The sequence below is a fragment of the Halomonas sp. GXIMD04776 genome, assembly GCF_049808615.1.
Classification (GTDB): Bacteria; Pseudomonadota; Gammaproteobacteria; order Pseudomonadales; family Halomonadaceae; genus Modicisalibacter.
Genome location: NZ_JBNCAN010000004.1, coordinates 170,209 through 211,607, shown reverse-complemented (window position 1 = coordinate 211,607; position 41,399 = coordinate 170,209). Strand labels below are relative to the sequence as shown.

The following is a 41,399-nucleotide window of genomic DNA, read 5'->3' as shown; positions in this document are numbered from 1 at the left end:
GAAGTGCGCCCTGAAGCCAGGAAATTGATCAAGAAATAGCCAATCTCAACCCCGATCGCCATCATCCCCACCGAGCCTGGAATCTGGGAGCGTCTGGCCGGCCCGGTGCAATATCCGGGCTAGCTATGCCGAATTCGATAAGCTCCCTGCTCTTGCAGCTACACCTCTTTGGTCGTGCAAAACCCCTGAAGAATATTGCACTTACCTCAAAAAAATTTATCAGAGAGAGGATAAGGAACAAGGGGCCTACAGGGACGAGTTTATTGGGGGAAGTGAATTTGGTCCAATAAATTGGGAAAAGCTTTATCTTGAATACCTGAGGTTAACAAAGTTGTATGAGTCGATAAAAAAGCACGGTTATGCTTCGGAAAAATGCGAGTGGATGACGGGTACTGTCTGGGCAGATGAGAATGACTGGATAATCGCTGCTTCGACCGGGCAGCATCGTCTTGCTTGTTTAGCCGCACTAGGCTACGAGTCTGCAATAGTTCAATTACAACAAGCGAAGGCACCGGGGGGTGTCATGTGGCGTTCATGTGCGCGTTATTTCCCTAGTGTTGTCAATGGGTACCACACGGAAGCAGAAGCGCTAAAAGTGTTTGATAGGATCGTTGGTGGAATACCGCCCAAGGCAGCAAATGCGTGGCTTGATTATTGCCACGAAAGTGGCGCATAAAGCGTTGTTTCATGAAAAGTTGGCATCAAATAGCAATGGGGATACAGATCGAGAACTCCGTCGGGTTTGCTGCCCCGGCGGCTACCTCTGTCGAGGTTATACGCTCTAATGCTCGGCTGCTCAGCAGGTTCGGGTTATCCAAAATATCGTGAATCTCCAATTCGCGCCCCCATACTGGCCCTGGGAACCGCCAGATAACGGCGGAGCGCAGCCGTTTACCCTCTTTAAAGCATGCGAAAGTGCAGGTTCCATAAAATCCAGATCGTGCCGCCGGCCATCAGGAACAGGATCAAGCTGGTAAACAGAATGAGTTGAAGCTCATCACGATGCGATTTGTACAGATCGATATGCAGAAAATAGCGAAAATGAACGACGACCTGCAGCCCCGCGAGCAGAGTGAGGGCGATCAAGCGCTGCCATGACCCGAACACGCTCCAGGCCACCGCCCCGAACGCCAATGCTGTCAATATCAGCGCGAGCACTCCCCCAATGCAGTAGTCGCGAAACTCTCGTTGTGGGTCTTCGGCTTCACTCTCCGGTAATCCATTGCGATTCATTGCGACACTCCGAACAGATAGACGAACGTGAAGATGCAGATCCAGACTATATCGAGCATGTGCCAGAAGATGGCGAGCCGTAGTAGGCGTGTCTTGACCTCTCCGGCCAGACCGAACACAAGCACCTGAACCAGCATGATGAGAATCCACATCAGCCCGGCCGTGACGTGCAGACCATGAGTGCCGACGAGAGCGAAGAAAGCTGACAGGTAGGCGCTTTGCTGGGGGGTATGACCCTCGCTTGCCATCTTCATGAAATCCCGCGCCTCCATCACGACGAATCCGGCACCTAACAGGAAGGTCACGACCAGCCAGAACATCAGACGACTGCGGTCTTGGCGGTATTTCAGGGCCAAGGCGGCCAAGCCGAAGGTGAAGCTGCTGACAAGCAGCAACAATGTCTCGATGAAGGGGTTTTTCAGCTCGAACAAATCGGCCGGGGTGGGCCCACCAGCGATGCCATGCTGGCTCGTGGCCGCATAGGTCGCGAACAGCAGCGCAAACAGCACCAGGTCGCTCATCAGGAAAATCCAGAAGCCAAACAACAGGGATTCAGCGGCTTCGTGGGTTTCGGGATCGGTGTTGCCGAGGTTCAGGCCCGGGTGATGATGGCGAGCGCTCATGGGGCCTCCTCAGCCAGACCGCGGTTGGCGGTGGTCGTTTCCTTCTCCCGGGGCGTTGCGGGAAGGGTACGTACCATGCGAAGCCAGCGTTCATGTTCTTCCTGCACCTGGCTGGCGGAGATCATGCGCTCGGTATCGCGGCAGAAACTGCGGGCAATGACGGCTCCCCAGATCACCAGGAACGTCACGATCGTCAGCCACCAGATATGCCACGTAAGAGCAAAGCCGAGCACTAGGCTTGCCGCCCCGATGACCGGCGCCACACTGCTGTTCCTAGGTAGCTGGATGTCTTCGTAGCGCGGCGGCGACGCATGGGCCTCGCCGTGTTGCTTCATCCAGGTAAAGGCATCGCGGTCGTGCACCTGAGGAATGACTGCAAAGTTGTATTCCGGGGGCGGAGCGCTCATCGACCATTCGAGACTACGACCGTCCCAGGGATCACCGCCGGGCACTGCCAGGCTTTCCCGATCTCGGATGCTCACTCGCAGTTGAATCAGCATGCTCAGTACCGCCATGAGAACCAGGCCGGCGCCGGCAAGCGCCGTGATGAGCCAGGGCAGGTACTCGGGTTGAAACCACTCATTGGTGCGGCGCATGGCCCCCATCAGGCCAAGAGCGTAAAGCGGCATGAAGGCGAGATAGAAACCAAAGGACCAGCACCAGAAGGAAATCCGCCCCCATCTTTCGGACAGGCGAAATCCGAACATCTTGGGGAACCAGACATGATAGGCGGCGAACATGCCGAACAAAGTGCCTGGTATCAGCATGTTGTGAAAATGCGCGACCAGGAACAGGGAGTTGTGGACGTTGAAATCGACCGGGGGGTTGGCCAGAATCACACCGGTTAACCCGCCAATGACGAATGTGGCCATGAACATCACGGAAAACAGCATGGCGGTCGTCAGGCGAACGCGGCCGCGGAACATGGTCAGCAGCCAGTCGTAGACCTTCACGCCGGTCGGCACGCCGATCAGCATGGTGGCGATGCCGAACACCGCGTTGAGGTTGGCCGTCTGGCCCATGGTAAAGAAGTGGTGTACCCAGACGCAGAATGACAGCACGGCGATCGCCATGGTGGCGTAGACCAGGGACTTGTAGCCGTAAAGACGCTTACCGGAAAAGGTGGAGAACACCTCGGAAAACACACCGAAGGCCGGCAGGATGACGATATAGACCTCCGGGTGGCCGAACAACCAGAACAGATTGGCATAGTTCATCATGTTGCCGCCTAGGTCGTTGGTGAAGAAGTGAAAACCGGCATAGCGATCCAGCGCCAGCATGGCGGTGGCGACGGTCAACGGCATCATGGCGAATATCATCAGGATGCTGGTGCAAAGCGCGGTCCAACTGAATAGCGGCATGCGAAACCAGGTCATGCCCGGAGCGCGCTGCTTATAGATGGTCACGGCGAAGTTGAGACCGCTCAACGTCGAGGCGATCGAGCTCAACGTCACCGCCCAGATCCAGTAGTCCGGACCAACGCCGGGATTGAAGGCCAGCTCCGTGAAAGGCGGATAGCCGCTCCATCCCCCGGTAGAGAACTTGCCGATGATCAGGGAGATCATGACAAGACCTGCCCCGGCGGCGGTCAGCGCCAGACTGATGGCATTGAGCAGAGGAAAGCGCACGTCCCGAGTGCCGATCTGCAATGGCATCACGATGTTGATGACCCCGGTCAGAAAGGGCATCGCCATGAAGAAGATCATGATCGTGCCGTGGGTGCTGAACAGTTCACCGAAATGTTCCGCCGACAGTATCCCGGGATCACCGACCGCCACTGCCTGCTGCGTGCGCATCAAGGATGCTTCGATGACTGCGCGCAGCAGCATGACGAGAGCGATGACGATATACATGATGCCGATCTTCTTGGCATCCAGGCTGGTCAGCCAGTCGCGCCAGAAGGTGCCCCACTTGCCGTACCAGCTCAGCAGCACGATGACGGCCAGCCCACCCGCGATGGCGATTCCCGAGGCGGCGGCGGAGATCAGGGTGTTGATGTTGGGGTCCGTGATGACCTGGTAAAACGGCAGCGAATCGACACCCAGTTTACCGAGCCAGAAGTGGTTGAATGTGTCTCCCGTCACCGGCTCACTCTCCCTGTTCGTGTGTTGGCCTGGCGCTGACTGACCCCGGGTTGACGGCGCCCTTGAATTTCGACACGACGCGATCGAACAACTTCTCGGGCACTGCGCCGAAAGTGATCGGCGACGACAGCACCGAGCGTTTGGCAAGCTGCTCGTAGGCAGTCCAGTCGAGCGGGGGCCGGGACTGCTGCATTCGCTGAACCCACTCGTCGAAAGCCGAGGGCTCCATCACCCGGGCGGTGAATTTCTGTTTGGAAAATCCTTCCCCGTTATATTGGGTATTCATGCCGCGGTAGTTTCCAATGTGATCGGCCAGTAAATTCAGTTCCGTGACCATTCCGGGCATTGTGTAGATCTGACTGCCCAGCCGCGGGATCATGAAGGACTGCATCACCGTGTCGCTGGTCAGGCGGAAACGCACCGGGCGATCGACGGGAAGTACCAGTTCATCGACTGCGGCCACGCCCTGATTCGGGTAGATAAATAGCCATTTCCAGTCCAGGCTGACGACTTGGATGTCGAGCGCAGGCTTGTCGCTCTGAATTGGCTTGTACGGATCGAGCTCGTGGGACAAATGCCAAAGCTGCCAGCTCAGCACGCCGACGACGATGAACGGGATGCCCCATATCAACACTTCCAGTATCCAGGAGGAGGCCCAGTCGGGCCGATAGGCGGAGGACGTCTTGCCGAGTCGGTACTTCCAGAGCACGATGGGGAGGGCCACGAACAGGGGTACGATGACTACCAGGGTCCAGCCGATGATGAAGAAGAAATGCTCGCGCTGAGATTGGGCGATGGGCCCAGCGGGGGCCAGGAAGCCATGCTCGTTGATGCCACAGGAAGTAAGCAGCAATGATATCGCTATCAGCAAACAATACGTTGACAATGACACGAATGCTTTCATGAGACTGACGTCCAAGTCGATGAGACATTCCTGTTTTCAGGGATCGTTATCGGTCCATCGTGTGAAAACGACTTACTGTTCTTTGAGTTGCGAGGTCCTTAAAAACGATTCGCACTTGCTCGTTGCCAGTCCTGGGCGTACTCCTCAGGAATGGCATCCCGCAAGAAATCACCCGTTTCGACTTTTGGGTAGAAGGCGTCGTAAGGAGAGGCGGGACCGGGCATCGTGCGATGGAAGACGTATTCGGGGATGAGCTCATCGGGACTTTCGAGCCCTAGGGTACCGACGATATCGAGGAACGATCTTATCGTGGCGTCATGGTAATTGCGGACGCGCAATGCCTTGATGTTCACATCGAGAGATCGGGTGCGCGCGGGATCCTGGGATGTGACGCCGGTCGGACACTTATTGGTATGGCAACGTTGGGCCTGTATGCAGCCGACCGAGAACATGAAGGGGCGGGCGGCATTGCACATGTCTGCCCCCAGGGCGAGCTTCTCGACCATATCGAAGCCCAGCGCCACCTTACCGCTGGCGATCACCACGATGTCGTTGCGCTTGCCGATGCCGACCAGGCAATTGTGCACGAAGGGAAGGGCCTCGTTGATGTAGGTGCCGATGAAATTGGAAAACTCTGCGGGGGCAGCGCCGGTACCGCCTTCCGCGCCATCCACGGTGATGAAATCCGGCAGAATGCCGGTTTCCAGCATCGCCTTGCATACGCTCATGAATTCCGCACGCTTTCCCAGGCACAGTTTGAAGCCCACCGGTTTGCCGCCACACAGTTCGCGTAGGCGCGCCACGAACTCCAGCAACTCTATCGGCGTGTCGAACTCAGGGTGCGAGGCAGGAGAGGCGCAATCCTTGCCCACTTCGATCTCGCGGGTGTCCGCAATCTCCTGATTGACCTTGGAACCGGGCAGCAAGCCACCATGACCGGGCTTGGCGCCCTGGGATATCTTGATCTCGATCATCTTGACCTGTTCGGTACAGGCTTTTTTCTTGAACTCCTCGGGGTTGAATGAACCATCCTTGTGGCGACATCCAAAATAGGCGCTGGCGATTTCCCAGACGATATCGCCACCGTGCTTCCGATGATAGGGACTGATCGCACCTTCACCGGTGTCCTGCGCAAAGTTCCCCAGTTTGGCGCCTTTGTTCATTGCCGCGACCGCATTGCCGGATAGCGAGCCGAAGCTCATGGCCGAAATGTTCAGACGCGAGGAATCATAAGGCTGGGTACACTGTGGACCGCCGATAAGGATCCGGGCATGGCGCGAATCGACCTCTTTAGGGGCCATGGAGTGCAACACGAAGTCGAAGCCGATATCTTCCATATCGCGTCGAGTGCCAAACGGCGAGGTGTCCGGGTTGCCATCCGCGCGCGCATTGATGAGATTGCGCTGCTCTCGGCTGAAGGGGCGGCCACTGGTCTCGGATTCGAAGAAATACTGACGTAGTTCAGGACGTACGAACTCGAGCATGAAACGCAGATGGCCGAGTATCGGATAGTTGCGTAGCACGTTATGGCGGGAGCGCAGATCCCAGGCACCCACCACCGCCAGTGTCGGCAGAACCCACCAGATCCAGAGCCATGCCGGGGCCCACAGTGCCAACGCCGCTCCGCTGATCAGGGTCAAGATCAAGAACAAGCAATAAATCAATCGCGGTTTGCCAAACATACGATCCTTCGTATTCAATCCTCAGACGATATGACGCTTCATGTCATTGAGACCGCCTTTCTGACCAGACGGGCACCGAAAAGCACTCGGGACAAGTCCAATAAAAGGTAGTCTATATTGGCTACTGTTGCTAAATAAGGGGGAATCTCAGACCAATCGCGGGGCAGACGAGGCTATTCGCTTTTATGATTCCACTGCTGAATCAGCTTGTCCCGATAGTCACCGCGCTGCAGCAGAGGGCTGAGTCGGTGCCCTCTTGTCTGTAGGCGGGTGCGCAACAGACTCAGCCGGGCACAGGCCTGTTCCCGTTCTTCGCCGTGATCCATGCGCAGGATCAGGCTTTCCACCTCGCGAATTTCGCGCACCAGCTCCATTTCCGGCGGCAGGAAGCCGGCATTCTTCAGCAGCCGATAGCCGGCGCGCAGCTCCGGTGGGATCATGCTGTCGTCATCCAGTTGAAGTGGCTTGCCGCTGCCCGGCAGGTCATCCAGTTCTCCTTTCTCGATGGCCTGCTGGATATGGGCTTCGGCCAATCGGTCGATCAAGGACATGAATCTTGTCTCTAAAGGGCTTTTAATGACACCCAGACATAGTAACGATGATTTTGCTGATTATCAGTGTCGAAGGAAAGACCGGTCTCGACAAGTGATACATATAGACATTGATATTCTCGCGCAGATTATTGTTTGTGGCCGGTTCGAGGCTATCGACAAGGCGAAGGCGCGTATTAACGTGTCTGAAAGGCCACCCGCGTGCCATGCGCAAGCACGTCATCGGGATCGCTTGGCTCAGCGGGTAAGCCGATCATCTCATCCGTGATCTCGGGCCAGGTCAGTAATCCATGGGTCAAACCCAGTGGCGCCAGCAGCCGGCTGATCCATTGCGTGCCGGTGAAGCGTCGGGGGTGGTGTTCGTCATCCACCAGTTGACTGCTGCCATGGGCATGATGCAGGCGAACCAGATAGTAGCCCATGTCAATGGACTGAATTTCGACGATAGGATTATTGCCTTGCGCCATCCAATGCGCAAGCGCTTCAAAAGTGACCTGCTCGGGCAAAGGCTGAGTACAGGGCGACATTGGGGTCGTTGATGTCTCGACATTGGCATTCATAGCGCGAACCTCGTTTCTTGAACATGTTTATATACACAACCTATGCAGTAAATATTGTTCGTACAAGTTTTATTTCCAATCTTCAGGAATGCAAAAGTGAGTGGTACGAAAAATCGTCGTCTTATTGAGGAGGACGTAGGAAGTAATAGCCCGCTGAAAGCGAGCTATCGATGAGTTTTGCTTAATGCTTCATGCTGCCGGTTAGATAGTCGCCTGCGATGTGCGACCATAGAACAGCTCCGAAGTGAGATCGTTGAGGCGCATGCTGTCGTGTTCGCCGTAGGTGAGCACGGAGTTGATGCGTGGGGTTTTCCCCTCCACCAGCGTGACCCGGTGCATGGCGCAGTTACCATGAAAGAAAGCGAGTGTGCCGGGCTCTCCGGTCTGAATCTTGATCCTGGACCGATCTCCCTGGAGCACTTTCTTTACGTCATCAAAGCGTTCGTCGTTCTTGGTGCGCAGCGCCGGTACGTATTCGAAATCGCCGCCTTGATCAGCCTGCTGATACATGACGGTGATCGAGAACTCACTGTTATCGAAATGCCAGCCTAGCTCTTCGCCGGGATGGAAACGGGTAATTTGCAGGGCATCTAGCGGATCGGCGCTGCGGTATAGCACCGGCTTTTCCAGTACCAGAGCAATGAAGCGGGTCAGATCGTCCGATTCGTACAAGCGCCGTAGCGGAGCATCCTCGGGTATATGATCATAAGCGATGCCATGTTTGGCTGAGCGTACAGGGTATGCCAAGGGGTGATCCGGCTCGACGGTTTCATCGAAGGGTTCGAAATAGACGTTGTGTGTTCTATCGCTCACCCAAGCCTTGTCTTCCAATTGGTTGGCCAATTCCACCATCCTGGCTACCGCTTCAGGTTTGATAAAGTCTTTGAGCGTGCAGCAACCATCCTTGGCCAATTCCTTGCGGCAACTATCGACCAGCGCCTTGCCTTCGCTACCGTCAAGATCGTGAATGGGGTACTTGTCGAGATCGACGACATCGGCGTAAGCAGGGCGGTCTTGAGTCATTGTACTTGACATGATGTTCTTCCTTTTTTGATCGGGATATCCCGGTTTTGCTGGCGGTTGGCGGCACCGGAGCGCCTCACAACACCATCGCGGCAATCCAGCCAAAAATGATCAGGGGAATATTGAAGTGAATGAAGGTGGGTACCACCGTGTCCCAGATATGGTCATGCTGCCTGTCGACATTGAGACCCGCGGTGGGCCCCAGGGTGGAGTCGGAAACCGGTGAACCAGCATCGCCGAGCGCACCGGCGGTGCCGATCAGCGCAATGATGGCCATGGCGGAAAAGCCATATTCCAGACCCAGGGGGACGAATATCGCCGCGATGATCGGCACGGTGGAAAAGGAAGAACCGATGCCCATGGTAATGATCAGCCCGACAAGCAACATGGAAAGGGCGGCCAGTGCACGACTATCGCCGATCAATGCCACGGCTTGCTGGACCAGCAGAGGAACCTCCCCGGTAGCCCGCATCACGGCAGCAAAGCCGGCTGCGGCAACCATGATGAAGCCCACCATGGCCATCATGCGCATGCCGTTATCGAAAATGGTGTCCTGCTCGCTCCACTTCATCACGCCACTGAGGGCGAGAATGGAAAAGCCCACCATGCCCCCGAACACCATGGACCCCGTCATCACCTGGACGACCAGAGTTGAAACAATGGCCGCAAGGATCAGAATCTTCTGCAACGGTTTTAGCGTTTTTTCTTTCTCTTCCTTTTCCTCTTCGGCTTTGATGGGGGCGTCCGAATAGGCGCGTTTTTTCCTGTAGGTGAACAAGATGGCGACCAGGAGGCCTACCAGCATGCCAACAACAGGGATGATCATGGCCTGAGGCGCCATGTCGCGCGTAATCGAAAACCCTAGATTTTCACCCGCCTCATTGATGCTGTAGACAAGGATATCGTTCAGGTAGATGGCACCGTAACCCACCGGAAAGACCATGTATTTCGCAACGATACCAAAACAGATGACGCAGGCGATGATGCGACGGTCGAGTTCCATCTTGTTGAAGACGAGGAGCATGGGCGGGATGAGAAGAGGAATGAAGGCAATGTGTACCGGGACGATGGTGCCGGATGCGACACTGATCAGTACCAATAGCAAATAGATTCCCCACTTCGTCTTCTCGATATTGCGGGGACTATCATGACTGCCGACCAGGTTGAGCATTCGCGATGATATGTAGGTGGCGATACCGGCTCGCGAAAGCGCGACGGCGAAAGCGCCCAATGTCGCCAGGGCCAGCGCTATCGGCGCTCCACTGCCGAGGCCGTCGTTGAATTCTTCGACTATCGATGCCACCGGCATGCCGGCATAAACACCGCCGATGATGGCGGAGAGAATCAAGGCAAGCACTACGGAGACGCGCAGCATGCTCAGTGTCACCATGATGCCCACGGCAAGTACAATGGCATTGATATTCGTGAGAAACAGCAATAACAGCGATAGAGATACCGTTGTTACTATCACTGCTGCCGAGGTGATGTTTTTCGAATTTAGAGCGGATGAACTCCACGATTCTGTTTTCATCAGGTTACCTTTTGTGTTGTTGGTCTAGGTAATCGGTGGGATATAATTTTTTTGGTAAATCGGTTGTTTAACCACGCTGTTTTTTTGCTTTTTTCATTGCGTTTTCAGTATAGAATCTTGATGAAAAAATAAAATTTAGAAACGCCCTTGGATTGTTTAGAATGGCTAAACATTGACCTAAAGGAGCGATGATGAACAATCTTCCTCCCCTGCGCGCATTACAGGTTTTCGAAGCGGTCGGGCGCTATGTCAGCATTGCTGAAGCGGCACGACGCTTGGCGATATCACCTGCTGCAGTAAGCCAACAGATGAAGCTGCTTGAGGATTCTTTGGACCTGCGATTGATTGAAAAAGACGGTCGGAAAATCAGACTGACTCAGGCGGGTGAAAAGTATCATGAAAGCTGTAGCAAGGCTTTTGAAAACCTGAGAGTTGCCAGCGCTGAAGCCAAATGCGTAAAAAATGAAAACAGCTTGAAAATAAGCGCCTTACCGTCACTTCTGTCGACGTGGCTTTGTCCGCTTACCGATGACTGGCATCATCAAAACCCAACGCTCAACATGCACCTGGATGGCAGTCATGCTGAACCGTCACCCGGCCATAATGAAGTCGACTTCCGGGTTACCTATAGTGATAGGGCGAGAGAGGCGGAAAACTCGGCGGAACTTTTTCGAGACTGTGTCTTTTCGGTATGTAGTCCAGCACTATTGACCGAGAAAATGACCCTAAAAAAGCCTGAGGATATTCTGCAATACCCGTTGCTATCCATCGATTGGTTACCCAAGTTTTCATCGCCACCTTCCTGGCAGGACTGGTTCAGATATCAAGGGGTGGAGAATTGTAATATCAACGACAGCTATCGGTCTTATTCGCTATCCGCCATGGCAATTCAGGCGGCAATTGACGGGCAAGGTTTCGTGCTGGCGCAATATGCAATGGTTGGCCGATATTTGGAGAAAGGAAGGTTGATAGCCCCCTTTTTGTCGCCGTTATCATTACCGTCATCTTACTATTTGACTTGGTCGAATCGTGTATTCGATAGTGCGCATTGTCGTCGGTTCCATCGCTGGATTATTTCTCAAGGAAAGAACCAGTCGGTTGCAACGGAAGCGCTCTTTGCGGCATTGCGATGACGAAGACATCACTGCTCTCCAGCAATGGGCTGGAGAGCAGTGGTCATCAAGCGGCGCGGGGCGTGCCGGTCAGCAGCGGAAACAGCGGATGATCCATGGGGGCTCCCGTCGCCAGTTCCTTTTCAAGACCGGGAAATGGGGGCGAGGTCGTCCAGTGGCGCGGCGCGTGCACCATGTCGTCGCCGAGAAAGCGTACCGAGAAGGCGCGGCGGCGCTGATTACCATCGACACCCGCCGAGGCATGCAGCGTCAGCATGTTGAAGAACACCGCATCCCCGGGCTCCAGCGCCCAGCCGAGGATCTTGTAATCATCACGATTGGCCTCGATGTCCGGCAGGTCGTCGAGGCTGCCTTCGGGAAACCACTTGGCCTGGTTATCCATGAAGGTTCGCGGCATCAGCCAGGGGCCCTTGTGGGAGCCGGCGACGAATTCCAGGGTGGCATCGCGAGACACCGGGTCGACCGGCAACCACATGCTGACGTTCTGGTGGCCTTCCACGTTGTAGTAGGGCTGGTCCTGATGCCAGGGGGTGCGCTGGCGGGTGCCCGGCTCCTTGACCAGCAGATGGTCGTGGTACAGGCGCGCCTGCTGGCTCTGCATCAGCCGAGCCGCCACTTCGCCGACGGCGGAGTCGAAAATGAATTGCCGGTATGCCGCGATGTCCTGCCAGTTACAGAAGTCCTCGAAGAACCACCCTGGATCATCCGGCTCACTGGCTACCTTGGCGCGTGGGCTGGGGTTGCGCAGATTCTCTTCGATGCCCTGGGTCAACTCGTCGATCTGGTTCTGACGAAACAGCCCGCGAATGCACACGGCGCCATCCCGCGCATAGGCCTCGACGATCTCGGGGGTAACGAGGGAATCGATATTGGAGCTCTGAGTCATGGTGTTGTCTCCTCGATGTCAGAGTGTCATGGCCGCTAGCCAGCCAAAGACGATCAGCGGAATATTGAAGTGCAGGAAGGTCGGTACCACCGTATCCCAGATATGGTCGTGCTGGTGGTCGGCATCCAGGCCAGCGGTGGGGCCCAGGGTCGAGTCCGAGGCGGGCGAACCGGCATCCCCCAGCGCCGCGGCGGTGCCCACCAGGGCGGTGGTGGCCAGTGCCGAGAAGCCGAAGCTCAGGCACATTGGTACGTAGATCGAGGCAATGATTGGGATGGTGGCGAAGGATGAGCCAATGCCCATGGTGATGAACAGCCCGACCAGCAGCATCACCAAGGCCGCCAGGGCGCGACTGTCGCCTATCAACGCCACGGAGCTTTGCACCAGGTCGGGAATCTCGCCGGTCGCCTTCATCACCCCGGCGAAGCCGGCGGCGGCGATCATGATGAATCCCACCATGGCCATCAGGCGCATGCCCTGGGTGAAGACGCTGTCCTGCTCGTCCCAGCGAACGATGCCGCTGAACGAGAGCAGCGCGAAGCCGGCCAGGCCGCCGAAGATCATCGAGCCGCTCCAGAGTTGTATGACCAGGGCAACCACCAGGGCGGCGATGATGATGCCCAGTTGCCAGCTTCGGAGCTTGGCGGGTTGCTGCTTGTTTTCCGCCTGGCCGTCGATGGGGCGATCCTCGTAGCGACGCTTCTTGCGGTAGCTGATGAAGATGGCAATGACGAGCCCCAGCACCATGCCCAGGGCCGGAATGATCATCGCCTTGGGCGGAGCGTCGCGCTCGATCTGGAAGTCGAGCGCTTGCCCGGCCTCGTTGATGTTGCCCATCAGGATGTCGTTGAGAAAGATGGTGCCGAAGCCGATCGGCGTGGTCATGTACATCACCGTGATGCTGAAGGTGATGGCGCAGGCCACGGCGCGACGGTCGAGCTGCAGGTGATTCATGACCACCAGCAGCGGCGGCACCAGAATGGGAATGAAGGCGATATGCACCGGAATGATCGTGCCCGAGGCAAAGCCGGCCAGGATCAGGCTGGCGAACAGGCCCCAGGTGACCATGCGCATGTGGGATTGGGTCTGTTCGCTGCCCTGAAAGGTATCGATGATTCGGGCTGAGAGACGCTGGGTGATGCCGGAGCGCGACAGCATCACCGCGAAGGCGCCCAGGGTCGCGTAGGCCAGCGCCACCGGGGCGCCACCGCCCAGGCCATCGTTGAAGGCCGTGACGATCTCACCGGCGGGCAGGCCGGCATAGAGGCCGCCAATGACAGCGGCGGCGATCAGGGCGAACACCACGGAGACCCGCATCAGGCTCAGGGTCACCATGATCAGAACGGCGAGTATGATTGCATTCATCTGTTTCCCTTATGTGTTGTGATTGTCGGGACATGGGGGATTGCAGCGTCAGGATGACGCGGGGTCTTTATTTACCTTATGCCGATCGACTCGGCAAGAGCGACGCCGGTATCAAGCCGCTCAAGGTGCGCTCTTCCAGCAGCGCGGTGGCGGCGTCGATGTCCGGGGCGAAGAAGCGATCCTTGTCGTAGTAGCGCACTCGCTCACGCAGCGCATGACGCGCCGTTTCCAGTGGCTCGGTGGTGGTGAGCCCTTCGCGGAAATCCAGCCCCTGGCAGGCGGCCAACCATTCGATGGCGACGGTGCCGCGCACATTGGCGGCCATTTCCCACAGGCGCTTGCCGGCGGCCGGGGCCATGGAGACATGGTCCTCCTGGTTGGCGGAGGTGGGCAGGCTATCGACGCTATGCGGATGCGCCAGGGCCTTGTTCTCGCTGGCCAAGGCGGCCGCCGTCACCTGGGCAATCATGAAGCCGGAATTGACACCGCCTTTTTCCACCAGGAAGGGCGGCAACTGGGACATGTTCTTGTCCATCATCAGCGAGATGCGCCGCTCGGTCAGCGAGCCGATTTCGGCGATGGCCAATGCCAGGTTGTCCGCGGCCATGGCCACCGGTTCGGCGTGGAAGTTGCCACCGGAGATGATGTCGCCTTCCTCGGCGAACACCAGCGGGTTGTCGGATACCGCGTTGGCTTCGACTTCCAGCACCGTGGCGACCTGGCGTATCTGGCCCAGGCAGGCGCCCATCACCTGGGGCTGGCAGCGCAGGGAATAGGGGTCCTGCACCTTGCCGCAATCGATATGCGAATCGCTGACCACGCTGCGTTCCCCCAGCAGGTGACGATAGGCGCTAGCGGCGTCGATCTGGCCCTGCTGACCGCGCGCCTCGTGGATGCGCGCATCGAAAGGTGAACGCGAGCTGAGCGTTGCTTCCACGGTCAGGGCGCCGCACACAGTGGCGGCGGCGTAAAGGTCTTCCGCCTCGAACAGTCCGCGCAGAGCATAGACGGTGGACACCTGGGTGCCATTGAGCAGTGCCAGGCCTTCCTTGGGCGCCAGTGCCAGCGGTGTCAGGCCGGCCACTTCCAGGGCCTGACGAGCGGGCAGCCACTCGCCTTGATGACGCGCCTGGCCTTCGCCCAGCAGTAGGGCGCTCATATGCGCCAGTGGCGCCAGATCGCCGGAGGCGCCCACGGAGCCCTTGAGCGGGATGCGCGGGTAGACCTCGGCATTGATCAGCGCGATCAACGCGTCCAGCACCTCGCGGCGAATCCCCGAGAAACCACGCGCCAGGGCATTGACCTTGAGTACCATGATCAGGCGTACCAGGGCATCGTCAATGGGGTCGCCGACACCGGTGGCATGAGAAAGCACCAGGGAGCGCTGCAGGTTCTCGAGCTGATCCTTCTCGATGCGGGTCTGGGCCAGCAGGCCGAAGCCGGTATTGATGCCGTAAACGGTGCGGTCTTCCTCCAGCACTTGATTGACGCAATCGACGCTGCGCTGGATGGCCGCGTTGGCGCTATCCGGCAAGCTGACCTGAACCGGCGCCTCGAACACCTTCCGCATCTGCGCCAGGGTCATGTTGCCGGGAGAGATTTCCAGACGATTCATCACTTGCCTCCACGATCGTTGATCATCGGCAGGTCGAGACCGTTTTCCTTAGCGGACTCGATGGCGATGTCGTAGCCTGCATCCGCATGGCGCATCACCCCGGTTCCCGGATCGTTGCGCAGCACCCGGCCAATTCGAGCGTGGGCGTCATCGCTGCCGTCGCAGACGATCACCACTCCGGCGTGCTGGGAATAACCCATGCCCACGCCGCCGCCGTGATGCAGCGACACCCAGGTGGCACCGCCGGCGGTATTCAGCAGGGCGTTGAGCAGCGGCCAGTCGGAGACGGCGTCGGAGCCGTCGCGCATGCTTTCGGTCTCGCGGTTGGGGCTGGCTACCGAACCCGAATCCAGGTGATCGCGGCCGATCACCACCGGCGCCTTGAGCTCGCCGTTCTTGACCATCTCGTTGAAGGCCTGGCCGAGGCGGGCGCGATCCCTGAGGCCGATCCAGCAGATGCGTGCGGGAAGCCCCTGAAAGGAGATACGCTCCCGAGCCATGTCCAGCCAGTTGTGCAGGTGCGGGTCGTCCGGGATCAATTCCTTGACCTTGGCATCGGTCTTGTAGATATCCTCCGGGTCGCCGGACAGCGCCGCCCAGCGGAAGGGGCCGATGCCCTGGCAGAACAGCGGGCGGATGTAGGCCGGTACGAAGCCGGGGAAGTCGAAGGCATTCGCCACACCTTCGTCCTGAGCCATCTGGCGGATGTTGTTGCCGTAGTCGAAGGTCGGGATGCCCATCTTCTGGAAGTCGAGCATGGCCTGAACGTGCACCGCCATGGATTGCTTGGCGGCCTTGATCACCGCCGCGGCCTCTGTCTTGCCGCGACTCATGTAGTCGTCCCAGGCCCAGCCGGAAGGCAGGTAGCCGTGCAGCGGGTCGTGGGCGCTGGTCTGGTCCGTGACCATATCCGGCTTTATTCCACGGCGCACGAGTTCGGGGAGTACATCCGCAGCGTTGGCGCACAGGCCGATGGAGACCGCCTGGCCTTCCTTGGTGTACTTCTCGATGCGGGCCAGGGCGTCGTCGAGATCATCCGCCTGCTCGTCGAGATAGCGGGTACGCAGGCGGAAGTCGATGCGGGATTGCTGACACTCGATGTTCAGCGAACAGGCCCCGGCCATGCTTGCCGCCAGGGGCTGGGCACCGCCCATGCCGCCAAGACCCGCGGTGAGAATCCAGCGGCCCGTGAGGTTGCCGTCATAGTGCTGGCGACCGGCCTCGACGAAGGTCTCGTAGGTGCCCTGGACGATGCCCTGGGAGGCGATGTAGATCCAGGAGCCGGCGGTCATCTGGCCGTACATCATCAGGCCCTTGCGATCCAGCTCGTTGAAATGCTCCCAGTTGGCCCAAGCGGGGACCAGGTTGGAGTTGGCGATCAGCACCCGCGGGGCGTCCTTGTGGGTCTCGAACACGCCCACCGGCTTGCCGGACTGGATCAGCAGGGTCTGATGATCTTCCAGACGCTGGAGGGTCTCGATGATCTTGTCATAGCATTCCCAGTCCCGGGCGGCGCGACCGATGCCGCCGTAGACCACCAGATCCTCCGGGCGCTCGGCGACATCCGGATGCAGATTGTTCATCAGCATGCGCATTGGCGCCTCGGTGAGCCAGCTCTTGCAGGAAAGCTCGGTGCCGGTGGGAGCGGCGATCTTGCGACTGGGGTCGTGGCGCTTGTCGTCGATGGACATGCTTATGGTCCTCAATAGTTAAAAGTGGGCTACCGGCCGCAGTACTGCTTCAGCCGTTCAGGGTCAGTTGATGAACGAGTCGCGCCGCCACCTTGGCGGTGCGATTGTCGATATCGAAATCCGGGTTGAGCTCGGCGATATCCGCGAGCCGAAGCTTGCCGCTGTCGCGGATCAAGTCGATCAGCGGTTCGAGCTGGGACAGCGACACGCCACGGGCGGCGGGCGCGCTGACGCCCGGCGCTTCGCTCGCCGGCAATACGTCGAGATCGATGGTCAGGTAGATGTGCTCACAGCGCGTGACGAAACGCTCCAGGTCCCGGGTGATGCTCTCGAGATGCACGGCGATGAACTCGCGGTCTTCGCGCACCAGCACCTGGAGATCCTCGGCGCGTTGGAACAGGTTGCGGGTGTTGCTGGCCCGGCTGACGCCCAGGCAGGCGTACCTGAACGGCCAGCCACGTTGTTCGCATTGCTCGGCGATCTGGGAAAAGGGAGTGCCGGAAGAGCGCACATGGCGCGGATCTCGCAGGTCGAAATGCGCATCCAGGTTGACGATGCCGATTCGCGGTGGCCAGTCGTGCTTGCTGCCTTGCGCTTCCACATGACGCGCGAGGCCTTGCCAGCTACCGAAGGCGATTTCATGGCCGCCGCCCAGCACCACCGGAAAATGGCCATCATCGAGTAATCCGGCAACACGCTCACCGAGACGCTGCTGGGCCTCTTCCAGGGCATCGCCTTGGCACACCACATCGCCGGCATCGAAGGCCGGGCCCTGGCGGTGCCAGGCCAGCGGCGCCAGGGCGCGGCGGATCGCTTCCGGCCCCTTGGCGGCGCCGACGCGGCCTTGGTTGCGCTTGACTCCTGCATCCGAGGCGAAGCCGAGCAGGGCGACGCCCTTGTCATCAGCTTGATCTATAGGCCGGATACGCTGGTGCCAACGCTCGCTGTTGGCTTCCGGGTCGGTGCGTCCGGTCCAGAAAGACATATCGATGTTCTCAGTAGCCATGAGAGAGCTTTCCCTGGAACAGGCGCTGACGCAGCCGACCGGGCTGCACCGCATAGGCTAGCTCCGCGGGACGCTGGATGTTCCACACGCACAGATCGGCGATAGCGCCCTCCGCGATGCGTCCCAATTCATTTTGGCCCAGTGCCTGGGCACCGTGAGCGGTGAGGCCGGCCAACGCCTCCCGGGGCGTCAAACGAAACAGGGTGCAGGCGAAGTTGAGCATCAGGCTCGGCATGAACAGCGGTGAGCTGCCCGGGTTACAGTCCGTGGCGACGGCCATGGGCACGCCGGCGTCGCGCAACGCCTGGATGGGCGGCAACTGCGTCTCGCGCAGGGTATGAAAGGCGCCGGGCAAGATGACGGCGACGCTGCCGGCCTGGCGCAGGGCCGCAATGCCCGCGTCGTCCAGATATTCGATATGATCCACGGAGAGCGCGCCGTAGCTTGCCGCCATGGCGGTGCCGCCCAGGTTGGAAAGCTGTTCCGCGTGGGCTTTGATGGACAGGTTATGAGCCTGGGCAGCCTGAAACACACGCTCGCACTGAGCCACGGAGAAGGCGATCTTCTCGCAGAAGACATCAACCATGTCGACAAGGTTTTCTGCAACAGCGGCCGGGATCATCTCGTTGCAGACCAGATCGATGTAGGCGTCGCTATTGCCTTCATATTCCGGCGGCAGGGCATGGGCGCCGAGCAGGGTGGTGACGACCCGGACCGGCAGTGCTTCGCCAAGACGCCGGGCAACCCGTAGCATCTTGAGTTCGTCTGCAACGTTCAGCCCGTAGCCGGACTTGATCTCCACGGTGGTCACGCCGTCGTCGATCAATGCCTGCAGCCGTGGCAGGGCTTTGTCGAAGAGCGCTTCCTCGCTGGCCTCCCGGGTGGCGCGCACGGTGCTGAGAATGCCGCCGCCGGCCTTGGCGATTTCCTCGTAGCTGGCGCCTTCCAAGCGCATTTCGAACTCGTCGGCACGATTGCCGCCGAAGACCAGATGGGTATGGCAGTCCACCAGCCCTGGCGTCATCACTCCGCCGCTGCCGGCCAGGGTGTAACCCTCGACGGCGGTAGCTTCGAATGCCTTCATTGGCTGGAGTGCCTCGATACGGCCATCGCGTACCAGGACGGCCATTGGCTCCGGCAATTCCTGCGTGCCATCGAATACCGTCGTGTCTTGCCAGAAAAGCCTGGTCACGTTGGTCATGGTGACTGGCCCCGTGGAGTGTCGAGTTATTGTATATACATTTAAAGGGTGCCGGTTTCAGCGTCAAGTACCGCGGCGATTGGTTATCTTGGTAATCGCTGGAAAAATCTACTGCAATTGATTAACTATTTGATCTATATAAATTTATATTCTTAAAACGACAAGAGCTAGACTTTGGTCGGGTAGGCGCTGGGCTGGGCGATGGCCGGAGGGTTGAATGATATCAACTGTATATACAATAAATATCAAGAACGATACGGGAAAGAAAGGTAATGGGTTGGAGAATAGATGGCGCTTGGTGGGCTATTTCCTATGCACCGAGGAACGCAGTTTGTAGCGGTCGCCGGGGTGCGTCAGGCGGGCATAGCTGATCAGTTGATCGCTGGACCAGGTACGTCGGGTCATCTGCAGGCAAGGGGTGCCGCTTTCGATGGCAAGCCACTCCGCGATCTGGATGTCCGGGAGTACCGCCTCGACGATATGCTCGATGTCAGTGATCGGACTTGCCGCAACCAGCACCTCGTTGGGTGTCCGTAGCGAGAAATCGGTATCGAGATAGTGGGGTACCCAGCGCGGATTGACGAAGCGGTTCTCGAGCTGGATCGGCACGTCGTTCTCGAAATGTACCAGCAATGTATGAAAGACACGGGTGCCTAGACGAACGCCCAGGCGTAGCGCCACTTCATCATCGGCCTCGATGGCCTCGCTGATCAGCACCTCGTTGCGATAGACATGGTCGCGACTGCGTACTTCCTCGGCAATGTTGGTGACGTCGAGCAACGAGGATTCTGCCTTGCGATCGGTGACGAAGGTACCCAGTCCCGGCTGGCGAACCAGATACCCTTGCTGCACCAGATCGCGGATCGCCTTGTTGGCGGTCATGCGGCTGACGCCGAAATCACGAGCCAACTGCTCCTCGGGTGGAATCTGATGGTGCACCGGATAGTCGCCATTGGACATCCTTTCCAGCAGATGTTGCTGAATTTGCAGATAGAGTGGGGAAGTACTGCCCATGGTCTGCGTGAGTCCTTTCGCCAGGAAGAGAGTGTTGCCTAGGGCCTGTTGACGTTTCATCGCGAACCGCGTTGCTGCATCAAAAAGTGTCAGTCAAGGCGCGAAGCGCAGGGAAGGGTTATTCCCTTTTCACGTTTCGCAACGCAGAATGGCGCTTTTTGCTGCGCAACCCGAAGGGCTGGGCCAGTTTTTATCCGCTGCTGCGTTAGTCGTCGTTCATTTGGAATAACCAAATTTCTCTCCTCCTGCCTTGCCCCGAATAAAAACTGGCGCCAGCGCGGCCGTGAATGAAACGTCAACAGGCCCTAGTCTACCCGGTGCCGGGCCTGCCAGCACCCCGCGCGATGGCTTGGCGAGTAGGCCGCCTCGCATGGTTTTAAAGCTCAAGCGGCGGCTGAATCGTGGCGGCAGCTACGCTAAGCTCGTTCGGAAAGTAAACCGCCCTTAAGAGGGTGTTTACAAAATGCCTGCACTCGGCAATACATCGTTGAAATTAAACTCAAAATACTCATTTACACTACGTAAACTGCGCTTTCTCATTCAATTTCGCCTTGTCTTGCCTTCGTTCGCCTGTTTTGTAAACACCCTCTAAGCATGAGGGTTCAATTTCTGCCGATGGATACACCCGCATGCGTGACTTGTTGATACTCTGTTTCGCTTACGCGATCAGCCTGTTTTATCGTGGCATGATCTCGGTGATCGCGCCGGAAATCTCGGCGGATCTGGCCATCGGCGAAAGTGGTCTGGGGCTATTGTCGTCGACCTTCTTCATCAGCTTTGCCGTCGCTCAGATACCCTCGGGGCTGGCGCTGGATCGGCTTGGTGCGCGGCTGAGCATCGGCCTGTTCATGTGGTTGGCGGTACTGGGCACGGTACTCTTTTCGATGGCTGAATCCTCCTCGCTTGCCTTTGTCGGGCAGGTGTTGATCGGCGTCGGCTGTGCGCCGATATTCACCGGAACGATGCTGTTTATCGGTCGCCATTATTCACCCGAACGTTTTGCCTACTTCACCGCACTGGTGATCGCGATCGGCAGCACTGGCGATCTACTTGGAACCACCCCGTTGGCCATGGTAACCGAATGGTTGGGATGGCGGTCTGCGTTGCTGCTCGTCATGGTGCTGGCAGCACTGGCGGCGAGCTGCTGCTTGCTGGGATTGAAGCCGGATCGGCCTGATAGCGTGAATTATTCGCTGAAAGTGATGTTGCGAGGAATGGCACGCGTCACGACGATTCGCGGATTGTGGCCGATCATCCCGATGTTTCTGGCCAGCTATGCGGTGTTGATGGCTATTCGTGGGCTCTGGAGCGGCCCTTACCTGGCCGAAGTATTCCAACTGGATACCGGCGAACGGGGCAATATCATTCTGGCGATGTCGATTGCGCTGGGTGTCGGCACCTTCATGCTGGGAGTGCTGGACAGGTGGTTGCAGAATACCCGGCGACTGGTGATCGTCACCTCGATATTGACTCTGGTTCCCTTGTCATTGCTGGCAATCTTTCCCTCCGAAGGGCCTTACTTTGCGATGTGGTGCTTCGTTGCAGTGGGGCTTTTCGGGTTCAACTACCCGCTATTGATGTCTCACTGCCGTAGCTTCCTGGCGCCGGCCTATCACGGCCGGGGGATGGCGTTTCTGACGGCGATGAGCTTTGTTGGCGTCGCGCTGATTCAAAGCGTCAGCGGTTGGATGATGGAAACGGCTGATGCCATGCAAATGGTCCCAAGCGAGCAGTATCGACTACTGTTCATCCTGCTGGCGAGCGCACTCGGGCTGGCGACACTGGCGTACTGGTTCAGCGAGCGTCAGGGCCGAGGGAACGAGCCGCTCAAATAGGCGCGGTTCACACTTTGTAAGAAAGCGGCGATTCCGCAAGCAGCCCACGACCGCCGGCCAGGGTCAGGGCCAGGTCGTTGAGCGCGTCCCACAGTGGAAGGGTAACGGCGCCCTTGATGGCCAGATCGATGCGCTGGGAGAACAGCAATAGCTTGTGCAAACGGCGATGGGGCAGGCGTTGCAGCGCCTGCTGGTAGTTGGGTCGGCGCTTGTCCGGGATCATCGGGCGCTGGGCCTTGCAGGCATGCTCCAGGCTCTGACCCTGATCGAGATGTTGTTGCAGCGAGAGCAGGGTGCGCAGTTCCCGGGTCAGTGCCCAGAGCACCACCGGCGCTTCGATGCCTTCGCCACGTAATCCCTGCACGATGCGCACCGCACGCTCACGCTCACCGCGCAGGCAGGCGTCGGTAAGCGTAAAGACATCGTATCGAGCATTGTCCTCGACACCGCTGGCAATGGCCTCGGCGTTGAGTCGGGCACCAGGCGGCATGATCAGGGCGAGTTTCTGCAATTCCTGATCCGCGGCAAGCAGGTTACCCTCGGTGCGCTCGCCGAGCAGCCGTGCGGCATCCATGTCCAGCTGTAGGCCGTGGCGCGAGGCGCGGTCGCGCATCCAGAAACCCAGGCGCTGATGATCCACCGGCCACACCGGTACGAACAGGCCGATCTTGTCCAGCGCCTTGAACCATTTGCTTTGCTGCTGTTTGTAATCCAGCCGTGACGCGGAAATCAGCAGGATGTCATCACTGTGCTTGGTTTGTTCCGCATAGGCCTCGAGGGCCTTGCCGCCTTCCTGGCCGGGTGACTGGTCTCCCAGGCGCAGCTCGATCAGTTTGCTCGAGGCGAACAGCGACATGCTGGCCGCGGATTCGGTAAGCCGCCCCCATTGAAAGTTGCCCTCCACATGGAGAACTTCACGTTCCTCGATGCCTTGTTTGCGGGCCGCAGCTCGCACTGCGTCGCAGGCTTCCATGTGGATCAGCGGCTCGTCGCCGGCGACGATGATTGCCGGTGGCAGGCGCTTGCCGATCGCGTCGGATAACTTGTCGGGAAATACCTTCATCAGAGCCGGTCCAGGGCGCTCAGTCGTTCCAGAAGCTGACGGATGGCATCGCGCTGAAGGGCTTCCACGGCCTGGCTCCGCAGGTCGTCACGTACCAGCAGGTTGCCATCGCTGGCCTGATAGGTGGTGACGACTTCGATGACTTGCTGATCCAGCACGTAGGCATCGTCGCTGCTGCGCTGCACCGAGAAGGGAACCGCCAGGTTCAATTCCACTTCTTCATAGTTTAGATCACCACCGCCCAGAGCGACGTCCTTCACTTCGGTGCTCCCGACGTTGAGACGCAAGGGGGCGTCATCGGTTAGCGTCACACCGTCACTGTTGAGACGGCGCTTGAGCTCATCGGTGAACGCTGTGGGGGGAGCGTTCAGGTCCAGGGTATCGAACCCCAGGGCTTGTTGATCGAGGCCACGGAGTTGAAAACCACAGCCGGACAGGGCCACCCCCGTCGTGCTCATGGCAAGCAAGCTCAGTGAACGAACGAGAAAAGTACGGCGCTTCACGAGCGGCTCCTTGTATCAATTGGCGACGATGTTGACCAGCTTGCCCGGGATGACGATGACCTTGCGCAGCGTCTTGCCCTCTATATGCCGCTGAACGTTCTCGTTGTCCATGGCCAGGGCTTCGATGCTTTCCTTGCTGGCGTTGGTATCCACCTCGATCCGTGCGCGCAGCTTACCGTTGACCTGGACCACCAGTTCGATGCTGTCCTTGACCAAGGCCGACTCGTCGATTGCGGGCCAGGCGGCGTCGATGACGGGCTTCTCGTGACCCAGCTCGGACCAGAGCGCATGGCAGGCGTGGGGCGTGATCGGTGCCAGCAGCAGCACACAGGCCTCGAGCGCTTCCCGTGCGATCGCAAGTCCCAGCGGGGAGGTATCCGTGAACCTGCTCACTTCGTTGGTCAACTCCATCACCGCGGCAATGGCGGTGTTGAAGGTGGTGCGCCGGCCAATGTCGTCACTGGCCTTCTTGATGGTCTCGTGAGTCTTGCGGCGGAGAGTGCGTTGCTCATCGTTCATGGCGTCGGTATCGAGGGCGCCGGGGGGGCCGACATTGATATGCTCGGCGACCAGCCGCCACAACCGCTTGAGGAAGCGATGCGCGCCCTCGACGCCTGAATCCGACCATTCCAGGGACTGCTCTGGTGGGGCAGCGAACATCATGAACAGGCGCACGGTATCGGCCCCGAAGCGGTCGATCATGGCCTGGGGATCGACGCCGTTGTTCTTCGACTTGGACATCTTCTCGATGCCACCCATCTTCACCGGCTGGCCATCGCCGTCAAGTACGGCGCTGATGGGCCGGCCCTTGTCGTCGCGCTTGACCTCGACCTCTGTCGGATTGAACCAATCCTTGCCGCCGTTTTCGGTTTCGCGATAGAAGGTCTCGGCGATCACCATGCCCTGGGTCAGCAAGCGCTGGAAGGGCTCGTCGCTGTTCACCAGGCCGAAATCCCGCATCAGCTTGTGGAAGAAGCGGGCATAAAGCAGATGCAGGATGGCGTGTTCGATGCCACCGATATACAGATCCACCGGCAGCCAGTAGTCCGCGCGTTCGTCGAGCATGGCCTCCAGGTTGTCGGCGCAGGCGAAGCGGGCGTAATACCAGCTCGATTCCATGAAGGTATCGAAGGTATCGGTCTCCCGGGTCCAGCCATCGCCGAGATCAAAAAACGCCGGCATCTTCTTGAGCGGGGAACCGCTGGCATCGACCTCGACTTCCATGGGCAATGCCACCGGCAGTTCGTCATCGGAGAGCGGTACGGTCTGGCCCTCGGGCCCATACTTGACCGGAATCGGCGCGCCCCAGTAGCGCTGTCGTGCGACGCCCCAATCCCGCAGACGGAAATTGGTCTTGATTTCACCATGGCCTTGGTCGGCCAGCCGCCCGGCGATGGCCTCGAAGGCCGCGTCGAACTCAAGGCCGTCGAAATCGCCGGAATTGATCAATTTACCATGTTCACTATAGGCGCCTTCGCTGATATCCGGCGCCTGGCCGTTTTCATCGGCGATGACAGGTTCGATGGGCAGGCCGTACTTGGTGGCGAATTCCCAGTCGCGCTGGTCGTGGGCAGGCACCGCCATGACGGCGCCGGTGCCGTATTCCATCAACACGAAGTTGGCGACATAGACCGGTACCTCGCGACCTGACAGTGGATGCACCGCCTTGAAACCGGTGTCCATGCCGCGTTTTTCCATGGTGGCGAGATCCGCTTCCGAGGTGCCGCCGTGGCTGCACTCCTCGAGGAAGTCTGCGAGCTCGGGATTATCCGCCGCCGCGGCTTTTGCCAGCGGGTGGCCGGCGGCGACAGCGACGTAAGTCACCCCCATCAGGGTATCGGGGCGGGTGGTATAGACGCGCAGCACGTCCGCCTCTTCGACGATGCGATGGCCGACGACATCAAAGGCCAGCTCCACGCCCCGAGACTTGCCGATCCAGTTGCGCTGCATGGTCTTGACCTGTTCCGGCCAGTCGACCTTGTCCAGATCGGTAAGAAGCTCATCGGCGTAGTCGGTGATCTTCAGGAACCACAGCGGGATTTCCTTGCGTTCGACCGGTGCGCCGGAACGCCAGCCGCGACCGTCGATGACCTGCTCATTGGCCAGCACGGTGTTGTCCACCGGGTCCCAGTTGACGGTGGCCATCTTCTTGTAGACCAGGCCCTTGTCCACCAGCTTGGTGAAGAACCACTGCTCCCAGCGGTAATAATCGACGTCGCAGGTGGCGAACTCACGACTCCAGTCGTAGGCGAAGCCCAGCGCCTTCAATTGCGCTCGCATGTAATCGATGTTCTGGTAGGTCCATTCCCCCGGCGGCACGCGATTCTTGATCGCCGCGTTTTCCGCCGGCATGCCAAAGGCATCCCAGCCCATGGGCTGCAGCACGTTCTTGCCCTGCATGCGCTGAAAGCGGGAGATGACATCGCCGATGGTGTAGTTGCGCACATGCCCCATGTGGAGTTTGCCGCTGGGATAGGGAAACATCGACAGGCAGTAGAATTTCTCGCGGGTCGCGTCTTCGATGGCCTTGAAGCACTGGTGCTTGTCCCAGAACTGCTGGGCGGATTGTTCGATACTATCGGGCGTATACTGTGTATCCATCGTTTTCGCGGGGCACCTTGCTTGAATTGTGAGCTTGGCCGTGTCTCGCCTGCAAGACGATAATACGCACCTACACAATATGTTAGACACGTATTCGGGCGGGTATTGGCAGCGTTTATACTGGCCCAAAGTCTACCCTAGACATGCGTCGGCAGGTAGGCCTGGTAAAGAAGCCATTGCCCGTGGCCACTCACATGCCAATATACGAACTGCTGCCCAAGTGACCGGTGGCGACTACGCTAAACGATAGAGGTGATGGAAGGAGAGTGTCATGAGCGAACAACACAGAGAGCATCGACTGCGCGATGCCTACGAACGTGTTCTGGAGCGAATGCAGGATGGTGCCGACGATCTCTCCTGGGACAATCTGCAGAAGGATCTTGATGAGGCGGTGGAATTCGAAGCCGAATTCGAGGAATTCACCCGGGACGAGATGGCGTTGTTACGCGCCTGGGTCGAGCGCGACCTCAAGGATTTGCGCAGCTATCTTGCCGCTGGAGGCAGCGGAGTCGCCAGTTGGCTGGGCATCGACCTTGATGTGCTGTCGCGCAAGATCACCGATGCGCTGTTTTCCGTCGCCGATCGCAGCATCATCGAGCGTGAACAGCTCAATGACGATCTCGAGGCGTCGCGAGCCGATTACGTGGCAGGTGAGATTGCCGCTCCTGGGCGGATGGCCTGCGTGCACTGCGGTGCCAAGGTGGTACTGGAGAGCGTCACGCGTCTGGAGCCCTGTCGTGAATGTGAGCATCGTTATTTCGAGCGCTCTCCAAGCACCTGAAGAGAGCCTGACGAATACCAGAAAAGGTACGCCATCACCGCGGCATCGATGATGGCGTCGTCCCGTTGTTAGAAGCGGGACCTGCTGCGGTGCCGACGCAACCCCGGCAGCAAAAACAAGGCGGCCAGCAGCCAGGTCGGCCAACTGCCGGTCGTGGTGAAGGGGGTCTGCCCTTGCATGGCGCGAACCTCGCCGCTGATGCTGGTCGTTTCGAAGCGCGGTGCCTGGTCGTTCACGTTCCCCTGAGGATCGATGATCGCCGTGACGCCATTGCTGGTGGCACGCAGGACGTAACGCCCGTTTTCGAGCGCCCGTAAGCGTGCCATCTGCATGTGCTGTAGGGGGCCGATGGAGTCACCGAACCAGGTGTCATTGGAGACGGTCAGCAGCAGTCCGGCTTGCCTGGCGCGTTCGGCGACCAGGTCCGGATAGATGATTTCATAGCAGATCGCACTGCCGATGCTCAGCCCTGCAGCGCGGATGGGCTCAGGCTCGGAGGCTCCTGAGGAAAAACTCGACATGGGCAGATCGAAAAAGGCGATGATGCCACGCAGCAGGCTTTCCAGCGGCATGTATTCACCGAAGGGCACCAAGTGCTCCTTGCGATACTCGCCTTCGACCTCTCCCACGCCGGTGATCGCATTATAATAGCGCCCGTCTTCGTCGCGCTGAACGACACCGGTGAGGAGCGTCGTACCCGGTGCCAGCGTCGCCTGGATTCGCTCGAGTATCGGTTCGGCCTGACGCTGGAACATCGGCAGTGCGGTTTCTGGCCAGACGATCAGATCGATTTCGTCACTCTGAGCTCGCGTCAACGCAGCGTAGGTGTTTGCCGCCGTGCGCTGTCCCTCGTCGGTCCATTTCATCAGCTGCGGAAGATTGCCTTGCAGCAGGGCGACTTGCCTTGTCGTCCCGTCAGGCGTTGTCCACTGCAGGGGTAACAAGAACGGTGCTAGCCACAGGGCTACCAGGGGGGCAATGGCCCACCAGCGCTGCTTGAGAAACTCCACGCCCAGGGTGCCGGTCAAGGCGGTCACCAGGCTGAGCAGATAGACGCCCCCCAAGGGGGCAAGAGGTGCCAGCGGCGAATCCACGTGAGCGCTGCCCAGTAGCAGCCAGGGAAAGCCGGTGAAGAGATAGGTACGCAGCACTTCCATGAGTACCCAGAATCCGGCAAAACTCAGAAAGGCCAGGCGTCGACCAGTGAAACGGCGATAGAACCAGAAGGGAATGGCGAAGAACAGCGCCAAGGTGACGGCAAACAGGGCCGTGAGGAATACCGCCAAGGGTACGCCGGTATAACCATAGTCGTGAATCGAGACGTAGATCCAGTAGGTGCCAGTGGCAAACAGCGCAACGCCATAACACCACCCTCGCAGGACCGCTTGACCCGGTGTTAGATCATGCAGGCCAACATAGACCAGCGCCACGGCGACCGGTCCTAGCCACCAGAGTTCGAAAGGCGAGAAGGTCAGGGTGGTCAATGCGCCGGCGATCAACGCAGCCAGGTAGCCCACCCAAGGGCGGGAATAGGACAGCATGGGGAGGACACTCCTTATTGATTCTCGCTTGCTAGGCTTTGTCCGAAAAGTATCTGCGCTCGTCTATACGGCGTTAAAAATTGGCTCGTGCGCGAGTCCGATCAAGATACTCATTTACACCGCGTAAACTCCGCTCTTGGACTCGCAACATCCATGTTGCTCGCTCTTCGAGCAGCAGAGCTGCCCAAATCGGCTATCCTGCCGATTTATCGCCAATTTTTGCTTTGTGACCCACATGGATGTGGGGAATGCATTAGCCCGCAGGAGCGGGCTTAGCGCTAGACTTCGCTCGCTGACTTTTCAGACGAGGCCTAGTCGAGCGTCTTCGCGGATGAAGGCCATAAGCAAGTTTTGGACGTGCCTCTTATACCAGAGCGCTCGAGCGATGACGACTGCGCATCAACCTTCCGCTTCGTCCAAAAGATCTGCGTCGGAGAGCTGCTCGGCCTGCAACAGGCGGATGCGCCGGTTGTCAGCACCCAGTACCGTGAAGCGCCAGCCGCTCAGATCGGTGTATTCGCCACGCCGGGGGAGGTGGCCGAAACCTTGCATGACCAGCCCACCCACGGTATCGAACTCGTCATCCGAGAAGTCCGTATCGAAACGCTCGTTGAACTCGTCGATAGGGGTCAGGGCGCGCACGGAGAAGGAGCCATCGCCCATATCGCGGATATCGTCGTCCTCGTCGGTATCGTGCTCGTCCTCGATATCGCCGACGATTTGCTCGAGGATGTCTTCGATGGTGACGATACCCGCGGTGCCGCCGTATTCGTCCACCACGATCGCCATGTGATTGTGGGTATCTCGAAACTCCTTGAGCAAACTGTTGAGGCGCTTGGACTCCGGAATGAACATCGCGGGTCGGATGACATCCTGTAGATCGACCCAGCGTCGCTCACCATCGCTTTCCTGCAGCATGGGCAGTAAATCCTTGACCAGCAGGATGCCCTGGACATCGTCAAGATTCTCGCCGACTACCGGGTAGCGCGAATGGCCGGTTTCGAAGATGACCGGCAGATAATCCTCGGGGCTCTGATCGACCGCGATGGCGGTGACCTGGGAGCGGGGAATCATCACTTCCCGCGTTTGCTGATCGCTGATCTGGAAGGCGCCTTCCAGGATGGTCATGGCGTCCGGATCCAGCCGCAGCCGAGCACCGGCTTCGCGTAGAAAGATCAGTAGCTCGTCTCGCGAGCTGGGTTCGTCTGAGTCGCTGAAAAATCCGCTGAACAACTTCTCGAGCCAGGATTTGTTGCCCTGGCTGCTCGATCGGTCTTCGCTCATGCGTCGGGTCTCGCATCCTCGTTACTTGAATAAGAGTCGCATTCGGTGCCTGAAAGCACATAGGGATCGGGAATACCCAAGGAGGCCAGGATATCGCGTTCAAGCGCTTCCATGTCCGCAGCCTCGGCTTCCTTCATATGATCGTAACCCAACAAGTGCAAAATGCCGTGTACGACCATATGGGCATAATGATCGGCCAAAGGCTTGTGTTGCTGAAGGGCTTCCCGAGCGACGACTGCATGGCAGATGACCAGATCACCCAGCAGGGGGATATCGAGCCCCGGTGGCGCCTCGAAGGGAAAGGACAGCACATTGGTGGGCTTGTCCTTGCCGCGGTAATCGCGGTTGAGAGTGCTGCTTTCGTCTTCCGTCACCATGCGTATGGTCAATTCGTCCTGGGCCTTGGCTGGATGATGGACCAGCGCAGCCTTGACCCAGCGCGACAATGTTTGCTGAGTCGGCAGGTCGGGGAGCGCATCGTCATCCAGGGCGATTTGCAGGTCGACCACAGGGCCGGGAGTGATGGTCATAGAGGAGAGGTCTGTTCGCTGCCATTACCGGACGACTGCTCGGCGCGACGTGCCTGATCCCGCGCTTCCTTGCGGGCGCGATCCTGAGCCTCCTGCTCGGCTTCGAACAGATCGTAGGCTTCGATGATGCGTTGCACCAGTGGATGGCGGACCACGTCCTTGGCGGCGAAATGCGTCACGCCGATACCCGATGTCTCCTTGAGCACATCGAGCACCTGAATCAACCCTGAACTCTGCCCCCGGGGAAGATCGACCTGAGTGACATCGCCGGTAACGACGGCGGTGGAGCCGAAGCCGATACGTGTCAGGAACATCTTCATTTGCTCGCGGGTGGTGTTCTGACTCTCGTCGAGGATAATGAAGGCATTGTTTAGCGTGCGTCCGCGCATGTAGGCGAGTGGGGCGATCTCGATGACCTGACGCTCGATCAACTTTCCGACCTGCTCGAAACCGATCATTTCATAGAGCGCATCATAGAGCGGGCGCAGGTAGGGGTCGATTTTCTGGGCCAGATCACCGGGCAGAAAGCCGAGCTTTTCCCCGGCCTCCACCGCCGGGCGTACCAGCAGGATACGCCGCACCTCCTCCTGATTGAGCGCTTCCACTGCCGCAGCAACCGCCAGATAGGTCTTGCCGGTGCCCGCCGGGCCGATACCGAAGTTGATATCGTGCTTGCGGATGTTGGCGACGTAGCTCTGCTGATTGATTCCTCGGGGCTTGACCAGGGCACGCGGAGTGCGAATGATCACGTCGCCTTCATCGATACCGCCTTCCTCTTCTTCCAGCGCCTCGATACCGGACTCCTGCAAGAATAGATGCACGGTCTCCGGCTCGAGATCGCCACTCTCGGTCTCACGGTAGAGATGCTCGATGATATTGGCTGCCGCTTTGACACGGACGCCGGGACCGGCCAGCTGAAAGGTATTGCCGCGATTGCGCAGAGTGACCCCGAGACGCGATTCGACCAGTTTCAGGTGTTCGTCGCGTTGGCCACAGAGGTTGGCCAGCCGCATGGGATCGTTGGGTTCGAGAGTTAGAGTTAGAATGCGATGCGCCTGAGAACCGTTATTGCTCAAGACAAGAGGATCCGTAGGTTGTGAGAAAAGATGTGGAACGATGAAAAGAGCTTACTGCCCCGACGGGGGTCGGGGCAAACCTGAAAACCCTAGTAAAGCTCGGGGGAGGCAAGCTCACCCCGCAGCGAATTTGGCAGCGCTTCATCGATGACGACGTCGACGAAGGCGCCGATCAGTTCCGTCGGGTTGGCGGCACGAAAGTTGACCACGCGGTTGTTCTCGGTGCGTCCGGACAGCTGGCCTGGATCGCGGGGAGAGAAGCCCGTCACCAGTATGCGCTGGGTCGTGCCCACCATGCGTCGACTGATCTGCATGGCGTTCTGGTTGATGCGCTCCTGAAGAATCGCAAGGCGCTGTTTCTTGGTGGCTTCCGGGGTTTCGTCTTCAAGGTTGGCCGCCGGCGTGCCGGGGCGGGCCGAATAGACGAAGCTGAAGGAGACATCGAAGCCGATACGCTGGATCAGATCCATGGTCGCCTCGAAGTCCGCGTTCGTCTCCCCAGGAAAGCCAATGATGAAGTCCGATGAAAAGCTGATATCCGGGCGCAGGGCGCGGATGCGCTCCATCTTCTCGATGTATTCCTGCGCCGTATGGCCGCGCTTCATGGCGCTCAGGATGCGATCGGAGCCGGACTGTACCGGCAGGTGAAGATGGCTGACCAGCTCGGGAATCTCGCCATAGGCCTCGATCAGGCTGTCGGAGAATTCCACTGGATGCGAGGTGGTGAAGCGGATACGGTCAATGCCGTCCACTGCGGCCACACAGCTGATCAGCTCCGCCAGATCAATCTCGTCGCCAAGCTCATTCTCGCCACGATAAGCGTTGACGTTCTGCCCCAGCAGATTGACTTCCCGCACCCCTTGTTCCGCCAGGTGGATGACTTCGTCCATCACCCCCTCAAAGGGGCGCGACACTTCCTCGCCACGGGTGTAAGGCACGACACAGAAGCTGCAGTACTTCGAACAGCCTTCCATGATCGAGACGAAGGCGGTGGCACCATCGGAACTCGGCTTGGGCAAGTGATCGAACTTTTCGATCTCGGGAAAGGTGACGTCGACGACGGAAATCTGGTCGGCGCGCTGGGAGTCGAGCATCGAAGGAACCCGATGCAAGGTCTGCGGGCCGAACACCATGTCGACATGGGGGGCGCGTTTACGCAGATTCTCGCCTTCCTGGCTGGCGACGCAGCCTCCCACGCCAATCACCAGATCGGGATTGCTCTGCTTGAGTTTCTTCCAACGACCGAGTTGGTGAAACACCTTCTCCTGGGCCTTTTCACGAATCGAACAGGTGTTGAGGAGAATGACGTCCGCCTCGCGTTCGTCATCGGTCAGTTCCATTTGATGAGATTCGCCGAGCAGATCCGCCATGCGGGCAGAGTCGTACTCGTTCATTTGGCAGCCATGAGTCTTGATGAAGAGTTTCTTCGCCATAGGGTATCAGCGCAAGAGCGCTCGATTTGTCCGTAGTAAAAAGGTGAATGCGCGACCGAGGATATAGCTGAATAGCCGAAAAATGCTGAAATGAATATTGTACGTATCGCTCCAGGTATTGACCAGTCTCGGCCCATGCTTCACCGGGGCGACCTTTGCCAGGACACCTTTGAGCGCGCGGCGGCTGTGGTATTCTAAGATGCGTGTTTCACGCCTCAGGGCAATCTCTCAATTGACGCAGCGCGTCTTACATCTGAACAGGGGCAGCATGGCATCCAAGCCGATCTATCGCGTGGTTTTTCATAACCAGGGGGAAATCTGGGAACTTTACGCTCGGGAGATCTTCCAGAGTGACCTGTGGGGGTTCATCGAGGTGGAGACCTTCGTCTTCGAAGATGCCTCGAAGCTGGTGGTCGACCCCTCCAGCGAGAAGTTGAGACGTACCTTTGAAGGCGTTCAGCGCAGCTATATTCCCCTCAACGCCATTGTGCGGATCGATGAGGTGGAGCGTGAAGGAACGCCCAAGGCGACCAAGGCCGAGGGCAAGGTGGCGGAGTTTCCGCGGGCCATGAATTTTCCGCCACGAGACGATGGCTGAGGAAACACTGAATAAATGTCTGCGCGGCTCAATTACAGCGTTGCGCGTTGCTCGGAATCCTCACATATACTGCATATGCTCCGGTTCCTGCGCTCCGGGCGCCTTGTCCTTGAACCGCTCGTCGATTTTTCAGCGCTTCCTAAGTGATCAAAAAATAAACAAATTGAGAGACTCCCGGACAAGACGCCGCTTTGAAAAAAACAGGAGACGTTTGTCCCAAGGCTTATCCACAGAATGTGTGGATGACACTGCTCGAAGGTGCTGTTGAATAGTGGGTCGCAGGAAAAATATTCTAAATCAATGGCCTGAGCTCGTGCTCTGCCGGTGATTGTTAACAAGGATGACGTGATGGCTAATGAATGGATCGAGCGCTGGCGTGAGGGCCGTATAGCGTTTCATAGGGACGAGACACACCCCCAGCTCATGCGTCACTGGCCCGCCCTGCACATTCCGACCGGAGGGAAAGTGCTGGTGCCGCTGTGCGGCAAGAGTCTGGACATGCGCTGGCTCGCACAGCGCGGCTATCCGGTGCTGGGAATCGAAATATCCTCCGAGGCCATCGAACAGTTCGTGTCGGAGGGAGAGGGCGAGGTGTCCCGTTATCATCACGGACCCTTCGATATCTGGCGCCAGGGGAGTGTGGAGCTCTGGTGCGGCGATTTCTTTCAGTTGCATATCGACAATACCCGTGAAATTCAGGCGTTCTACGATCGCGCCTCGCTTATTGCACTGCGTCCCGCAGCACGACAGCGCTATGCCTTTCATCTGGCCCAGTTGCTGTCACCGGGCGTCCGGGGTCTGATGATTACCATCACGCGCAGCATTCTGCCGGAGAAAGGGCCTCCCTATCACGTCGAGTCCGATGAGGTGCGGTTACTGTTCACCCCCAATTTCGAGCTTGAATTGCTTGATGTTCTGCCACCGAATGAGCTGGGTTTCAGCGAGCATATCTGGTCGCTGGTCAGGCGAGGGCCAAGCGAAGAATAACCGTGCAAAAAACGCGAGCCTTGGGAGATCACGTTGACCGTCATCCCAAGGCTCGCATCGTCATGATGGCGGGCGTCGAATCAGCGTGCCAGCAGATTGCCGATTTGTGGATCGTTGAAGGTGCGCTGGAGTGCCCGGCTCAAGAGGTCGTTGACCATGGCGGTATTGTTCTCGCGATTGGGCTTCAACGCATACTCCTGATCACGTTTGGCGGTATAAGTGCCGGTGTAGGTTTGGCGCTCATTGCTGGCAACTGCCCGAAAGCGTGCCAGCAACACGGCCTTGTCGAGCATTGGCTTACCCTCGGTTTTTTGATAGCTGAGATCGGTCAGGGTCAAAATCAGGCTGGGGCGGTTCGGGGCTGGCTCGGAGGTGGGGTTGAACCCCATCTGGGATAACGCCACTTCAGCTTGGTTCTTCAATTTGGGCATCAGATCGTAGGCTTCGACACTGATCACGGCGGTGGACATGGCCGAGCCACTGCGGGTGCCCAGCACATCCGATTCACGCCCGTCGACGACATCCAGCGTCACGCTTTGACCGTTGCCGACTTGCGGAAGATCCTGGCCGACATTGGGCTCTACCTGAAGATAGTGTGGACTCTGCGCGCAGCCGGCCATCAGCAAAAAGCCTGTCAGCAAGCCTAGAAATGGGGCCGTTCTGAAAATCCGCATTCCCTGTTCTCCTTGTGTGAAATACCTTGTGTGCAATAAATAAAAGTGCCGCTCGAAAGCGTAACGAGCGGCAGTATAACGTTGAAGACCTGATGACGAGAAAGGAGCTTCAAGACTTCACGAGACGATTTCCGCCTGCTGCCCCTGCGTCTCGGCTTCGCCAAAACGATGCCAGCGTCGGGGCTCAACGAATAGCCGCTGGCCACGTTTGATGCTCAGGCGCTCGAAATCGGCATGGCGTACCGTGGCGAGCCAGGGTTCCGGCAGCCAGTCGGCTACCAGCTCGACACGCACCTCGGCGCCGATGGGCGAGGCGGCGGTGACGGTGACCGGCAGTTGTGCATGTGCGCTTGGTTGCTCGAGTAGCTTGAGTTCATGCGGACGCATCAGCAGCTCCTGGTGACCATCGGGAAGCTCGACGGAAAGCCGCGCATCACCGCAGGTCAATTCGCCGTCGCGCACGTTGCCCTCCAGGCGATTGACGTCGCCGAGGAACTCGAAGACGAAGCGATTGGCCGGCTGGCGGTAGAGGGTGTCCGGGTCGTCGATCTGCTCGATGCGCCCGTTGCTCATCACCACCACCCGATCGGACAGCTCCAGGGCTTCCTCCTGATCATGGGTGACGAACACGCTGGTGAATCCCAGTTCATCATGTAGATGACGCAGCCAGCGGCGCAGTTCCTGGCGCACCTTGGCATCCAGTGCCCCGAAGGGCTCATCGAGCAGCAGCACATCGGGCTTCAGCGCCAGGGCGCGGGCCAGGGAGACCCGCTGCTGCTGGCCGCCGGAGAGCTGCGCCGGATAACGGTTGGCGAATTCCTCGAGACGCACCATTTCCAATAGCCGGTTGACTCGCGCACGAATCTCGCCAGTGGACGGCCGACTGCGGCGTGGCAGGGCGGTCAGGCCGAAGGCGACGTTGTCGAACACGCTCATGTGGCGAAACAGCGCATAATGCTGGAAGACGAAGCCGATGCGCCGGTCGCGCACATGCACGTTGGTTACGTCGCGTTCGCCGAAGTGGATCGAACCCCCGGGGGCGCGATCGGCCTGTTCCAGACCGGCGATGATCCGCAACAGCGTGGTCTTGCCGGAACCGGACGGCCCGAGCAGGCCGACCAGTTCGCCGTCGGCGATGTCCAGGTCCAGCGGTTCCAGCGCCGTGGTACGCCCGAAGGTCTTGGCGATGTTCGTCAGGCGAATGCTCATCGGAATTGCTCCCGGCGCGTGGCGCGCCATTCGAGGCCGGCCTTGGCGGCCAGGGTGAACAGGGCGATCAGGGCCAGCAGGGCGGCGGCGGTGAAGGCGCCGACGGTGTTGTAGTCCTGATACAGCAGTTCGACATGCAGCGGCAGGGTATTGGTTTCCCCGCGAATCGAGCCGGAGACCACGGAAACGGCGCCGAATTCGCCCACCGCCCGGGCGTTGGTGAGGATCACGCCATACAGCAATGCCCACTTGATGTTGGGCAGCGTGACCCGACGAAAGATCGTGAAGCCGGAGGCACCCAGGGTGACCGCCGCTTCCTCTTCCCGCGCCCCCTGGGCCTGCATCAGCGGGATCAACTCCCGGGCAACGAAGGGGCAGGTGACGAAGATGGTCACCAGCACGATGCCCGGCCAGGCGAACATCAATTGGATGTCGTAGCCGTCCAGCCAGCTGCCGACCCAGCCGCTGCTGCCGTAAAGCAGCAGATAGACCAGACCCGCCACCACCGGCGATACTGCGAAGGGGATGTCGATCAGCGTCTGCAGCAGGCGCCGACCGGGAAAAGTGAAGCGCGTCACCAGCCAGGCCAGGAACACGCCGAACACCAGATTCACGGGGATGGTCAAGGCCGTGACCAGCAGGGTCAGACCGATCGCCGCCAGGGTGTAGTCATCGCTCAGGTTGTTCCAGAAAATCGCCACGCCTTCGGCGAAGGCCTGAGCGAAGATCGCCACCAATGGCAGCAGCAGAAAGAGCACCGACAGGGCAACCGCCAGGCCGACCAGGAGCCGGCGTGTACGGGGCGCGTCACCGATACGTTGCATCAGCCCTTGCCCCCATGCAGCCGACGAATGAAACGGCCCTGCCACAGATTCAGCGCGAGCAGCAGCAGCAGCGAGACTGCCAGCACCACCGAGGCGATGGCCGAGGCGCCGACGTAATCGTATTCCTGCAGCTTGACGAAGATCATCAAAGAGGTGATCTCAGTCTCGTAAGGCATGTTGCCGGCAATGAAGATCACTGCACCGAATTCCCCCAGGGAACGCACGAAGGCAAGCCCCGTGCCGGTGACCAGAGCCGGCCACAGGTGCGGCAGGATCACCCGGCGAAACGCCAGACCGTCGCTGGCGCCCAGGGTCAGCGCGGCCTCGTCGATCTCATTGGGCAGGTCTTCCAGCACCGGCTGTACCGTGCGCACCACGAAGGGGATGCTGGTGAACGCCATGGCAAGCGCAATGCCGACCCAGGTATAGGCGATCTCGATGCCCAGGGGTTCGAGCAACTTGCCCATGAAACCGCTGCTTGAGTACATGGTCGCCAGGGTAATCCCGGCTACTGCCGTGGGCAGGGCAAAGGGCAGGTCCATCAGCGCATCCAGCAGGCGTTTGCCCGGGAAGTCGTAACGCACCAGCACCCAGGCCATCAGCAGGCCGAACAGGGCATTGACGATGGCCGCCACCGCCGCCGCACCGATGGTGATCAGGTAGCTGGCCACCACCCGCTCTTCCGTGATGATCGCCCAGTACTCCGCCAGGCTGAGCCCGGCCAGCTGGCCGACCAGGCTGGTCATGGGCAGCAGCAGCACCAGAGAGACGAACAGCAGGGTGATGCCCAGGGAGAGACCGAACCCCGGTAGTACCCTTTTTGGGGCGGTGCCCGTGAACGTCGCGATCATGCTCATCTGCGCTGCAGCTGATCCAGTTCACCGCCACTGGAGAAGTGGGTGTCCATGACCTGGCCCCAGCCACCGAAGACGTCCTCGACCCGCAGCAGCTCTGTCTCCGGGAACTGGTCGGCGAACTCCTTCTGGACGGTCTCGTCATTGACCCGGTAGTTGAAACCGGCCAGCAGGCGCTGGGCTTCCTCGGTGTAGAGGTACTCCAGATAGCCCCGTGCCAACTCGGCATTGTCGTTGCGTTCGGCGACCTTCTCGACCACCGCCACCGGGAATTCCGCCAGGATACTCACCGGTGGCACGACCACGTCGTAGTCGTCCTCGCCGTACTCCTTGCTGATATTGTTGACCTCGGACTCGAAGCTGATCAGCACGTCGCCGATGCCGCGCTCGACAAAGGTGGTGGTGGCGCCTCGACCGCCAGTATCGAAGACCTTGACGTTACCCAGGAACCGATTCATGAACTCGCGAATCTTCTCCTGGTCGCCGTCGAATTTCTGATCCGCATAGGCCCAGGCGGCCAGGTAGGTGTAGCGCCCGTTACCCGAGGTCTTGGGGTTGGGAAAGACGATCTCGACATCGTCTTCGACCAGGTCGTCCCAGCTATCGATTTCCTTGGGGTTGCCTTCGCGCACCAGGAAGGCGGTGGTGGAGTAGTAGGGCGAGGCATTGTTGGGGAACTGTTGCTGCCAGTCCTCGGCGACCAGTCCCTGTTCGGCGAGCACATTGACGTCGGTGACCTGGTTGTAGGTCACCACATCGGCGCGCAGCCCCTGCATGATGGCGCGAGCCTGCTTGGAGGAGCCGCCATGGGATTGCTTTACTTCGACGCTTTCATCGTGCTGCTCCTGCCACCAGGTGTTGAACTCGGGGTTGACCGTTGCAAACAGCTCTCGGGCGATATCGTAGGACGAATTGAGCAGTTCGCGATCGGCCGCCAGGGACGGCGCGGCGAAGCCCGTCACAAGGGTTGCAGTGATGGCGGAAGCGAGGGCGCTACGGCGCAGAAATAAAGAAAAAATCATGATGGTTCCCAAAAGCGATCAAGTTTTCAGCAGGCTAAACCAGCTTTTATGGAATGACAATCCTGATGGTTATTCTTTTTTGCAATATAGGGCGATTGAGGCGCGCTATGAGAAGCCCTGCTTAGGAAGACGCGCACAAGCGTCGACACCCCAGCCAGAGGCCGGGATGTCGTTGCGAGAGTGGCGTGAGAAGCAAGCTCGGACCGGGTTATAGTCCCATCGCCGAGGATGTCGAGCGGCGTGGATCCGCGCCACCGGTGAAAACGCCGTCCTCGATCATCAGCGATTGGGCGGCGCCCATGGCCTCCTGGCGGCTGACGGTATGGCCCAGGGATTCGAGCAGTTCGATGGTGTCCGGGCTAATGCCTTGCTCGATGCGAATTTCATCCGGGAGCCACTGGTGATGGATACGCGGTACGCTCACCGCGGTCTGGATGTTCATATCGTGATCGACCACGTTCATCAGTACCTGCAGCGTGGTGGTGATGATGCGTGAACCGCCGGGGCTGCCGGTCACCAGGAAGTTCTTGCCATCCTTCTTGACGATGGTCGGTGTCATGGATGACAGCATGCGCTTGTTGGGCTCGACCTTGTTGGCCTCGCCGCCGATCAGGCCATAGGCATTGGGCACGCCGGGCTTGGCGGAGAAGTCGTCCATCTCGTTGTTGAGCAGAAAGCCCGCCCCTTCCACGACGATGCCCGAGCCATAGCTGAAGTTGATGGTGTAAGTATTGGAGACCGCCATGCCGTTGCCATCGGCGATGGAGAAATGAGTGGTCTCATTGGATTCGTAAGGCAGAGGATTGCCCGGTGCGATCTCGCTGCTGGGCGTTGCTTGATCCATCGAGATCTGCTGACGTAACTCCTTGGCGTACTCCTTGGAGGTCAGGCCTTCCAGCGGCACCTCGACGAAATCCGTATCCCCCAGATACTTCGAGCGATCCGCGTAGGCGCGTTTCATGGCTTCCGCCATCACATGGATGGTATTGGCCGAATTGAACCCCATCTCGGCGATATCGTACTCCTCGAGAATGTTGAGCATCTGCACGATGTGCACGCCGCCAGAAGAGGGAGGGCTCATGGCGTAGACGTCATGGCCGCGATAGGTGCCATGACTGGGTTCGCGAATCGCCGGTTCATAGTTGGCCAGATCTTCCATCGTCATCAGGCCACCGTTGTTTTCCATTTGAGTGGCGATCAACTCCGCGGTCTTGCCTTCATAGAACTCCCGCGGGCCCTGTTCGGCGATGCGCTTCAGCGTTGCGGCCAGGTCCGGCTGTTTGAAGAGATCGCCGACCTCATAGAGGCTGCCGTCTTCCTTGAAGAACTTCTTCCGCGAGCCGTCCCACTGCTCCAGTCGCTCCCGCGTATCGCGGATGCCGTCGACGAAACGCTGGGGCAGGGCAAAGCCATCCTCGGCCAGGCGGATCGCCGGGGCCAAGGCCTCCGCCAGGCTCAGGGTGCCGTATTTCTCCAGTGCCATGGCCAGGCCCGCCACGGTGCCGGGCACTCCGGAGGCGTTATGGGTATAGCGAGAGAGTTCGGAAACCGCTTCGCCTTCATCGTTCTGGAACATGGTTTCAAACGCCGCCGCGGGCGCTTTCTCGCGGTAATCGATGGCGACGACCTCACCACTTTTCTCATCCGATACCAGCATGAAGCCGCCGCCGCCGATGTTGCCGGAGCGTGGCTGAGTCACTGCCAGGGCGAAGCCTGCGGTTACCGCTGCATCCACGGCGTTGCCGCCATCCGCGAGCACGTCCCGGGCGACTTTCGAGGCCAGAAAGTGGCTGGTGGCCACCATGCCTTTTGCGCTGACCTCGGGATTGAAGCGTTCACCTTCAAGGATGGCCTGTTGGGCGAGGACAGAAATCGACGTAGTCAATGCCAGAGCGCCGGCACAGGTCAGTGTCGTGAGTCGGTTTATGAGGGCCGAAGAGCATGTGGGCATTATTGTCTCCTGAATCGAGATATTCTTGTGTTAGGCATTTCTCAATATCGACGCAGAATCCAGGATAAGCAAATGTCATCCGCCCACAGAACGATTTGATTAGGCTAGAATGGGCGCTTTCCGTACTTCGACGACGAGCCATGTCTAACGTGAACTCTGATTACGCCCCTGGTCACGCATCCGACTTCAAGATTGCCCCTTCGATTCTTTCCGCGGACTTTGCCCGCCTGGGCCAGGAGGTCGATGACGTTCTTGCCTCGGGGGCCGATATCGTGCACTTCGACGTGATGGACAACCATTACGTCCCCAACCTGACCATCGGGCCAATGGTCTGCGAAGCGCTGCGCAAGCACGGGGTAACCGCGCCCATCGATGCGCACCTGATGGTCAAGCCGGTGGACCGCCTGATCGGTGATTTCATCGACGCCGGAGCCAGCTACATCACCTTTCATCCCGAGGCCTCGGAGCATATCGATCGCTCCCTGCAGTTGATTCGCGACGGTGGTGTCAAGGCCGGGCTGGTGTTCAATC

Annotated in this window: 36 protein-coding genes (1 of these 36 running past the window's edge); 6 read left to right on the top strand and 30 right to left on the bottom strand. The window is 59.0% G+C overall.

Annotated features, from left to right (window positions below):
- Positions 1-900: 900 nt before the first annotated feature.
- From ACPF7Z_RS04315 to ACPF7Z_RS04275, 9 genes are all read right to left on the bottom strand, one after another.
- Complete coding sequence (locus tag ACPF7Z_RS04315; protein WP_425191931.1) at positions 901-1,233, bottom strand: cytochrome o ubiquinol oxidase subunit IV; 333 nt, start codon at positions 1,231-1,233, stop codon at positions 901-903.
- Positions 1,230-1,856, bottom strand: a complete 627-nt coding sequence (gene cyoC / locus ACPF7Z_RS04310; protein WP_425191930.1) for a cytochrome o ubiquinol oxidase subunit III — start codon at positions 1,854-1,856, stop codon at positions 1,230-1,232. The genes ACPF7Z_RS04315 and cyoC overlap by 4 nt, the downstream gene beginning before the upstream one ends.
- Entirely contained in the window at positions 1,853-3,940 is a 2,088-nt protein-coding gene (locus ACPF7Z_RS04305; RefSeq protein ID WP_425191929.1) for a cbb3-type cytochrome c oxidase subunit I, read from the bottom strand. The genes cyoC and ACPF7Z_RS04305 overlap by 4 nt, the downstream gene beginning before the upstream one ends.
- A 4-nt stretch (positions 3,941-3,944) precedes the next feature.
- Positions 3,945-4,832, bottom strand: a complete 888-nt coding sequence (locus ACPF7Z_RS04300; RefSeq protein ID WP_425191928.1) for a COX aromatic rich motif-containing protein — start codon at positions 4,830-4,832, stop codon at positions 3,945-3,947.
- Positions 4,833-4,942: 110 nt separating this feature from the next.
- Entirely contained in the window at positions 4,943-6,526 is a 1,584-nt protein-coding gene (locus tag ACPF7Z_RS04295) for an FMN-binding glutamate synthase family protein (RefSeq protein ID WP_425191927.1), read from the bottom strand.
- 173 nt (positions 6,527-6,699) lie between these two features.
- Positions 6,700-7,077 (bottom strand): DnaJ family domain-containing protein, encoded by a 378-nt coding sequence (locus tag ACPF7Z_RS04290; RefSeq protein WP_425191926.1) that lies wholly within the window; start codon positions 7,075-7,077, stop codon positions 6,700-6,702.
- A gap of 176 nt (positions 7,078-7,253) precedes the next feature.
- Positions 7,254-7,637 carry a DUF6482 family protein gene (locus tag ACPF7Z_RS04285; protein WP_425191925.1) on the bottom strand — a complete coding sequence of 128 codons (384 nt, stop codon included), beginning with the start codon at positions 7,635-7,637 and terminating at the stop codon, positions 7,254-7,256.
- Between the two features lie 201 nt (positions 7,638-7,838).
- Positions 7,839-8,672 (bottom strand): HalD/BesD family halogenase, encoded by an 834-nt coding sequence (locus tag ACPF7Z_RS04280; RefSeq protein ID WP_425191924.1) that lies wholly within the window; start codon positions 8,670-8,672, stop codon positions 7,839-7,841.
- A 64-nt stretch (positions 8,673-8,736) separates the two neighbouring features.
- The gene (locus ACPF7Z_RS04275) at positions 8,737-10,080 is read right to left on the bottom strand and encodes a Na+/H+ antiporter family protein (protein WP_425191939.1); all 1,344 of its coding nucleotides are present in this window, start codon (positions 10,078-10,080) and stop codon (positions 8,737-8,739) included.
- A gap of 302 nt (positions 10,081-10,382) precedes the next feature.
- On the opposite strand from ACPF7Z_RS04275, the gene ACPF7Z_RS04270 reads away from it, so the two are divergent.
- Positions 10,383-11,324 carry a LysR substrate-binding domain-containing protein gene (locus ACPF7Z_RS04270; protein ID WP_425191923.1) on the top strand — a complete coding sequence of 314 codons (942 nt, stop codon included), beginning with the start codon at positions 10,383-10,385 and terminating at the stop codon, positions 11,322-11,324.
- Between the two features lie 46 nt (positions 11,325-11,370).
- On the opposite strand, the gene ACPF7Z_RS04265 is transcribed toward ACPF7Z_RS04270, so the two are convergent.
- From ACPF7Z_RS04265 to hutC, 7 genes are all read right to left on the bottom strand, one after another.
- Complete coding sequence (locus ACPF7Z_RS04265; protein WP_425191922.1) at positions 11,371-12,210, bottom strand: phytanoyl-CoA dioxygenase family protein; 840 nt, start codon at positions 12,208-12,210, stop codon at positions 11,371-11,373.
- Positions 12,211-12,228: 18 nt separating this feature from the next.
- Complete coding sequence (locus ACPF7Z_RS04260; protein WP_425191921.1) at positions 12,229-13,575, bottom strand: Na+/H+ antiporter family protein; 1,347 nt, start codon at positions 13,573-13,575, stop codon at positions 12,229-12,231.
- 76 nt (positions 13,576-13,651) lie between these two features.
- Positions 13,652-15,190 carry a histidine ammonia-lyase gene (gene hutH, locus ACPF7Z_RS04255; RefSeq protein ID WP_425191920.1) on the bottom strand — a complete coding sequence of 513 codons (1,539 nt, stop codon included), beginning with the start codon at positions 15,188-15,190 and terminating at the stop codon, positions 13,652-13,654.
- Complete coding sequence (gene hutU, locus ACPF7Z_RS04250) at positions 15,190-16,881, bottom strand: urocanate hydratase (RefSeq protein WP_425191919.1); 1,692 nt, start codon at positions 16,879-16,881, stop codon at positions 15,190-15,192. Before hutU ends, hutH begins: the two co-directional genes overlap by 1 nt.
- A gap of 49 nt (positions 16,882-16,930) precedes the next feature.
- Entirely contained in the window at positions 16,931-17,887 is a 957-nt protein-coding gene (hutG, locus tag ACPF7Z_RS04245; RefSeq protein WP_425191918.1) for a formimidoylglutamase, read from the bottom strand.
- On the bottom strand, positions 17,877-19,088 hold the full coding sequence (gene hutI / locus ACPF7Z_RS04240; protein WP_425191917.1) for an imidazolonepropionase: 1,212 nt from the start codon (positions 19,086-19,088) through the stop codon (positions 17,877-17,879). The genes hutG and hutI overlap by 11 nt, the downstream gene beginning before the upstream one ends.
- 303 nt (positions 19,089-19,391) lie before the next feature.
- Positions 19,392-20,102, bottom strand: a complete 711-nt coding sequence (gene hutC, locus ACPF7Z_RS04235; protein WP_425191938.1) for a histidine utilization repressor — start codon at positions 20,100-20,102, stop codon at positions 19,392-19,394.
- Between the two features lie 629 nt (positions 20,103-20,731).
- On the opposite strand from hutC, the gene ACPF7Z_RS04230 reads away from it, so the two are divergent.
- The gene (locus tag ACPF7Z_RS04230; protein ID WP_425191916.1) at positions 20,732-21,937 is read left to right on the top strand and encodes an MFS transporter; all 1,206 of its coding nucleotides are present in this window, start codon (positions 20,732-20,734) and stop codon (positions 21,935-21,937) included.
- A 7-nt stretch (positions 21,938-21,944) separates the two neighbouring features.
- On the opposite strand, the gene holA is transcribed toward ACPF7Z_RS04230, so the two are convergent.
- The 3 genes from holA to leuS are packed head-to-tail and all read right to left on the bottom strand — an operon-like array spanning position 21,945 to position 26,104.
- Entirely contained in the window at positions 21,945-23,000 is a 1,056-nt protein-coding gene (gene holA / locus ACPF7Z_RS04225) for a DNA polymerase III subunit delta (protein WP_425191915.1), read from the bottom strand.
- Positions 23,000-23,503 carry an LPS assembly lipoprotein LptE gene (lptE, locus tag ACPF7Z_RS04220; protein ID WP_425191914.1) on the bottom strand — a complete coding sequence of 168 codons (504 nt, stop codon included), beginning with the start codon at positions 23,501-23,503 and terminating at the stop codon, positions 23,000-23,002. The genes holA and lptE overlap by 1 nt, the downstream gene beginning before the upstream one ends.
- A gap of 15 nt (positions 23,504-23,518) precedes the next feature.
- Positions 23,519-26,104 (bottom strand): leucine--tRNA ligase, encoded by a 2,586-nt coding sequence (leuS, locus tag ACPF7Z_RS04215; RefSeq protein ID WP_425191913.1) that lies wholly within the window; start codon positions 26,102-26,104, stop codon positions 23,519-23,521.
- Positions 26,105-26,375: 271 nt separating this feature from the next.
- Between leuS and ACPF7Z_RS04210 the strand changes: the two genes are divergently transcribed.
- Positions 26,376-26,885, top strand: coding sequence for a zinc ribbon-containing protein (locus ACPF7Z_RS04210; RefSeq protein WP_425191912.1), 510 nt, complete (start codon positions 26,376-26,378; stop codon positions 26,883-26,885).
- 68 nt (positions 26,886-26,953) lie between these two features.
- On the opposite strand, the gene lnt is transcribed toward ACPF7Z_RS04210, so the two are convergent.
- From lnt to miaB, 5 genes are all read right to left on the bottom strand, one after another.
- Positions 26,954-28,426 (bottom strand): apolipoprotein N-acyltransferase, encoded by a 1,473-nt coding sequence (gene lnt / locus ACPF7Z_RS04205; RefSeq protein WP_425191911.1) that lies wholly within the window; start codon positions 28,424-28,426, stop codon positions 26,954-26,956.
- 399 nt (positions 28,427-28,825) lie between these two features.
- Positions 28,826-29,710, bottom strand: a complete 885-nt coding sequence (locus ACPF7Z_RS04200) for an HlyC/CorC family transporter (protein ID WP_425191910.1) — start codon at positions 29,708-29,710, stop codon at positions 28,826-28,828.
- A complete protein-coding gene (gene ybeY / locus ACPF7Z_RS04195) occupies positions 29,707-30,240 on the bottom strand; it encodes an rRNA maturation RNase YbeY (RefSeq protein ID WP_425191909.1) in 534 nt (177 codons plus the stop codon). The genes ACPF7Z_RS04200 and ybeY overlap by 4 nt, the downstream gene beginning before the upstream one ends.
- Entirely contained in the window at positions 30,237-31,253 is a 1,017-nt protein-coding gene (locus tag ACPF7Z_RS04190; protein WP_425191937.1) for a PhoH family protein, read from the bottom strand. Before ACPF7Z_RS04190 ends, ybeY begins: the two co-directional genes overlap by 4 nt.
- A 152-nt stretch (positions 31,254-31,405) precedes the next feature.
- A complete protein-coding gene (gene miaB, locus ACPF7Z_RS04185; RefSeq protein ID WP_425191908.1) occupies positions 31,406-32,749 on the bottom strand; it encodes a tRNA (N6-isopentenyl adenosine(37)-C2)-methylthiotransferase MiaB in 1,344 nt (447 codons plus the stop codon).
- A gap of 268 nt (positions 32,750-33,017) precedes the next feature.
- On the opposite strand from miaB, the gene ACPF7Z_RS04180 reads away from it, so the two are divergent.
- Both ACPF7Z_RS04180 and ACPF7Z_RS04175 read left to right on the top strand, forming a co-directional pair.
- Complete coding sequence (locus tag ACPF7Z_RS04180; RefSeq protein ID WP_425191907.1) at positions 33,018-33,347, top strand: DUF1820 family protein; 330 nt, start codon at positions 33,018-33,020, stop codon at positions 33,345-33,347.
- Positions 33,348-33,695: 348 nt separating this feature from the next.
- Complete coding sequence (locus ACPF7Z_RS04175) at positions 33,696-34,334, top strand: thiopurine S-methyltransferase (protein WP_425191906.1); 639 nt, start codon at positions 33,696-33,698, stop codon at positions 34,332-34,334.
- A gap of 80 nt (positions 34,335-34,414) precedes the next feature.
- Here ACPF7Z_RS04175 and ACPF7Z_RS04170 read toward each other — a convergent pair whose 3' ends face one another.
- The 6 genes from ACPF7Z_RS04170 to ggt form a co-directional block, all read right to left on the bottom strand.
- Positions 34,415-35,008, bottom strand: a complete 594-nt coding sequence (locus ACPF7Z_RS04170; protein ID WP_425191905.1) for a YajG family lipoprotein — start codon at positions 35,006-35,008, stop codon at positions 34,415-34,417.
- Positions 35,009-35,125: 117 nt separating this feature from the next.
- Entirely contained in the window at positions 35,126-36,217 is a 1,092-nt protein-coding gene (locus ACPF7Z_RS04165; RefSeq protein WP_425191904.1) for a sulfate/molybdate ABC transporter ATP-binding protein, read from the bottom strand.
- A complete protein-coding gene (gene cysW / locus ACPF7Z_RS04160; protein ID WP_425191903.1) occupies positions 36,214-37,041 on the bottom strand; it encodes a sulfate ABC transporter permease subunit CysW in 828 nt (275 codons plus the stop codon). The genes ACPF7Z_RS04165 and cysW overlap by 4 nt, the downstream gene beginning before the upstream one ends.
- On the bottom strand, positions 37,041-37,892 hold the full coding sequence (gene cysT / locus ACPF7Z_RS04155) for a sulfate ABC transporter permease subunit CysT (RefSeq protein WP_425191902.1): 852 nt from the start codon (positions 37,890-37,892) through the stop codon (positions 37,041-37,043). Before cysT ends, cysW begins: the two co-directional genes overlap by 1 nt.
- 2 nt (positions 37,893-37,894) lie before the next feature.
- A complete protein-coding gene (gene cysP / locus ACPF7Z_RS04150) occupies positions 37,895-38,917 on the bottom strand; it encodes a thiosulfate ABC transporter substrate-binding protein CysP (RefSeq protein ID WP_425191901.1) in 1,023 nt (340 codons plus the stop codon).
- 208 nt (positions 38,918-39,125) lie between these two features.
- Positions 39,126-40,868, bottom strand: a complete 1,743-nt coding sequence (gene ggt / locus ACPF7Z_RS04145; RefSeq protein ID WP_425191900.1) for a gamma-glutamyltransferase — start codon at positions 40,866-40,868, stop codon at positions 39,126-39,128.
- 140 nt (positions 40,869-41,008) lie between these two features.
- On the opposite strand from ggt, the gene rpe reads away from it, so the two are divergent.
- Positions 41,009-41,399: the 5' portion of a ribulose-phosphate 3-epimerase gene (rpe, locus tag ACPF7Z_RS04140; protein WP_425191899.1), read on the top strand. 332 nt of this gene lie beyond the right edge of the window; 391 of the gene's 723 nt are visible here — the first part of the coding sequence; its start codon is at positions 41,009-41,011; the stop codon falls past the right edge of the window.

Coding starts and splice junctions, on each gene's coding strand:
- ACPF7Z_RS04315 (WP_425191931.1), bottom strand. CDS start 1,233: ATGAATCGCAATGGATTACCGGAGAGTGAAGCCGAAGACCCACAACGA.
- cyoC (WP_425191930.1), bottom strand. CDS start 1,856: ATGAGCGCTCGCCATCATCACCCGGGCCTGAACCTCGGCAACACCGAT.
- ACPF7Z_RS04295 (WP_425191927.1), bottom strand. CDS start 6,526: ATGTTTGGCAAACCGCGATTGATTTATTGCTTGTTCTTGATCTTGACC.
- ACPF7Z_RS04290 (WP_425191926.1), bottom strand. CDS start 7,077: ATGTCCTTGATCGACCGATTGGCCGAAGCCCATATCCAGCAGGCCATC.
- ACPF7Z_RS04285 (WP_425191925.1), bottom strand. CDS start 7,637: ATGAATGCCAATGTCGAGACATCAACGACCCCAATGTCGCCCTGTACT.
- ACPF7Z_RS04280 (WP_425191924.1), bottom strand. CDS start 8,672: ATGTCAAGTACAATGACTCAAGACCGCCCTGCTTACGCCGATGTCGTC.
- ACPF7Z_RS04270 (WP_425191923.1), top strand. CDS start 10,383: ATGAACAATCTTCCTCCCCTGCGCGCATTACAGGTTTTCGAAGCGGTC.
- ACPF7Z_RS04265 (WP_425191922.1), bottom strand. CDS start 12,210: ATGACTCAGAGCTCCAATATCGATTCCCTCGTTACCCCCGAGATCGTC.
- ACPF7Z_RS04260 (WP_425191921.1), bottom strand. CDS start 13,575: ATGAATGCAATCATACTCGCCGTTCTGATCATGGTGACCCTGAGCCTG.
- hutH (WP_425191920.1), bottom strand. CDS start 15,190: ATGAATCGTCTGGAAATCTCTCCCGGCAACATGACCCTGGCGCAGATG.
- hutU (WP_425191919.1), bottom strand. CDS start 16,881: ATGTCCATCGACGACAAGCGCCACGACCCCAGTCGCAAGATCGCCGCT.
- hutG (WP_425191918.1), bottom strand. CDS start 17,887: ATGGCTACTGAGAACATCGATATGTCTTTCTGGACCGGACGCACCGAC.
- hutI (WP_425191917.1), bottom strand. CDS start 19,088: ATGACCAACGTGACCAGGCTTTTCTGGCAAGACACGACGGTATTCGAT.
- hutC (WP_425191938.1), bottom strand. CDS start 20,102: ATGGGCAGTACTTCCCCACTCTATCTGCAAATTCAGCAACATCTGCTG.
- ACPF7Z_RS04230 (WP_425191916.1), top strand. CDS start 20,732: ATGCGTGACTTGTTGATACTCTGTTTCGCTTACGCGATCAGCCTGTTT.
- holA (WP_425191915.1), bottom strand. CDS start 23,000: ATGAAGGTATTTCCCGACAAGTTATCCGACGCGATCGGCAAGCGCCTG.
- leuS (WP_425191913.1), bottom strand. CDS start 26,104: ATGGATACACAGTATACGCCCGATAGTATCGAACAATCCGCCCAGCAG.
- ACPF7Z_RS04210 (WP_425191912.1), top strand. CDS start 26,376: ATGAGCGAACAACACAGAGAGCATCGACTGCGCGATGCCTACGAACGT.
- lnt (WP_425191911.1), bottom strand. CDS start 28,426: ATGCTGTCCTATTCCCGCCCTTGGGTGGGCTACCTGGCTGCGTTGATC.
- ACPF7Z_RS04200 (WP_425191910.1), bottom strand. CDS start 29,710: ATGAGCGAAGACCGATCGAGCAGCCAGGGCAACAAATCCTGGCTCGAG.
- ybeY (WP_425191909.1), bottom strand. CDS start 30,240: ATGACCATCACTCCCGGCCCTGTGGTCGACCTGCAAATCGCCCTGGAT.
- ACPF7Z_RS04190 (WP_425191937.1), bottom strand. CDS start 31,253: ATGCGGCTGGCCAACCTCTGTGGCCAACGCGACGAACACCTGAAACTG.
- miaB (WP_425191908.1), bottom strand. CDS start 32,749: ATGGCGAAGAAACTCTTCATCAAGACTCATGGCTGCCAAATGAACGAG.
- ACPF7Z_RS04180 (WP_425191907.1), top strand. CDS start 33,018: ATGGCATCCAAGCCGATCTATCGCGTGGTTTTTCATAACCAGGGGGAA.
- ACPF7Z_RS04175 (WP_425191906.1), top strand. CDS start 33,696: ATGGCTAATGAATGGATCGAGCGCTGGCGTGAGGGCCGTATAGCGTTT.
- ACPF7Z_RS04170 (WP_425191905.1), bottom strand. CDS start 35,008: ATGCGGATTTTCAGAACGGCCCCATTTCTAGGCTTGCTGACAGGCTTT.
- ACPF7Z_RS04165 (WP_425191904.1), bottom strand. CDS start 36,217: ATGAGCATTCGCCTGACGAACATCGCCAAGACCTTCGGGCGTACCACG.
- cysW (WP_425191903.1), bottom strand. CDS start 37,041: ATGCAACGTATCGGTGACGCGCCCCGTACACGCCGGCTCCTGGTCGGC.
- cysT (WP_425191902.1), bottom strand. CDS start 37,892: ATGATCGCGACGTTCACGGGCACCGCCCCAAAAAGGGTACTACCGGGG.
- cysP (WP_425191901.1), bottom strand. CDS start 38,917: ATGATTTTTTCTTTATTTCTGCGCCGTAGCGCCCTCGCTTCCGCCATC.
- ggt (WP_425191900.1), bottom strand. CDS start 40,868: ATGCCCACATGCTCTTCGGCCCTCATAAACCGACTCACGACACTGACC.